The sequence below is a fragment of the Actinomadura sp. NPDC000929 genome (assembly GCF_040492065.1).
Taxonomy (GTDB): Bacteria; Actinomycetota; Actinomycetes; order Streptosporangiales; family Streptosporangiaceae; genus Spirillospora; species Spirillospora verrucosospora.
In genome coordinates this window covers 1-57,123 of the sequence record NZ_JBEUPA010000029.1, presented here as the reverse complement: position 1 = coordinate 57,123, position 57,123 = coordinate 1, and the positions used below count along the sequence as shown (strand labels likewise).

The 57,123-nt window shown below is 73.6% G+C and carries 49 protein-coding genes (1 of these 49 only partly in view); 16 read left to right on the top strand and 33 right to left on the bottom strand.

Features of this window, described 5'->3' with window-relative positions; genetic code table 11:
* The 6 genes from ABWI04_RS13830 to ABWI04_RS13805 all read right to left on the bottom strand — a co-directional run.
* Positions 1–1,437: the 5' portion of an ABC transporter ATP-binding protein gene (locus tag ABWI04_RS13830; RefSeq protein ID WP_353832632.1), read on the bottom strand. The gene continues 273 nt to the left of window position 1, outside the view; 1,437 of the gene's 1,710 nt are visible here — the first part of the coding sequence; its start codon is at positions 1,435–1,437; its stop codon lies beyond the left edge, outside the window.
* The gene (locus ABWI04_RS13825) at positions 1,434–3,170 is read right to left on the bottom strand and encodes an ABC transporter ATP-binding protein (protein ID WP_353832631.1); all 1,737 of its coding nucleotides are present in this window, start codon (positions 3,168–3,170) and stop codon (positions 1,434–1,436) included. The genes ABWI04_RS13830 and ABWI04_RS13825 overlap by 4 nt, the downstream gene beginning before the upstream one ends.
* Before the next feature lie 148 nt (positions 3,171–3,318).
* Complete coding sequence (locus ABWI04_RS13820; protein WP_345177492.1) at positions 3,319–3,474, bottom strand: VenA family class IV lanthipeptide; 156 nt, start codon at positions 3,472–3,474, stop codon at positions 3,319–3,321.
* A 6-nt stretch (positions 3,475–3,480) separates the two neighbouring features.
* Positions 3,481–5,361 carry an alpha/beta hydrolase family protein gene (locus ABWI04_RS13815; RefSeq protein ID WP_353832630.1) on the bottom strand — a complete coding sequence of 627 codons (1,881 nt, stop codon included), beginning with the start codon at positions 5,359–5,361 and terminating at the stop codon, positions 3,481–3,483.
* Positions 5,358–8,219, bottom strand: a complete 2,862-nt coding sequence (gene lanL / locus ABWI04_RS13810; protein ID WP_353832629.1) for a class IV lanthionine synthetase LanL — start codon at positions 8,217–8,219, stop codon at positions 5,358–5,360. The genes ABWI04_RS13815 and lanL overlap by 4 nt, the downstream gene beginning before the upstream one ends.
* A 487-nt stretch (positions 8,220–8,706) precedes the next feature.
* Positions 8,707–9,837: an ROK family transcriptional regulator gene (locus ABWI04_RS13805; protein ID WP_345177483.1), complete on the bottom strand. Its 1,131-nt coding sequence runs from the start codon at positions 9,835–9,837 to the stop codon at positions 8,707–8,709.
* Between the two features lie 150 nt (positions 9,838–9,987).
* On the opposite strand from ABWI04_RS13805, the gene edd reads away from it, so the two are divergent.
* From edd to ABWI04_RS13785, 4 genes are all read left to right on the top strand, one after another.
* Positions 9,988–11,802 carry a phosphogluconate dehydratase gene (edd, locus tag ABWI04_RS13800; protein WP_345177481.1) on the top strand — a complete coding sequence of 605 codons (1,815 nt, stop codon included), beginning with the start codon at positions 9,988–9,990 and terminating at the stop codon, positions 11,800–11,802.
* Between the two features lie 128 nt (positions 11,803–11,930).
* Positions 11,931–12,869 (top strand): glucokinase, encoded by a 939-nt coding sequence (glk, locus tag ABWI04_RS13795; protein WP_345177478.1) that lies wholly within the window; start codon positions 11,931–11,933, stop codon positions 12,867–12,869.
* Positions 12,866–13,492, top strand: coding sequence for a bifunctional 4-hydroxy-2-oxoglutarate aldolase/2-dehydro-3-deoxy-phosphogluconate aldolase (gene eda / locus ABWI04_RS13790; protein ID WP_353832628.1), 627 nt, complete (start codon positions 12,866–12,868; stop codon positions 13,490–13,492). Before glk ends, eda begins: the two co-directional genes overlap by 4 nt.
* 52 nt (positions 13,493–13,544) lie before the next feature.
* Positions 13,545–13,934, top strand: coding sequence for a PPOX class F420-dependent oxidoreductase (locus tag ABWI04_RS13785; RefSeq protein WP_345177475.1), 390 nt, complete (start codon positions 13,545–13,547; stop codon positions 13,932–13,934).
* Here the strand turns inward: ABWI04_RS13785 and ABWI04_RS13780 are convergent.
* Entirely contained in the window at positions 13,907–14,083 is a 177-nt protein-coding gene (locus tag ABWI04_RS13780) for a hypothetical protein (RefSeq protein WP_345177473.1), read from the bottom strand. The genes ABWI04_RS13785 and ABWI04_RS13780 overlap by 28 nt on opposite strands.
* 73 nt (positions 14,084–14,156) lie before the next feature.
* On the opposite strand from ABWI04_RS13780, the gene ABWI04_RS13775 reads away from it, so the two are divergent.
* Positions 14,157–15,077, top strand: a complete 921-nt coding sequence (locus tag ABWI04_RS13775; protein ID WP_353832627.1) for a LysR family transcriptional regulator — start codon at positions 14,157–14,159, stop codon at positions 15,075–15,077.
* Between the two features lie 12 nt (positions 15,078–15,089).
* On the opposite strand, the gene ABWI04_RS13770 is transcribed toward ABWI04_RS13775, so the two are convergent.
* Both ABWI04_RS13770 and ABWI04_RS13765 read right to left on the bottom strand, forming a co-directional pair.
* Positions 15,090–15,596, bottom strand: coding sequence for a DUF1707 SHOCT-like domain-containing protein (locus ABWI04_RS13770; RefSeq protein WP_353832626.1), 507 nt, complete (start codon positions 15,594–15,596; stop codon positions 15,090–15,092).
* Between the two features lie 2 nt (positions 15,597–15,598).
* Entirely contained in the window at positions 15,599–16,252 is a 654-nt protein-coding gene (locus ABWI04_RS13765; protein WP_345177468.1) for a PadR family transcriptional regulator, read from the bottom strand.
* 205 nt (positions 16,253–16,457) lie between these two features.
* On the opposite strand from ABWI04_RS13765, the gene ABWI04_RS13760 reads away from it, so the two are divergent.
* Positions 16,458–18,443: a bifunctional phosphatase PAP2/O-acyltransferase family protein gene (locus tag ABWI04_RS13760; protein ID WP_353832625.1), complete on the top strand. Its 1,986-nt coding sequence runs from the start codon at positions 16,458–16,460 to the stop codon at positions 18,441–18,443.
* A 15-nt stretch (positions 18,444–18,458) separates the two neighbouring features.
* Here ABWI04_RS13760 and hpnH read toward each other — a convergent pair whose 3' ends face one another.
* The 6 genes from hpnH to hpnC are packed head-to-tail and all read right to left on the bottom strand — an operon-like array spanning position 18,459 to position 25,543.
* Positions 18,459–19,463 (bottom strand): adenosyl-hopene transferase HpnH, encoded by a 1,005-nt coding sequence (gene hpnH / locus ABWI04_RS13755; protein WP_353832624.1) that lies wholly within the window; start codon positions 19,461–19,463, stop codon positions 18,459–18,461.
* Positions 19,464–21,428: a squalene--hopene cyclase gene (shc, locus tag ABWI04_RS13750; RefSeq protein WP_353832623.1), complete on the bottom strand. Its 1,965-nt coding sequence runs from the start codon at positions 21,426–21,428 to the stop codon at positions 19,464–19,466. It lies immediately after the preceding gene.
* Complete coding sequence (locus tag ABWI04_RS13745) at positions 21,428–22,453, bottom strand: polyprenyl synthetase family protein (protein ID WP_353832622.1); 1,026 nt, start codon at positions 22,451–22,453, stop codon at positions 21,428–21,430. Before ABWI04_RS13745 ends, shc begins: the two co-directional genes overlap by 1 nt.
* Positions 22,450–23,769 carry a hydroxysqualene dehydroxylase HpnE gene (hpnE, locus tag ABWI04_RS13740; RefSeq protein WP_345177454.1) on the bottom strand — a complete coding sequence of 440 codons (1,320 nt, stop codon included), beginning with the start codon at positions 23,767–23,769 and terminating at the stop codon, positions 22,450–22,452. The genes ABWI04_RS13745 and hpnE overlap by 4 nt, the downstream gene beginning before the upstream one ends.
* Complete coding sequence (locus ABWI04_RS13735; RefSeq protein ID WP_353832621.1) at positions 23,766–24,683, bottom strand: phytoene/squalene synthase family protein; 918 nt, start codon at positions 24,681–24,683, stop codon at positions 23,766–23,768. Before ABWI04_RS13735 ends, hpnE begins: the two co-directional genes overlap by 4 nt.
* A complete protein-coding gene (gene hpnC, locus ABWI04_RS13730) occupies positions 24,680–25,543 on the bottom strand; it encodes a squalene synthase HpnC (RefSeq protein WP_345177449.1) in 864 nt (287 codons plus the stop codon). Before hpnC ends, ABWI04_RS13735 begins: the two co-directional genes overlap by 4 nt.
* 133 nt (positions 25,544–25,676) lie before the next feature.
* Here hpnC and ABWI04_RS13725 point away from each other — a divergent pair, with 133 nt between their 5' ends.
* The 3 genes from ABWI04_RS13725 to ABWI04_RS13715 all read left to right on the top strand — a co-directional run bounded on the left by ABWI04_RS13725 (position 25,677) and on the right by ABWI04_RS13715 (position 31,567).
* Positions 25,677–26,660, top strand: coding sequence for a DUF2804 domain-containing protein (locus ABWI04_RS13725; RefSeq protein WP_353832620.1), 984 nt, complete (start codon positions 25,677–25,679; stop codon positions 26,658–26,660).
* A 163-nt stretch (positions 26,661–26,823) separates the two neighbouring features.
* Positions 26,824–28,392 carry a carboxylesterase/lipase family protein gene (locus ABWI04_RS13720; RefSeq protein ID WP_353832619.1) on the top strand — a complete coding sequence of 523 codons (1,569 nt, stop codon included), beginning with the start codon at positions 26,824–26,826 and terminating at the stop codon, positions 28,390–28,392.
* A 409-nt stretch (positions 28,393–28,801) separates the two neighbouring features.
* On the top strand, positions 28,802–31,567 hold the full coding sequence (locus tag ABWI04_RS13715; RefSeq protein ID WP_353832618.1) for an aconitate hydratase: 2,766 nt from the start codon (positions 28,802–28,804) through the stop codon (positions 31,565–31,567).
* Between the two features lie 53 nt (positions 31,568–31,620).
* On the opposite strand, the gene ABWI04_RS13710 is transcribed toward ABWI04_RS13715, so the two are convergent.
* Positions 31,621–32,340 (bottom strand): SDR family oxidoreductase, encoded by a 720-nt coding sequence (locus ABWI04_RS13710; protein ID WP_353832617.1) that lies wholly within the window; start codon positions 32,338–32,340, stop codon positions 31,621–31,623.
* 96 nt (positions 32,341–32,436) lie between these two features.
* Between ABWI04_RS13710 and ABWI04_RS13705 the strand changes: the two genes are divergently transcribed.
* From ABWI04_RS13705 to mug, 4 genes are all read left to right on the top strand, one after another.
* Positions 32,437–33,045 (top strand): TetR/AcrR family transcriptional regulator, encoded by a 609-nt coding sequence (locus ABWI04_RS13705; RefSeq protein WP_353832616.1) that lies wholly within the window; start codon positions 32,437–32,439, stop codon positions 33,043–33,045.
* Between the two features lie 41 nt (positions 33,046–33,086).
* Positions 33,087–34,016: an aldo/keto reductase gene (locus ABWI04_RS13700; RefSeq protein ID WP_353832615.1), complete on the top strand. Its 930-nt coding sequence runs from the start codon at positions 33,087–33,089 to the stop codon at positions 34,014–34,016.
* Between the two features lie 90 nt (positions 34,017–34,106).
* Positions 34,107–34,826 (top strand): sulfite exporter TauE/SafE family protein, encoded by a 720-nt coding sequence (locus ABWI04_RS13695; RefSeq protein ID WP_353832614.1) that lies wholly within the window; start codon positions 34,107–34,109, stop codon positions 34,824–34,826.
* A complete protein-coding gene (gene mug, locus ABWI04_RS13690) occupies positions 34,826–35,389 on the top strand; it encodes a G/U mismatch-specific DNA glycosylase (RefSeq protein WP_345177432.1) in 564 nt (187 codons plus the stop codon). The genes ABWI04_RS13695 and mug overlap by 1 nt, the downstream gene beginning before the upstream one ends.
* A gap of 15 nt (positions 35,390–35,404) precedes the next feature.
* On the opposite strand, the gene ABWI04_RS13685 is transcribed toward mug, so the two are convergent.
* From ABWI04_RS13685 to idi, 5 genes are all read right to left on the bottom strand, one after another.
* Positions 35,405–35,782 (bottom strand): ASCH domain-containing protein, encoded by a 378-nt coding sequence (locus ABWI04_RS13685; protein WP_353832613.1) that lies wholly within the window; start codon positions 35,780–35,782, stop codon positions 35,405–35,407.
* Between the two features lie 293 nt (positions 35,783–36,075).
* Positions 36,076–36,981 (bottom strand): carbohydrate ABC transporter permease, encoded by a 906-nt coding sequence (locus tag ABWI04_RS13680; protein WP_353832612.1) that lies wholly within the window; start codon positions 36,979–36,981, stop codon positions 36,076–36,078.
* A complete protein-coding gene (locus ABWI04_RS13675) occupies positions 36,978–37,886 on the bottom strand; it encodes a carbohydrate ABC transporter permease (protein WP_345177427.1) in 909 nt (302 codons plus the stop codon). Before ABWI04_RS13675 ends, ABWI04_RS13680 begins: the two co-directional genes overlap by 4 nt.
* Positions 37,883–39,187 carry an ABC transporter substrate-binding protein gene (locus ABWI04_RS13670; protein ID WP_353832611.1) on the bottom strand — a complete coding sequence of 435 codons (1,305 nt, stop codon included), beginning with the start codon at positions 39,185–39,187 and terminating at the stop codon, positions 37,883–37,885. The genes ABWI04_RS13675 and ABWI04_RS13670 overlap by 4 nt, the downstream gene beginning before the upstream one ends.
* 153 nt (positions 39,188–39,340) lie before the next feature.
* Entirely contained in the window at positions 39,341–39,919 is a 579-nt protein-coding gene (gene idi, locus ABWI04_RS13665) for an isopentenyl-diphosphate Delta-isomerase (RefSeq protein ID WP_345177421.1), read from the bottom strand.
* Positions 39,920–40,069: 150 nt separating this feature from the next.
* On the opposite strand from idi, the gene dxs reads away from it, so the two are divergent.
* Positions 40,070–41,992, top strand: coding sequence for a 1-deoxy-D-xylulose-5-phosphate synthase (dxs, locus tag ABWI04_RS13660; RefSeq protein WP_345177418.1), 1,923 nt, complete (start codon positions 40,070–40,072; stop codon positions 41,990–41,992).
* Here dxs and ABWI04_RS13655 read toward each other — a convergent pair.
* The 5 genes from ABWI04_RS13655 to ABWI04_RS13635 all read right to left on the bottom strand — a co-directional run bounded on the left by ABWI04_RS13655 (position 41,989) and on the right by ABWI04_RS13635 (position 48,792).
* Complete coding sequence (locus ABWI04_RS13655) at positions 41,989–42,354, bottom strand: hypothetical protein (RefSeq protein WP_345177417.1); 366 nt, start codon at positions 42,352–42,354, stop codon at positions 41,989–41,991. The genes dxs and ABWI04_RS13655 overlap by 4 nt on opposite strands.
* 64 nt (positions 42,355–42,418) lie before the next feature.
* Positions 42,419–43,768 (bottom strand): FAD-dependent oxidoreductase, encoded by a 1,350-nt coding sequence (locus ABWI04_RS13650; RefSeq protein ID WP_353832610.1) that lies wholly within the window; start codon positions 43,766–43,768, stop codon positions 42,419–42,421.
* A 64-nt stretch (positions 43,769–43,832) separates the two neighbouring features.
* Positions 43,833–45,320, bottom strand: a complete 1,488-nt coding sequence (locus tag ABWI04_RS13645) for an amino acid permease (protein WP_353832609.1) — start codon at positions 45,318–45,320, stop codon at positions 43,833–43,835.
* A gap of 191 nt (positions 45,321–45,511) precedes the next feature.
* On the bottom strand, positions 45,512–47,593 hold the full coding sequence (locus ABWI04_RS13640; RefSeq protein ID WP_353832608.1) for a 3-hydroxyacyl-CoA dehydrogenase NAD-binding domain-containing protein: 2,082 nt from the start codon (positions 47,591–47,593) through the stop codon (positions 45,512–45,514).
* Positions 47,590–48,792, bottom strand: a complete 1,203-nt coding sequence (locus ABWI04_RS13635) for a thiolase family protein (RefSeq protein WP_353832607.1) — start codon at positions 48,790–48,792, stop codon at positions 47,590–47,592. The genes ABWI04_RS13640 and ABWI04_RS13635 overlap by 4 nt, the downstream gene beginning before the upstream one ends.
* A gap of 233 nt (positions 48,793–49,025) precedes the next feature.
* Between ABWI04_RS13635 and ABWI04_RS13630 the strand changes: the two genes are divergently transcribed.
* The gene (locus ABWI04_RS13630) at positions 49,026–50,792 is read left to right on the top strand and encodes an AMP-binding protein (protein ID WP_353832606.1); all 1,767 of its coding nucleotides are present in this window, start codon (positions 49,026–49,028) and stop codon (positions 50,790–50,792) included.
* Between the two features lie 160 nt (positions 50,793–50,952).
* Here the strand turns inward: ABWI04_RS13630 and ABWI04_RS13625 are convergent, their stop codons facing one another.
* Genes ABWI04_RS13625 through ABWI04_RS13615 form a run of 3 tightly spaced genes read right to left on the bottom strand, consistent with a single transcriptional unit; the run spans position 50,953 to position 53,438 of the window.
* Positions 50,953–52,128, bottom strand: a complete 1,176-nt coding sequence (locus tag ABWI04_RS13625; RefSeq protein WP_345177406.1) for a sensor histidine kinase — start codon at positions 52,126–52,128, stop codon at positions 50,953–50,955.
* Positions 52,125–52,787, bottom strand: a complete 663-nt coding sequence (locus ABWI04_RS13620) for a response regulator transcription factor (RefSeq protein WP_185025848.1) — start codon at positions 52,785–52,787, stop codon at positions 52,125–52,127. The genes ABWI04_RS13625 and ABWI04_RS13620 overlap by 4 nt, the downstream gene beginning before the upstream one ends.
* Positions 52,788–52,835: 48 nt before the next feature.
* Positions 52,836–53,438 (bottom strand): TMEM175 family protein, encoded by a 603-nt coding sequence (locus ABWI04_RS13615; protein ID WP_353832605.1) that lies wholly within the window; start codon positions 53,436–53,438, stop codon positions 52,836–52,838.
* 153 nt (positions 53,439–53,591) lie between these two features.
* On the opposite strand from ABWI04_RS13615, the gene ABWI04_RS13610 reads away from it, so the two are divergent.
* The gene (locus tag ABWI04_RS13610; RefSeq protein ID WP_353832604.1) at positions 53,592–54,266 is read left to right on the top strand and encodes an HAD family hydrolase; all 675 of its coding nucleotides are present in this window, start codon (positions 53,592–53,594) and stop codon (positions 54,264–54,266) included.
* A 44-nt stretch (positions 54,267–54,310) separates the two neighbouring features.
* Here the strand turns inward: ABWI04_RS13610 and ABWI04_RS13605 are convergent, their stop codons facing one another.
* The 4 genes from ABWI04_RS13605 to ABWI04_RS13590 form a co-directional block, all read right to left on the bottom strand.
* Positions 54,311–55,231 carry a cyclase family protein gene (locus ABWI04_RS13605; RefSeq protein ID WP_353832603.1) on the bottom strand — a complete coding sequence of 307 codons (921 nt, stop codon included), beginning with the start codon at positions 55,229–55,231 and terminating at the stop codon, positions 54,311–54,313.
* Positions 55,228–56,157 (bottom strand): ornithine cyclodeaminase family protein, encoded by a 930-nt coding sequence (locus ABWI04_RS13600; protein WP_353832602.1) that lies wholly within the window; start codon positions 56,155–56,157, stop codon positions 55,228–55,230. Before ABWI04_RS13600 ends, ABWI04_RS13605 begins: the two co-directional genes overlap by 4 nt.
* Complete coding sequence (locus ABWI04_RS13595; protein ID WP_353832601.1) at positions 56,154–56,582, bottom strand: aconitase X swivel domain-containing protein; 429 nt, start codon at positions 56,580–56,582, stop codon at positions 56,154–56,156. Before ABWI04_RS13595 ends, ABWI04_RS13600 begins: the two co-directional genes overlap by 4 nt.
* Positions 56,579–57,123: aconitase X (locus ABWI04_RS13590; protein ID WP_353832600.1), on the bottom strand; the 545-nt coding region annotated here is incomplete at its 5' end. The genes ABWI04_RS13595 and ABWI04_RS13590, both read right to left, overlap by 4 nt.

Below are 57,123 nucleotides of genomic sequence, written 5' to 3'. Positions count from 1 at the left end.
GAGCTGGCGTTCGCCCTGGGAGAGGTCACCGCCGCCGGGCGGGATGTCGGTCTCGTAGCCGCCCAGGCGTTCGACGAGGTCCGGGAGCCCGACGGCGGCCGCGGCCTCGTCCAGGTCGCGGGTGCCGGCCTCCGGGTTCAGGTAGGTCAGGTTGTCGCGGAGGCTGCCCGCGAAGACGTAGCTCTCCTGCGGGATCAGCGTGATCGAGGAGCGCAGGTCCGCCGGGTCCAGGTGGGGGAGGGGGACCTTGCCCAGGGTGATCTTGCCCTTCTGGGGTTCCAGGAGGCCGGTGAGCAGGTTCGCGAGGGTGGACTTGCCGGTGCCGCTGGGGCCGACGACGGCCAGGTGCGTGCCCTCGGGGAGGTGGAGCGAGAGGTCCTCGATGACGGGGGCGGCGTGCGGGGAGTAGGCGAAGGTGACGTGGTCGGCCTCGATGCCGGACGACTCGGCCGTCGCCGTGCCGGGCGGCGGGGCCTCGGGGACGGCGCAGACCTCGGCGAGGCGGCCCAGGACCACGGCGAGGCTGAGCAGGAGGGTGCCGCCCGCGTCGACCAGGACGGTGATGCCCGGCTGGAGTCCGGTCACCAGGTAGCCCGCGCCGCCCGCGATCTGCCCGGCGGTGAGCCCGTGGTGGGCGGTGAGGTAAGGCGACAGCACGAGCAGGGCGAGCAGGGGAAGGTGCACCCCCAGGGCCAGGACGGGGAGGCGGACCCAGCGGGTGCGGGCGTAGGCGCGCAGGGCCTCCGCCTGCCTGTCCACGACCTCGCCCACCGCGGCGGCGGCGCGGTCCTCGGCGCCGCAGGCGGCGACGTCGCGGACGCCGTGCACGACGGTGGCGGCGGCCTCCCCGATGCGCTCGGCCTGGCGGATGACCGCTCGGTAGCGGCGGATCTGCAAGCCCACGAACGCCGCGTACACCCCCAGGGCGAGCGCCACCGACAGGCAGATGACGAGGGCCAGGAGGGGCGACAGCAGCGCCAGGCCCACGAGGGCGGCGGCGCCGGCGGAGACCAGCTGGCGGACGTTGCGCAGCGCGGTCCCCACCAGGGCCCGGACGGCCTCGGCCTGCTCGGTGACCTGGGAGACGCCCGCGCCGGCCGCGTCAGGGGTCCGGTCGGCCATCCGGCGGAGGGCCGCCGCGACGACCTCGGTGACCAGGGAATCGCGCAGCGGTTCGACGGTCGCGGCCAGCCATGGGTAGACCCGCCCGGTCGCGACCGCGCCGACGGCGTACAGGGCGGCGAGGACGGCGAGCCAGCCGAGGCCCGTCAGGGTGCGGCCCGCGAGGAACCCGTGGTCGACGGCGCGGGCCAGGAGCAGGCCGGACGCGAACATCGGCAGGGACTCCACGGCCGACCAGGCGGAGAGGCGGCGCATCGCGGGCCACTGGCCGCGCAGGTGGCGGTGCAGCAGGCGCGCGGCCGGCGGCGCCGTCATGAGGCCGCCCGGGTGGAGAACACGGCGCGGTAGGCCGGGTCCGCCCACAGGTCCGCGTGGGGGGCGAGCGCCCGTACGCGCCCGGCGTCCAGCCAGGCGACGAGGTCGGCGCGGGCGGCCGTGGCCGGGCGCCGCGCCACCACCAGGCTGGTCCGTCCGGCCAGGATCTGCCGGAGGGCCTGGGTCACCTTCAGCTCCGTGGCGGTGTCGAGGCTGCTGGTGGCGTCGTCGAGGAGGACGATCCGGGCGTCGGCGAGCGCGGCGCGGGCCAGGCCGAGCCGCTGCAGCTCGCCGCCGGACAGCGGGGCGCGGTCGAGCGGGGTGTCGTAGCCGTCCGGCAGGGCCCGGATGAAGGCGTCGGCGACGGCGTCGCGGGCGGCGCGGTGCACCTCGGCGCGCGTCGCGGCGGGGCGGGCGTAGGCGATCGTCTCGCGGACGGTCGCGCCGAGCAGCGCGGGGCGTTCGAAGGCGTAGGCGACGGCGCGGCGCAGCTCCGCGAGCGGGACCTCGGTGACGGGGACGCCGTCGAGTTCGACGACCCCCTCGTCGGGGTCGAGGAGCCGCCCGACGGTCGACATCAGCACGCTCTTGCCCGTGCCGGACGTGCCGACGACCGCGACGGTCGTCCCGGGCGGCACGTCGAGGTCGAGCCCGTCGAGGACGGCGCGGCCACCGAGCCGGACGGTGACGCCGCGCAGCCGCAGCTCGCCGGGCCCGTCCGGCAGCCGCGACGGCCGCGCGGGGGGCCGTACCGCCGGGACGGCCGTGAGGATCTCGCCGATCCGCCCGGCGCCGACCTGGCAGTTGAGGAGCGCGACGACGGTGTCGAACACCGACGCCGACGCGGCGGCCATGGCGGCGTAGGACAGCGCGCCCACGAGCTGGCCGGTGGTGATCTCGCCGGCGGCCAGGCGGACGCCCGCGACGCCGACGACCAGGACCTGGGTGAGGGGGGCCAGCAGCGCGAGCCGCCGGCTGACCCTGCCCTGCACGGCCCAGGTCTCCCGGCCCGCCCGGCCGAGGCCGGGAAGCGGCGCGAGGATGCGGCGCACCTCGGCGGCGGCGGTCCCGCTCGCCCGGATCGTCCGGATGCCCTGCCGGGCGTCGAGCAGCCGCGTCGCGATCGCCGCCTGGCACGCCTGGTAGCGGGCGAACGGATCGGTGGCCCGGACGACGAACACGCGCAGCGCGACCAGCAGCGGCGGCATCCCGGCCGCGAACGCGGCGGCGAGCCACCAGTCGATCAGCGCCAGGCCGGCCAGCGCGCCCACGGTGGTGGCCAGCGTGGCGGCGGCCGACAGCAGCAGGACGGGGAACGCCGCCGGGCCCGACGCGGACTCGGTGAGCCGCGACAGCACGTCCCCCGCGGGGAAGCGCCGCCGCCCCTCCGGGCCGAGGGCCAGCACGTGCCCGAGGAGCCGGTGCCGGAGCCAGGCGGTGATGTCGCTGCCGCAGTAGGAGCCGAGGACGTCCTCGCCCGTGGTGGCGACGGCCGCCGCGGCCAGGACGAGCGCGAGCCACGCGGCGGCGGCGCCGGCGTCCTGCTGGGCGCGGGCCGCGTCGACCGCGCGGGCCAGCATGACCGGCGTCGCCAGCGTCGCGGCGACGCGGACGATCGTGAGCAGGACGAGCACGCCCATGGCCGGCCGGAAGCGGGCCATGGCGCCGCGCAGCAGCCGCCGGCCGCCGGCGCGCAGCGCCGCGGAGTCGCCCGGGGTGCCGGTGAGGGCCACGCGCCACGACTCCGTTCACGGTCGGGGGAAGTCTTCTACACTCGCGAGTGGGTCCGGTCACGGACCGGCTCGTGGCCGGTCCGTGACCGGGGTTCTGCGGGCCGGGGTTCTTCTCAGGGGTCCCGGGTACCGCATGGGATGCGCGGCATCAGGCGCAGGAGATGCCGATGCACACGGTGTTCAGCAGCGTGAGCAGACCGACGCAGGCGCAGGTACCGCCGAGCTGGATGCCGTCGATCTCCACGGGGTCGGTCTCGGGCAGCTCCTGCAGAGCGGCCACGAGGTCACCGTCGAACGTGTTCATTGCGTTTCACCTCCTTTCGTTGTCGAGGGCCAAGGTCCGCCCCGCCGTGAGGCAGAAGCGGACCACCGCTTGGCGGAGGACCGGGGACCATGCCTGGACGACCCCGTTGTGGTCGTCGGCGGTCTCCAGGTAGTCGAAGTCGACTCCTTCGGTCCTGCCGAGTTCGAGGAGGCGCCGGCGCAGCGCCCTGGACTGCTCGACCGGGACGGCCTCGTCCCGGACGCCGTGCGCCACCATCAGCGGCGCCGTCAACGTCTCGCACGCCCGCAGGACGTCGCGCCGGGCGTCCTCGTCGTCGCCGGCAGCGGCGAGGCCGAGCCGCGACACGCGGTCTCTGACCATCCCGGTGGTGGTGCGGTGGAGGCCGGAGGCCGAGGTGAACGGCGCGAGCGCGACGCACCCGGTCCACAGGTCCGGGGCGCGGCAGGCCGCGAGCAGCGCGAGGAACCCGCCGTAGCTGGCGCCGAGCACGACGGGGCGCGGCAGCGCGGTGCCGCGGCCGTGCGCGATCGCGTGCCCGAGGTGGACGACGTCGTCCAGGTCGGGGCCGCCCCAGTCGCCGATGACGGGACGCAGGTGGTCGTCGCCGTATCCGGTGCTGCCCCGGTAGTTGGGGGCCACGACGGAGGCGCCCGCGGCGGCCAGGTACTGGAAGAGCGGCTCGAACTCGTACCGCCACGCTGACAGCGGCCCGCCGTGCAGGGCCAGCACGAGCCGGGGCCGGTCGCGCCAGCCGGGGCCGCCGTAGACGATCGCCTCGACGGGCCCCGCCGGGCCGGACAGCTCGACGAGCTCGGCGTGCCGCCAGGCCGCCGCGCTGTCGGAGGGGTGCGCGGCCATGTCCCAGCCGGAGCGCGCGGGACTCCGCACCGTCGCGAGGGTCGGCGGCTGGTGCGGGGCCGAGAAGCGGACGTGGATCCGGCCGTCGCCGGCCCAGTGGGCGGGCGGCCAGAGCATGCCGGGCGGGCCGGGGACCGGGGTGATCCGGTCGCTGCCGGTGGCGTACACGGCCAGGCGGGCGGTCGCGCCGGCGATCTCCCGGACGAGCAGCCGCTCGCCGGAGGCGTCGAAGGCCAGGGGCGTCCGGTGGGCGGCCGACCGGTTGAGGGCCTCGGGGAAGCGGACGGGCCCGCCGCCGGGCAGCCGCAGCCCGATCTGTGGCGCGCCCCGCTGCTGCGCGCCCGGCAGAGTGGTGGTCACCGCGAGGACGCCCGAGCGCGGGCTGTAGGCCGCGATCCGGTCGGCGGTGGTGTCGGAGACCGACCAGAAGGGCCGCCAGCCGCGTTCGCGCAGGTCGACCAGGATGCCCTCGGTGCGTTGGCCGGCGCCGTCGCGGTCGAGGGCGAGGACGCGGCCCTCGTCGGCCCAGACGCCTCCCGACAGCACGCCGGGGATCCGCAGCACCGGCTCCAGGACGGGGGACGCGGGCGAGACCCGCCAGATCCGCGAGTGCCGCTCGTTCTCGACGACCACGAGCACCGCGACCTGCGCCTGCCCCGGGGCTGCCAGCAGGAACCCGGCGAGCATCTGCGGCACCGGCCACGACCGGGTGATCCGGAGCCCGGCGGGGGTCGGCTCGGCGGCGGCGAGGGTTCCGTGGCCCGCGGGCTCCCCGTGCTCGCCGACCGCGGGCCGCACGACCAGGACGCGGCCGTCGTTCAGCGGCAGCGCCCCGGTGCCGCGATCGATGATCCGTTCGTCGGTCCGGCCCGGGAGGGCGGCGTCGTCGAGCGTCCGCAGGGACGGCCGCGGCCAGGTCAGGTCCCAGCGCTCCAGGACGACGCTGTCCTGCGCGGACCGCAGGCAGGTGGCCCAGCGGCCGTCGGCGGAGAAGGCGAAGCCGAAGCGGCTCGGCACGGGCGGAAGATCCGGAAGGGTCTCGGTCATGACACCCGCCCCGCGATCGACGGTTCGGCGCCATCGGCGGGGTGCGCGGCGGCGTCGTCGGCCGTCCACAGCCGTGACGTCCCGTGCTGGAGGCGCACCAGGAAGCCGAGGATGCCGCCCAGGCCGTCTCCCCAGGAGGTCGAGACGCCGCCCTGCTCGTCGGGGAACACCACCCGTCCGCCGCGGTGCGCCCGGTTGGCCAGGATGACCTGGGCCAGCCGCCACGCGTCGTCCCGGTACCGCTCGGCGCCGGTGAGCGCGGCCATGTCGAGCAGGAAGTCGCCGTTGCCGGCCAGGCCGTGGCACTGCCCGAGGATCGCGCGCCAGCGGTTGTCCATGACCGCGCGGGCGGACATCTCGGCGGCCCGCAGGAAGCGCCCGTCGCCGGTCGCCCGGCCGAGGCGGCCGAGGAAGCCGCCGATGCCGGCCGAGCCGTGGCACCAGTACGGCGCGGTGGCGATGTCGCCGGAGCTGGCCGCCCACATCGCCGACCGCCCAGTGTCGATCATGGTGTCGAGCAGCGTCTCCCCGACCCGGGAGGCGAGCGCCCGGTGGGCGTCGCCGCCGACCGACCCGGCGCAGGCGAGCAGGAAGGATCCGACGCCCGAGACGCCGTGCGCGAACCCGTAGTAGCGCCGGCCGGCGAGCTTGGACTCGATCTCGGCGGGCGTGCTCCAGTCGAGCCCGCCCTCCCGCTCCTGGACGGTCTCGGCGAGGGCGTCGGCGGCGGCGCGGGCGCGCTCGGCGAACCGCGCCCGCCCGGTGCGGGACCACAGGTGCAGGGCCGTGAACCCGAGGCCCGCCGTCCCGTGCGTCACGTCCGGGCTGGGGACCGCCTCCGGAAGCCGGTCGGCGACGGCGAGAGCGCCCTCGACGAGGTCGGCGTCGGCCAGGGCGAGGCCGGCGTCCAGCACCGCCCACGTGGCGCCCGCCGTGCCGAAGTACAGCCCGGGGGGACGGCCGCCGTCCTCGTCCAGCCGCCGCAGGATCCAGTGGCCGGCGCCGGCGATGGCCTCGGCCAGGCGCGGTTCGGCCTCGACCTCGTAGCACCGGGTCAGGGCGCCCAGGGTTCCCGCGGCCCCGTGCTGGAGGCAGCACGGGTCGGGCGCGCCGTGGACGCACGAGGCGGGCCAGAGCGTCTCGGCCGACTCCGGGTCCATGGTGGTGATCAGCTGGTCGACGATCCCGGCGACGGACAGCCGGCACTGCTGCCGCAGCGACGGGGGGCGGGCGGCCCGCGATGCGCCGCCGTCCGGCTCCACCGGGCCGCGCTGCGTCCCGGGGCTCCCCGCCGCGTGATCCGGGCGCATCCGGGCCAGGGCCTCCCGTGCCCGGTGCGGGGTCCAGCGACGGCCGGGCTCGTCGGCCATCAGGCCGAGCAGGAGCGGGGCCAGCGAGCCGGGCAGGTCGAGGTCCAGGGTGCGGGCGGCCAGCCATTCCGCCAGGCGCTCGCTCAGCGGCCTGGCCGCGGGGCTCTCGTCCAGGAAGTAGGGCGGCCCGCCGGTGAGGACGTGGCAGAGCGTCGCGCCGAGGGCGAAGTAGTCCGCCGCCGGGTCCGGTGCGGCGCCGGACATCTGCTCCGGCGCGCTGTAGCCGGGGGTGCCCACCCGCATCCCCTCCCGCTCGCCGTCGTCGGCGGTGAGGGCCAGCTCCAGGTCGATCATCACCGGGGCGCCGTCCGGGCGCACCATGATGTTGCTCGGGTTGAAGTCGCGCACGATGAGCCCGGCCTCGTGCGCCTTCGCCATCAGATCGGCCAGGCGCCCGCACATCTCCAGGACGGGGGGCACGTGCGGGCCCCACCCGGCGTCGCCGATCACGTCGGCGATCCACTGCCGCAGGGAGGTGCCCGGGATCATCTCCTCCGCCAGGAAGAGGTGGCCCGCCTGGGCGAAGAGCGCCACCGGGCGCGGGGCGATGCCCAGGGCGTCGACCGCCTCCAGCACGCGGGCCTCCGTCCGCAGCCGGTCGCGGGTGTCGCGCCCCTTGGCGTCGACGTCCACGTGCGGGCGGCCCTCCTTGATGACGATCGCCTCGCCGGTCTCGGTGTCCGTCGCCCGGTACACGCCGCCCTTGTTGGTGTGGCGGATCGCCTCGTGGACGGTGAACCGCGACCCGATCCGAACGCCTTTTCCGTTTCGGACGGCGCCATTCTCAGTGGTGCTCTTCCGGGTGCTTTCGGTGCTATCGCCCGCGTCTGTGTCGTTCTGCTTTTCCGTCGGCGGGACGTCCTGGGGGAATGGGCAGGCGGCCCAGGGCGGCGGCGTGTACGTCGCACCGCGGCGGTCTTCCACGGGATTGCCGTCCGGGTCGAGAATCATCCACGCGTAGAATCCGTCGTTGGTGATGCGGCGCACCTCGACGAACGCTCCATAGCGGTAATGCACGAGGCTGCCCGGCCCGTAGGGGCGGTCGGACAGAATGCGCGGCCCGGGCAGGCCCGCGGTCGCCACGTGCAGTTCCGCCGCGAGGCGGACGGCCTCGTCGTCGTCGACCGGGTAGACGGTGATGAACTTCCCGGAATGGCCGCGCGAGGTGTTGCGCGCGTTCATGGCCGCGACATGGTCGCGGGTGGCGGCGAACTTGAACATGGAACGGCCCGCCAGCAGCACGGGCAGCGAGCGGGCCAGCACGTCCTGGGCCGAAGCCGGCGTCGCGGAGACGTGCAGCTTCCAGCCCTGCTGGGGACACTCGCCGTTCTCGGGGCGGACGTGGGCCCACATCCCGCTGCGCAGCGACTTCCAGCGGAGCGGGCCGGCCGCCGCGCCGAGCGCCCGGTCGAGGACGTCGAGCAGGCGGGTGTCGTCGCTCTCCGCGGCGGCCGCCCCGGACAGGACACTGAAATGGAAGTCCGCCATCCCCGCTCGCACTCTCCCTTTTCCGCCCCGGACCGCCTGGACCGCCCGGGCGGAGTTATTGATCGTTTTTGTCTTTTGGGGTCAAAAGTCAAGAACGATCGGATGTTGCTTTCATTGAGCAAGGACACGGTAACCACGAATCCCCCGGAAACGCCAGTCAATCTCTTTAGTCGGACCTATTCGCGGCCGGTAGAAAAGTCTTACCTGGCGGGGGATGTACGCGTCGTCCCTGTGCGGAGAGTGACAATGATCGCCGCTCGTCATTCCACAATCTGGGGAAATGTCGAGTTTGTCGTCACTAGAAAACATGATCGCTTTGCCCATTGGGTCAAGGGCGCGGTTTAGCGTGTCATGTCCGATGGCTGCCACGTCGCCCGGTGGCGACCCGTCGCCCGGGTGTGCTAACGCCGCGTCGCGCACGAAAGCGCGGGCGCCCTTCCCGCACGGCCCGCGCTTCTCAGGCCCGTGCTTACAGGCCTGGTGCTTCTCAGGCGCCGGCGGCGGCCGCGTCGACGGCGTCGGGGGACAGGATGCGATCCAGGACCATGGCGGCGCAGCCGGTCAGGCCCGCGCTCTCGCCCAGGCGGCTCGGTTCGATGCGCAGGTCCCGGGTCGCCAGCGCCGTGGCGCGCTGGTAGACGATCTCGCGCACGCCCGCGATCAGGGGCTCGTCCGCGCCCGCGAGGTCGCCGCCCAGGACGACGACCGCGGGGTTGAGGAGGTTCACGGCGGTGGCGACGACCTCGCCGATGCGGCGGCCGGCGTCGCGGAGCAGGGCGACGGTCGCCGGGTCGCCGGAGCGGGCCAGCGCCGCCAGGGCGGGCAGGTCCTCGGCGGGGGAGCGGGCCAGCAGGGCGGTGCCGCCGGCGACGGCCTCGACGCAGTTCACGTTGCCGCAGCGGCAGGGGGCCTCGCCGGGGACGGGCACGGGGATGTGGCCGATCTCCCCGGCCGCGCCGAGGGCGCCGCGCTGGATGCGGCCGCCCGCGATGATGCCCGCGCCGATCCCGGTCGAGACCTTCACGAACAGGAGGTCGCCGACGCCGGGGTGGGCCTGGTGCTCGCCAAGGGCGGCGGCGTTGACCTCGTTGTCGAGGTAGGCGGGGACGCCGAAGCGCTCGGAGATGGGGGCGCCGATCTCCATCGCGTCCCAGCTCCCGGCCACGTGCTCGACGGCGTCGGGGACGCCGAGCCCGACCCCGCGGATGCTCGACGCGTCGGCGCCGGACTCGGCGAGGAGGGCCTCCCACTGCTCGAACAGGCGCGGGAGCGTCCTGCCCGGACTCACCTCCGCCGGGGGCCCGTCGGCGCGGGCGAGGGTCGTGCCGGCGAGGTCGCAGACGGCGAGCTGGCCCCGGGACTGGCCGAGGTTGGCGAGCAGGACGGAGCCTCCCGCCGCGTTGAACTCCAGCCGGGCCGGGGGGCGCCCGCCCGTGGAGGGCCCGTCGGCGCGCTCGACCACCAGGCCGCGCCGGATCAGGGCCGCGACGCGGGACGCCACGGCGGGCCGGGAGAGCCCGGTGATGCGGCCGAGCTCGGCGCGGGTGGCCACGCCGTCCTCGCGGATCAGGCGCAGCATGTCGCCGCCGGTGGCCGGGCGGGTGACGGGGCGGGGCATCCGGCCAGTCAAGCACCCGGGGCTTTCGTGCGTCCAGTTCGACGAACATCCGAACTTTTGTCATCTGAAGTTCATAAGTACGGTTGAACAGGTGACCGATGTCTCGCTAGTTTGGTGATCGAGCGATCCCCCCTGGTCTTGGAGCATCTGATGGCTGTGCATCCCGTGCTGGCGGCAGTGACCCGGCGCGTCGTCGAGCGGAGCGCCGGACCCCGCGGCGCGTACCTGAAGCGGATCGGCGAGGCCCGTTCCCAGGGCCCGGTGCGCAGCGGAATGGGGTGCGCGAACCTCGCGCACGGCTTCGCCGCCTGCGGCGTCCAGGACAAGCTGTGGCTGCGCGGCGACGCCACGCCGAACATCGCGATCGTGTCGGCGTACAACGACATGCTGTCCGCGCACCAGCCGCTCCAGGACTACCCCGACATCCTGAAGTCCGCGATCCGCGCGGGGGGCGGCACGGCCCAGTTCGCCGGGGGCGTCCCCGCCATGTGCGACGGCATCACCCAGGGCCGGGCCGGCATGGAGCTGTCGCTGTTCAGCCGGGACGTGGTGGCGATGGCGACGGCCGTGGCGCTGTCGCACGACATGTTCGACGGCGCGCTGCTGCTCGGCGTGTGCGACAAGATCGTGCCGGGGCTGGTGATCGGGGCCCTGTCGTTCGGGCACCTGCCGGCGATCCTGGTGCCCGCCGGTCCGATGGCCTCGGGGCTGCCGAACGCCGAGAAGGCCAAGGTCCGCAAGCGGTACGCGGCGGGGGAGATCGGGCGCGAGCAGCTGCTCGCCGCCGAGGCCGCGTCCTACCACTCGCCCGGCACCTGCACCTTCTACGGGACGGCCAACTCCAACCAGCTGCTCATGGAGGTCATGGGCCTGCACCTGCCGGGCGCCAGCTTCGTCCCGCCGGGCACGAAGCTGCGCGACGGCCTCACCGAGGCGGCGGGCCGGCGCATCCTCAAGATCACGGACCTGGGCGAGGGCTACACCCCGATCGGGGAGATGCTCGACGAGCGCGCGTTCGTCAACGGCGTCGTCGCGCTGCTCGCGACGGGCGGCTCGACCAACCACACGCTGCACCTGGTGGCCATGGCCGCCGCGGCGGGCATCGAGCTGACATGGGACGACTTCGACGAGCTGTCCAAGGTCACGCCGCTGCTCACCCGCCTGTACCCGAACGGCACCGCCGACGTGAACCACTTCCACGCGGCGGGCGGCACCGCGTTCCTCATCGGCGAGCTGATCGACGCCGGGCTCCTGCACGAGGACGCGCGCACGGTCGGCGGCGACACCCTCGCGGCCTACCGGAACGTCCCCGAGCTCGCCGGCGGCAAGGTCGAGTGGCGGGAGGCGCCCGGGGTTTCCGGCGACACCGAGGTCCTGCGCCCGGCCGCCGAGCCGTTCGACACGCACGGCGGCCTGCACACCGTGCGCGGCAACCTCGGGCGGGCGGTCGTCAAGGTGTCGGCGGTCAGGCCCGAGCACCGGACCATCGAGGCCCCCGCGCGGGTGTTCGACTCGCAGGAGGCGCTGCAGGAGGCGTTCGCCGCCGGGGAGCTGGACCGCGACGTCGTGGCGGTCGTCCGCAACCAGGGGCCGCGCGCGAACGGCATGCCGGAGCTGCACCGGCTCACCCCGCCGCTGTCGGTGCTCCAGGACCGGGGGCACCGCGTCGCGCTGGTGACCGACGGCCGCATGTCGGGCGCGTCCGGCGCGGTGCCCGCCGCGATCCACGTGTCGCCGGAGGCCGCGGCCGGAGGTCCGCTCGCCCGCGTCCGCGACGGAGACGTCGTCCGGCTCGACGCGGACGCCGGGGTGCTGAAGGTGCTCGTCCCGGACGAGGAGCTCGCCGCCCGCGCGCCCGCTGAGGGGCCGCCCGACCAGACCTACGGCACGGGGCGGGAGCTGTTCCAGTCGTTCCGCGCCGCCGTGGGCCCGGCCGAACGCGGGGCGGGGGTCTTCTCCTCATGAGCGAAGCGACCCGGGGGGAGTGGGGGGTCGCCCCCCCACAGGAAACACTGAGCGGAGCGGACCGGGGGGACTGGGGGATCGCACCCCCACAGGAAACACTGAGCGGAGCCGAGTGGCTGGTCGCGGACGTGGGCGGCACCAATGCCCGGTTCGCTCTGATCGACGGCCCGGACGGCGCCCTGTCGGAGGTCCGGGCGCTGCCGACCCGCGACTATCCGGGCCTCGCGGAGGCCGCGGCCGCCTACCTCGACGCGGTCGGCGCGCGCCCGGTGGCGGCGTGCCTGGCCGTGGCGGGCCCCGTCGTGAATGGCACGTTCCATCTGACCAACGCGGGCTGGCCCAAGGGCGACCCGGAGGCGGTGCGGGCCCATCTCGGCCTGGCGCATCTCGACGTCATCAACGACTTCGAGGCGCTCGCCCTGGCCCTGCCGCACCTCGGTGGCGACGACCTCGTTCCCATCGGGCGGGGCGACGCGGACCCCGGCGCGCCCCTCGCGGTGGTCGGGCCCGGCACGGGCCTCGGCGTCGCCGGGCTCGTCCGGACGCCGTCGGGCCCCGTGCCCCTGCCCGGCGAGGGCGGCCACGTCGACGTCCCGGCCGCGACCGACCGCGAGCTCCTGGTGGCGCGGCTGCTGCGCGCCGAGAAGGGCGCGGCCTCCGCCGAGTACCTGCTGTCGGGGGCGGGGCTGGCCCGCATCCGCCGGTACCTCGCCGCGATCGACGGCCGGCCCGCGCTGGACCTGACTCCGCGGCAGATCAGCGAGGACCGCGACGACCCCCTGAGCCGCGAGGCCGTGGAGATGTTCTGCGCGCTGCTCGGGTCGCACGCGGGCAACGTCGCCCTCACGCTCGGCGCGCGGGGCGGCGTCTATCTCGGCGGCGGGATCCTGCCGCGGATCGTGGACGTGCTGCGGGGCAGCGCGTTCCGGGCCCGTTTCGAGGGGAAGCCCCCCGTCGAGGACTACCTGCGCGCCATCCCGACCGCTCTCATCGTCCATCCCGGCCCGGCCCTCGTCGGCGCCGCCGCCCGGCTCGCGCAGAGCCTGCCCGACCTGGAGCCCGCATGATCGCCGAAGACCTGTTCGACCTCGCGCCCGTCATCCCCGTCGTGGTGCTGGACGACGCCGACGCCGCCGTCCCGCTGGCCCGCGCCCTGGTGGAGGGCGGTCTCCCCGTGATCGAGGTGACGCTGCGCACGCCGTCCGCGCTGGCGGCGATCACGAGGATCGCCGCCGAGGTCCCGGACGCCGTGGTGGGCGCGGGGACCGTCGTGCGCCCCGAGGACGCCGAGCGCTCGGCGGCCGCCGGGGCGAGGTTCCTCGTCAGCCCCGGCTGCACGTCCCGCCTCCAGGCGGCGATGGTCGCGACGGGCCTGCCGTTCCTGCCGGGCGTCGCCACCGCCTCCGAGGCGATCGCCCTGCTGGAGGGCGGGATCACGGCGATGAAGTTCTTCCCGGCCGAGGCGGCGGGCGGCGCCGCCTACCTGAAGGCGCTCGGCGGGCCGCTTCCGCAGATCCGGTTCTGCCCCACGGGCGGGATCGGCCTGCGCAACGCCGCCGAGTACCTCGCGCTCGGCAACGTCGGCTGCGTCGGCGGCTCCTGGCTCACCCCCGCGGACGCCGTCCGCGAGGGCGACTGGGACCGCGTCCGCAAGCTCGCCTCCGAGGCGGCGGCGCTCCGCACGGGATGACCTCGGTGCGCGGTGATGTCACATCCCGGGACGGCGCTCCCGTCTCCCGGGTATGGACACCACATCGACGCTTGAGAAGCTGAAGAAGCAGCGCACGGTCCTGCTGACCAGCTACCGCAAGGACGGGACGCCGGTCGGGACGCCCGTGAACGTCGTCGTCCGCGGCGACCGCGCCTACTTCCGCACCTACGACAAGGCGTTCAAGGCCAGGCGGCTGGCGCGCAATCCGGAGGTGGAGCTCGCGCCGAGCACCTTCCGGGGCAGGGTCACCGGCCCGGAGGCGCGCGGCCGCGTCCGCCTGCTCAGCGAGCAGGAGGCGCGGCCGATCCGCCGGCTGCTCGCCCGCAAGCACCCGCTCCTGCAGGGGGTGGCGGTGCCGCTGGCCCACAAGCTGAAGGGCTATCGGACGCTGCACTACGAGCTCACGCTCGACGGGTCCTGACCGCGGTGCGGGCACGGGCCCGCGGCCAGGCCCCGCCCGCCGCCCGCGGGGACGAGGTCCATCCGCAGCCGCCCGCAGGCGCAGCGCGTCCAGGTGACGACGCCGTCGCTGGTGAGGTGCCGGGAAACGAGAGTGGTCGGTTCGCTCATGGCAGCAGTCTGCGGCGGGGCGAACGTTTCCGTCCATTTCAGATTTCCGCAGGGAATCGTGCAAGATGCTTGCATGATCGACCTGCGCCGGCTGCACATGCTGAGGCTCGTCCACCAGTACGGGACCGTCACGTCCGCGGCGGAGGCGATGCACCTGACGCCCTCGGCGGTCTCCCACCACCTGCGCGAGCTGGCGCGGGAGCTGAAGGTGCCGCTGCTGGAGCCGCAGGGCCGCCGGGTGCGGCTGACCCCGGCCGCGCACCTGCTGATCGGGCACGCCGACGGCCTCCTCGCCCGGTGGGAGGAGGCCCTGGCCGACCTGGAGTCGCACCGCGCCGGGGCGGCGGGGCCGCTGCGCATGTGCGGGTTCACCACGGCCGTCTCGGGGCTCGTCGCCCCCGCCGCCGGCGCCCTGCTGCGAGATGACCCGGACCTCGTGGTCGAGGTCCGCGAGTGCGACACCGACGAGGCCGTCGGGCTGCTCGCGGCGGGGGAGACCGACATCGCGGTGATCGAGCCGACCCCCGGCGCGCCGCCGGCGGGCGATCCGCGCTTCGACCGCGAGCCGCTGCTGGAGGAGGCGCTCGACCTCATCGTCCCGGCGGGGCATCCGCTGGCGCTGCGCGACCGCGTCCGGCTGGAGGACGCCGCGGGCGAGCCGTGGATCAGCGTCCACGGCTGCGCCCACCACCAGCAGGTCATGGCCTACTGCGCCGCCGCCGGGTTCACGCCGCGGATCGCGCACAACGTCACGACCTGGTCGGTGATCTGGGCCCTGGTCGCCAACGGCCTCGGGGTGTCCCTCGTGCCGCGGCTGGCCGGCGGGCAGGCCGGCCAGCCGGTCGTGCGGGTGCCGCTCCTCGGGGACGGCGTCCCGAAGCGGCGCGTGCTGACCTGCGTGCGGCGCGGCGGCCGAGGCCACCCGCTGGTCGCGCGCGGCCTGCGGGCCCTCCGCGACGCCGTCCCCGACCGCTGCGTCCCGGCTGCCGCCTGAACCGCCCCCGCGTCAGGAGCCGGGGACGTGGCGGCGGGCCCGGCGGACGCCGAACGCCAGCAGGACCGCGCGCACGACCCAGACGGCCAGCGCGATCTGCAGGACGACCAGGAACCCCGTGCCGGGCCCGGTCGTGAAGGCGAGCACCATGAACGCCGCGAACAGGAGCGGGAACGCCGGGAAGAGAGGCCCGGGCCGGCGGCGGTGGGCCATGTGGCGCCGGCGGTGCCAGGCGGGGTGCCCCGGGCCGCCGAACCCGACCGCCGTGCCCGGCCCCCACGCGTGCCCGAGCGGGGACCCCCACGGGGCCTCCTTCGCGGGTTCGGGCAGCCCGGTCGGGGACGGCAGGTCCCGGACGAGGGCGCGCAGGTCGCCGCGCGTCTTGGCGGCCAGCACGGACTCCAGCCGCTCGTCGAGCTCGGGCCGGTCGAGCCTGCCCTCGGCGAAGTGGTCGTGCAGGGCGACCATGACGGCGTCGCGCTCGGCGTCGCCGACGCGGATCTCGTCGTGCCGGACCATGATCACTCCTCGGTGTCGTCGGCCGTCGGCCCGGGGCCGTCCAGGTCGTCGGCCAGGATGCGGTACAGGCTGCGGCGGGTCTCCGACAGGACGTCGCGCGCCTGCGCGACCTGCTCGGGCGAGCCGGAGTGGACGATCTGCATCACCGCGGCCCCGGTCTGCGCGGCCTGCTTGAACAGCTCCGGGACGCCCTCGCCGAACTCGGGCGTCATCTCCGCCCACGGCTCGGCCAGCCGCTCGGCGTTCTCCTCCGTGTAGGCGCGGCCCTCGTCGGTGAGACGGAAGGTGCGGCGGCCGCCGGACTCGTCGCCCGCGATCAGCCCCTCGTCCGCGAGCTGCTGCAGCGCCGGGTAGACCGCGCCGGGGCTCGGCTTCCAGGCCCCGTCGCTGCGCTCGTTGATCTCCTGGATGATCTGGTAGCCGTTGCGCGGCTCCTCGGCCAGCAGGACGAGGATCGCCGCCCGGACGTTGCCCTTGCGGGCCTTGGCGCTCCGGCCCCACGGGCCGCCGCGCCCCCGCGCCCACGGCGGGCGCGGACCGGGCCCGTGGCCGAATCCGCCGGGCGGGCCCCAGGGGCCCGGCCCGCCGCCGAACAGGGCGCCGAAGTTCGGGAAGTCGCCGCGGCCCCAGGGCCCGCGGCCGTGCATGTGCCCCATGTTCTGCACCACCTTCTGAGAGCTCTCTATGACCTCTCGCGATACGACAACGATATATCGAAGACGTACGGATCTGCCAGATGGTTCCCCGGATCCGGATCGATGCGCGACCGCGGTCGCGGGACAAACCGGCCAAAGCCTCCGAATGCGGCCAAGGCCGTCTGATCGCGCGCGTCCGTGGGTACCACCGTGAGCGAGGGGGACGATGGGCACACAGGAAGCGGTCGCCGCGCAGGACGCGGTCTTCACCCCGGGCGCCACGGGCGTCAGGAGGCTCCGCGCCAGGAACGAGCTCGCGCTCGGCCTGGCGGTTTTCGCGCTCTACTCGGTGGTGACGATGCTGCCCGAGCAGGCGAGGAAGGCGGCGGCCCGCGAGCACGGGGAGTCGCTGTACGCGCTGGAACGGGCCCTGCACATCGACGTGGAGCCCGCCCTCAACGGCTGGCTTTCCGGCCAGCCCGTCCTGCGGGTCCTCGCCAACTACGAGTACGCCGTCACCTACGTCGCCAGCGCGCTCGCCCTGCTGGTCTGGCTGTTCCTGCGCCACCCCGAGCGCTACCGCACGGCCCGCAACGCCTTCGTCATGCTCAACCTCGCCGGCCTCACGTGCTTCGCGCTGTACCCCGTCATGCCGCCCAGGCTCATGCCCGCCGGCCTCGGCTTCGTCGACACCGTCACCAACGGCCGCACCTGGGGGTCGTGGGGGTCCCCGCTGGTGAAGCACGCCGACGAGTTCGCCGCCGTCCCGTCCCTGCACATGGCCTGGACACTGTGGGTCGGCGTCGAGCTCGCGCGGGTGAAGGCCAGGCGCTGGGTGCAGGGACTGAACACCGTGCACATCCTGGTCACCCTCTACGTCATCCTGGCGACCGCGAACCACTACCTGCTCGACGCCCTGGCCGCCGTGCCGTTCGTCGTCGTGCCGGTGTACCTGGCCGAGCGCTTCGCGCGGCCGAAGGCGTCGCGCGTCCAGGGGCCGGACGCGTTCTTCCTCGCGGTGGAGACGCCCGAGGCCCCGCAGCATCCCGGCGGCGTCATCATGCTCGACACCTCGCGGGAGGACGTCGGCCGCGCCGACCTCGTCCGGGTGATCGAGGAGCGCCTCGACGGGCTGCCCCGCTTCCGGCAGCGGCTCGTCCACCGGGGCCGCTGGCGCCGCCCCGTCTGGCGCGACCTCGACCGGATCGACTGGGAGTGGCACGTCGTCGAGAAGCGGGTCGACGGGATGGCCGGGCTGCGCGCCGAGGTGGCCGGGCTCCAGTCCGAGGCCCTGCCGCTGGACCGGCCGCCCTGGCGGATGGTCGTGCTGAAGGGCGCCGAGCCGGGCCGTACGGCGGTCGTCTACATGATGCACCACGTGGTCGCCGACGGTGTCGGCATCGTGGCGCAGGCCGTGTACCTGATGGAGCCGCCGCCCGAGCCGGTCGCCGCGCCTCCCCGGGCGCCGCTGCGCAAGGCGCTGGCCACCGTGGTCGGCCTCGGCCAGCTCGCCACCGCCGTCGGCAGGCCGGAGCCGCTGCCCGCCGCCGGGACGAGCGAGCGCCGGTTCGGCACCATGGTCCTCCCGCTCGGCACGGTGCGCGACGTCGCCCGCCGCCACGGCGCCCGCGTCACCGACGTCGTGCTGTGCGCGGTCGCGGGCGCCCTGAACCGGAGCGTCAGCGAGGAGGACGGCCGGCCCGGCACGTGCCGCGTCGCGGTCCCGCTGATGATGCGGCCGCCGGGCAGCGCGATGGTGGGCAACCACACCACCGCGGTGATGGTGGACCTGCCGATCGGGAAGATGGCCGAGGTCGACCGGCTCGCCCTGATCGCCCGGCGCAGCCGGGTGCTGCGGTCCGGGACGCGGGCGCAGGCGGCGTGGTTCGTCATGTGGCAGGCCGGGCGGCTGATGCCGCCCCCGCTGCACGCCCGCTTCGCGCGCATGTCCTACAGCGGCCGGTTCCTGCAGGGCACCGTGTCGAGCCTTCCGGGGCCCGACCGGCTTCTGCGCCTGTGCGGCGCCCCGCTCACCGCCGTCTACCCGATCGTCCCGCTCGCCCCCGGCACGCCCCTGGCGATCGCCGGGCTCGGCGTCCACCGCGACCTGTGCTTCGGCCTCTCCGCCGACCCCGGTCTGACGGACGACGCCGACGCGCTGATGGACGCCGTCCGCGACGTCTTCGAGGAACTGCGCAAAGGGCCGGAGTGATCGGACGCCGCGGGCTCAGATGCTCCGCATGGCGCGCAGCGACTCCTTGAGCGAGCCCATGGTCGCGAACACGGCGGTGGGCTCGTAGCCGCAGTGCGCCATGCAGTTCGCGCACCGCTCGTCGCGTCCCCGCCCGTAGGCGTCCCAGTCGGTGGTGTCGAGGAGCTCCTGGTAGGTCGCGGTGTAGCCGTCGTCCATCAGGTAGCAGGGCCGCTGCCAGCCCTTCAGCGAGTACGACGGGATGGCCCACGCCGTGCACGGGAAGTCGACCTTCCCCTCCAGGAAGTCCAGGAACAGTGGCGAGTGGTTGAACCGCCACCGCTCGCGGCGCCCGTCGGCGAACGTCTTGCGGAACAGGGCGCGGGTCTCCTGCACGCCGAGGAAGTGGTCCTGGTCGGGCGCCTTCTCGTAGGCGTACGCGGGCGAGATCATCATCTGGTCGACGCGGAGCTCGTCGTTGAGGTAGTCGAGCACCTCGATGACGGTCTGCGGGGTGTCGGTGTTGAACACGGTCGTGTTCGTCGTGACCCGGAACCCCCGCTCCCGGCACATCCGGATCGCGTCCACCGCCTGGTCGAACACGCCCTCCTTGCAGACGGACGCGTCGTGCCGCTCGCGCAGCCCGTCGACGTGCACCGCCCACGCGAAGTAGCGGGACGGCCGGAACAGATCGATCTTCTTCGGGATCAGCGCGGCGTTCGTGCACAGGAACACGTACCGCTTCATCCGCACCAGCTCGGCGACCAGCTCGCCGATCCGCGGATGCATCAGCGGCTCGCCGCCCGCGATCGACACCATCGGCGCGCCGCACTCGCGGACCGCCGCGACCGCCTGCTCGACCGGCATCCGCTGCTTGAGCACGTCCGCCGGATGCTGGATCTTCCCGCAGCCCGCGCACGCCAGGTTGCACGCGAACAGCGGCTCCAGCTCCATGATCAGGGGGTACCTTTTCCGCCCCGCCAGCTTGTTGCGCAGGACGTACCCGCCGACGCGCAGGCTCTGGCGCAGTGGCATCGCCATTTAGGAGATCTCCTTCAGGTACCGGCCGAGCGCCGACAGCGGGAACACGAGCCGGTACAGGTGGTAGTTGATGTAGAAGTCGCCCGGGAAGCCGGTGCCGGTGAAGTGGTCCTCGTCCCACGTGCCGTCCGGCCGCTGGTGCTCGACGAGCCAGCGGACCCCGCGCTCGACGGCCGGTCCGTGCTCGCCGGCGGCCAGCAGGGCGAGCAGCGCCCACGCGGTCTGCGAGGGCGTGGAGGCGCCGTGCCCGATCCACGTCCGGTCCCGGTAGGAGCGCAGGTCCTCGCCCCACCCGCCGTCGTCGCGCTGGTGGCGCTCGAGCCAGGCGACCGCGTCGCGGATCGCCGGCTTGCCCGGCCGCACGCCCGCCGCGATGAGGGCGGGCACGACGCTGCCGGTCCCGTACACGTGGTTGGCGCCCCAGCGGCCGAACCAGGACCCGTCCGGCTCCTGCGCCTTCAGCAGCCACACGACGGCCCGCTTGACCACCTGCGAGTCGGCCATGCCGCGGTGGGACATCGCCTCCACCACGTGCGCGGTGACGTCGGCGGACGGCGGGTCGATCACCTCGCCGAAGTCGCAGAACGGCAGCCTGCGGCACAGGGCGCGGGTGTTGTCGGCGTCGAACGCGCCGAACCCGCCGTCCCGGGAGGCCATCCCCGCCATCCAGCGCACGCCCCGCTCGATCGCCGGCTCGGCCATCGGATGGCCGGCGCGGCCGAGCGCGAGGACGACCTCGGCGGTGTCGTCGGTGTCGGGGTAGCAGTCGTTGTCGAACTCGAACGCCCAGCCGCCCGGGGGGAGGTCGGGGCGCCGCACCGACCAGTCGCCGGGGCCCCTCACCTCCTCGCCGATCAGCCATTCGGCGGCCCGGTCCAGGGCGGGGTGCCGGGCGGGCAGGCCCGCGTCGGCCAGGGCGTTCATCGCGAGCGCCGTGTCCCAGACGGGGGACTGGCACGCCTCCAGGCGCCGCCCCCGGTCGTCGCGGATCGTGAACCGCTCCAGCCCGTCCAGGCCCCGCCGGACGATCGGGTGGTCGAGGCCGTAGCCGAGCAGGTGCAGCGCGAGCAGCGAGTACACCCAGGGCGGCTGGATCCCGCCCCAGGATCCGTCGCGCTCCTGCCGCGCGATGATCCAGTCGGCGGCGCGGCGCAGCGCGGCCCTGCGCACCCCCTTCGCCGGGCGCCGCTCGTACGCGTGCAGGGCCAGGTCGAGCGCCCCGAACGCCGCGTCCCACCCCGACAGGCCCCGGCGGCGCGCCGGGGGGACGTCGTAGCCGGGATACAGCTCGTCGAGCGAGAACGGCAGCGGCCGGACGGGGCGCAGCGCGGCCACCACCGTCAGCGGGACGATCGTCTGCCGCGCCCAGCACGCCCAGTCGTAGACGTTCAGCGGGAACCAGCGCGGCAGGAACATCATCTCCGGCGGCAGCACCGGCAGCCTCTCCCACGGCCAGCGGCCGAACATCGCCAGCCAGAACCGCGTGAAGACGCGGGTCGCGGGGATGCCGCCGCCGCCGCGGACGAAGGCGGCGGCGCGGACCATGTGGCCCGCGTCGGGCGGGTCGCCCGCGAGCCGCAGCGCGACGTACGCCTCGACGGTCGTGGACAGGTCCGGCGGGCCGTCGTGGAAGTTCGCCCAGGTGCCGTCCGCGGCCTGCTGGGACCTGATCCAGCGCGCTGTCTCGCGGGTGTCCGCCTCGTCGCGGATGCCGAGGAACTCGCGCAGCAGGAGGTCCTCGGCGTCCATCGTCACGTTGGTCTGCAGCTCGCCCTTCCACCAGCCCTCCGGCGACTGGAGCATGAGCAGGTGGTCGCGGGCGGCCTCCAGCGCCTCGGCGGCCGACCTGGTCCGGGCCGCCCCGCCGGCGGCCGGCGGCTCCGCGGTGACGGGCGCTCCCGCGGCGGGCGCCGTCCCGGGGGCCGGCTCTGTGGTGGGCTCTGTGGTGGGCTCTGTCGTCGTCATCAGTGGTCCCGGCAGGTGACGAAGTCGGCGATGTGCAGGAACTCGGCGCGGACGGCGTCCGGCAGCCGCGCGTTGAGCAGGTGCTCGGCGGCGCGCTGGATGCGGCTCTCCGCCTCCATCTCGGCCCAGGCGCGCCCGCCCGCCGCGTCCACCAGCCCGGCGACCTCGGCCAGGTCCTCCGCGGCCGCCTCCTCCTCGGCGGGTAGGGGCCGCGCGTACAGCTCGGCCAGCCGCGCGGCCTCCGGCGACCCGGAGTTCAGCGCGGCGACGACCGGCAGCGACATCTTGCGGGACCGCAGGTCCGACAGCGCGGGCTTGCCGGTGGACTCCGGGTCGCCCCAGATGCCGAGCAGGTCGTCCACCAGCTGGAAGGCGATGCCGAGGTCCTCGCCGAACGCCTCCAGCGCGGCGCACAGCCGGTCCGGTGCGCCGTCCAGGACGGCCCCGATCGCGCACGAGCACGCGAGCAGCGCGGCGGTCTTGCCGGACGCCATCGTGAGGCACTCGTCCACGCCGATCTGCCTGCGCGTCTCGAAGTCCATGTCGAGGGACTGCCCGGCGACGAGGCGGCGGACGGCGGCCGCCAGCGCGCGGGCCGCCCTCGCCGAGCCCTGGCCGGGCGCCTCCAGCAGGACCTCGCCGGCGAGGGCCAGCAGCGCGTCGCCCGCCAGGATCGCGGACGCGTCGCCGAACACGGTCCACGCCGCCGGGCGGTGCCTGCGCGTCCGGTCGCGGTCCATGATGTCGTCGTGCAGGAGGGAGAACGCGTGGGCCAGCTCGACGGCGACGGCGCCCGGCAGCCCGCTCTCCGGGGGAGCCAGCGCGGCCCGCGCGGACAGCAGCGCCAGGGCCGGGCGCAGCGCCTTGCCCGCCGGCGCCCTGCGCGGGTGGCCCTCCTCGTCGGTCCAGCCGAGATGGTAGGCCGCGACCCGGTAGGTGCGCGGATCGAGCCGCCCGACCGCGGCGCGCAGCGCCCCGTCGACCAGCTCACGGACATCGGTCAGCGAAACGGGCACGGCCGTCATCGGTCCTTCACCTTCTCCAGGTGGCGGCGGACCAGGCGGGCGGCGGTGAGACCACTGCGCACTGCTCCCTCCATGGTGTCGGGCCAGCCCGTGTCGGTCCACGCGCCGGCCAGGTACAGGCCCGGCGCGCGCGTCGCCGCGCCGGGGCGGGCGGCCGCGCTGCCGGGGCGCTGCCGGAACGTCGCGCGCCGCTCCCGCGTCACGAACACCTCCCGGACCTGCGCGCCCCACGCGGCGGGCAGCAGCCGCCGCAGCTCGGGCACGAACCGCGAGCGCAGCTCGGCGGTCGGCATGTCGATCCACGGGTCGGCGGCCGACAGCGACACCGCGAGGTACTGGCCGCGGCGCAGCCCGCTGACCGCCGTCCGGTCGAAGACCCACTGGACGGGCGAGCCGACCGCGGCGGCGAACGGCGCGTCCATGACCCTGCGGTCGTAGACGACGTGCACGTTCACGATCGGGCTGGCGTCCAGCTCGGGCCAGCGCAGCGGGTCTGGCAGCGCCTCGGCGGGCAGCAGCCGCGCCGCCGCCTCGTGCGGCACCGCGATGACCACCGCGTCGGCGGCGATCGGCGTCCCGTCCACGACCACCTTCGGGTCGGCGGTGACGGACTCCACCCGGGCCTTCAGCCGGACGGTCCCGCCCATCTCCGCGATGCGCCGCAGCGCCGGGCCGCCGTGCAGCTCCTCCAGCGGGACGAGCGGCACCCCGATGTCGGCCGCGTCGGGGCGTCCGAACAGGGCCCGCCGGCACACCATCGCCGACAGGCCGAGCGCCGCGTCGTCCACCTCGGCGTTCAGCGCGGACGTGAGGAACAGGCCCCACAGGGCCTCCCGCGCCCACGGCCGCTGCCCGCGCTGCGCCAGCCACGCCCCGGCGGAGACCTGGTCGAGGACGGGGTCGGCGGGGTCCAGGCGCGCCAGCCCCAGCGCGGCGCGCACGGCCCTCAGCCGGTCGGCGGCCGACAGCGGCGCGTACCGGGCCAGCGAGGGCAGCAGGTGCAGCGGGCTCGGCAGGCCCGAGCGGCGCAGCCGCGCCGGCGGCGTGCCCGCCCGCAGGACGGGCACGTCGAACCGGTCCTGCACCTCGACGAGGTGGTCGGCGCGCAGCCGGTGCAGCAGCCCCTGGTACGCCGTGCAGCACCGCAGGAAGACGTGCTGGCCGTTGTCGACGCTCAGCTCGCCCCGCCCGAACGAGTGGGTGGCGCCGCCGAGCCACGGCCGGGACTCCAGCAGCGTGACCGCGACGCCCGCCTCTTGCAGCGCGATCGCCGCGCTGATGCCCGCGAGGCCCCCGCCCACGATGACGACGCTCACCGCTCCACCCCCGACAGCGCGCGCGCCGCCACCACAGCCTTCTGCCAGGTCGGCAGCGACATCCGCGCGTCCAGCGCGATCTGCGGGCGCGCGGCGATGTTCTCCAGCAGCCGCCGGTAGATCCCGGCCATCGCCGCCGTGCACGCCGCGCTGCGCCGGTCCAGCAGCGGCAGCAGCCGCAGCCCCTCGGCGTACCAGGCCCGCGCCCGCTCCGCCTGGAAGCCGATCAGCTCGTTCAGCCGCCACGGCGGGTCGATGAACGCGCCCGACTCGTCCAGCTTCAGCGTGCAGCCGAACCGCGCGAGGTCCTCGGCCGGGATGTAGGTCCGCCCCGCCAGCCGGTCCTCGCGCAGGTCGCGCAAGATGTTGGTGAGCTGGAGCGCGACGCCGAGCGAGTCGGCGAGGCCCTCGGCGCGCTGCCGGCCGTCGGACCCGAACACCCCGAGCGACAGCCGCCCGACCGAGCCCGCGACCCGCTGGCAGTAGCGCAGCAGGTCGTCGAAGGTCTCGTAGTCGGCGCCGCGCACGTCGTCCTCGCAGCCGTCGATGAGCTCCTCGAACGCCTCCAGGGGGATCGGGAACCGGCCCGCCGCGTCCGCCAGCGCGGTCAGCACCGGATGCCCCTCCAGCGCCCGGACGTCCACCCGCCGCCGCAGCACCTCCTGCACGGTCGTCAGCCGCTGCCGCGTCCGGTCCAGCAGGTCGAGCCGGACGCACGCCGGCTCCGGGCCGTCGCCGATGTCGTCGATGCCGCGCGCGAACGCGTACACCGCGCTCATCGCCCGGCGCTTCGGGGCCGGCATCAGCCGGATCCCGTAGGAGAAGTTGCGGGCCTCCTCGCGCACCACCCGCTCGCAGTGCCGGTACGCCCCGACCACCCGCTCGGAACCCTCGCACGTCTCCGAAACCGTCATCGCCCCCTCCTTCCAAGGGCGCGCGCCCACCCGGCCGGCAGTGCGGCCCGCCGTGGACGCAGCGCATGAGCGAGCACGTCGTACCGCCCGCGCTCCAGAGCCGACAGCGCGGCGCGCCCGCCGGCCACGTAGCCCGCCACGGCGATGCGCGCCCATCCCGTCAGGTCCGCCAGCAGCGGCGCGGCGCCCCCGTCCAGCAGCTCGCGGGCGCGGCCGGCCTGCAGCGCCAGGACACCGCGCAGCCGGGTCGGCGTCACCGGCCGCGCGAGGTCCTCCTCGGCGCAGCCGAACCGGCGCAGGTCCTCGCCGGGCAGGTAGATCCGGCCGGCCCGGTAGTCCTGCCCGGCGTCCTGGCAGTGCTCGACGATCTGCAGCGCCGTGCAGACGTCGTCGGACGCGGCCGCGAGGCGCGGGGTGTGCGCGCGGAACAGATGCAGGACGATCCGTCCCACCGGCGCGGCGGACAGCGCGCAGTACCCCTTCAGGTCGGCGAACGTCTCGTACCGGTGGACGGTCTGGTCCTGCCGGTTCGCCTGCACGAGGTCGCGGAACGGCTCCTCGGGGATCCGGTGCGCGTGCACCGTCTCCGCCAGCCTCCGCAGCTGCGGCAGGGCGGGCGTCCGCCCGGCGAACACGCGGTCCAGGTCGTCGTCCACGAGTCCGAGCAGTTTGGGCCGCTGCTCCGGCGGGGCCTCGTCGCCGATGTCGTCGACGAGCCGCGCGAAGCCGTAGACGGCCCGCAGGGCGGCGCGGTGCCGGGCGGGCAGGACCCGCGCGGCCACCGGGAAGTTCTCCCGGGCGGCGAGCCGGTCCAGCGCGCGATCGTGCTCCTCGGCGCTCCAGGGCGGTTCAATGATCACCTAGAGGAGATCGACCGGTCCGGCACGAGAGAAACTCTGGCCCAGGTATGGACTTATTTAAACGGGCCCGTGTCCGAGGCTGAACCGTTCCAGGGACCACGGCGTCGCGCGGGCCGCTCGGTAGCCTCGGAACATGCCGACCCATGAGCGCGAGATCACCGAGCCCGTCGACCTGTGCACGCCGGACGGGCGGCTCGATCCGCGGGCGGTCGGCTGGACGCGGCGCCCGCTGCACCGCGCGAACCTGCGCGGGTGGGGGCGGGCCAAGCGCTGGGAGTACTGGGGCCTCGTCACGCCCCGGCACATCGTCGGGCTGGTCGCCTCGTCGCTCGACTACGCCGCGGTCCACGGCGTGTACGTGCTGGACCGCGGGACGGGCGAGGAGATCTCCCGGGACGGGGTGGTCCCCCTCGCGCGCGGCGCGGTGTTCCCCGACCGCAGCGGCTCCGGGGAGGCGTCGGTGCGCGGGGCGGGCTTCGCGGTCGGCGTCCGGCAGGACCCGTCCGGCTCGCGGCTGCGGGCGCTGGTCCCCGGGGTGGTGGACCTGGACGTCCGGGTCCCGCTGCCGGACGGCCACGAGTCGCTCGGCGTGGTGGTCCCCTGGAGCGACCGGCGCTTCCAGTACACGGTCAAGGACGTCGGGCGCCCCGTGCACGGGCGGCTGCGGCTCCCGTCCGGCGACCACGAGATCGGGGACGGCGCGTTCGCCGTCCTCGACCACGGGCGCGGCAAGTGGCCGTACCGCATGACGTGGAACTGGGCGGCGGCGAGCGGCCCCGGCCTGGCCCTGCAGCTCGGCGGCACATGGACCGACGGCACCGGCATGACCGAGAACGCGCTGTTCATCGGCGGCCGGCTGCACAAGATCGGCGACGAGCTCGACTGGTCCTACGACCGCGGCGACCGGCTGCGCCCCTGGACGATCCGCGGGCCCCGCGTCGAGGCCGAGTTCCGGCCCTTCCACGAGAAGGTCGCGCGGACGGAGCTCGGCGTCGTCGGCAGCGAGACCCACCAGTGCTTCGGCCACTTCAGCGGCCGCGCCCAGGCCGACGACGGCACCTGGCTCGACTTCGACGGCCTCACCGGCTGGGCGGAGGAGGCCCGCCAGCGGTGGTGAGCCGCGCCGCGTCCCCCGCCGCGACCATGTCCGGAATTTGCGGATCGTGTCGTAGACGAACACGTTGGCCACTCGCGTCCTTTTCGAGATCAAGCACTGATGTGATGCGAAGAGATCGGCCGTTCGGGGGGTGTCAGAAAGAGTCACGCTGAAAGGGGACCCTGTGAGACTCACCGCCATCGCGCTGCTCGCATCCGCTCTCGTCTTAGGAGGGACGGCTCCGGCCGCGGCCCAGCACCGGGCACCGGACTCGTCCGCCGTCGTCCGCACCGACCTGGGGTTGGTGCGAGGCCAGGTGCGGCAGGACCACCGCCTGTTCCAGGGCATCCCGTTCGCCGCGCCGCCGACGGGGGACCGGCGCTTCAGGCCGCCGCAGCCGGCGCGGCCGTGGCAGGGCGTGCGCGACGCCACCTCCCCGCGCGGCCAGTGCGCGCAGCTTCCCGCGCCTTACGGGGGTGAGACGAGCTACGAGGAAGACTGCCTCTATCTGAACGTCACCACGCCGGACCGTGCGCAACGCAAGCACGGACTGCCCGTCATGGTGTGGGTGCACGGCGGCGGCAACACGACCGGTACCGCGAGCATCTACAACGCCGCCAAACTGGCCGTGGAAGGCGGCGTCGTGGTCGTCACGATCAACTACCGCCTCGGCGCGTTCGGCTGGCTCGCGCACCCCGGCCTGGAGTCCGGCGCCGACCGGCGCTACCAGACGGGCAACTACGGCCTGCTCGACCAGCAGGCGGCCCTGCGCTGGGTCCAGCGCAACGCCGAGGCCTTCGGCGGGAACCCCGGAAACGTCACGCTGTTCGGCGAGTCCGCGGGTTCGTGGAACGCCTGCGCCAACCTCGCCTCTCCCGCCGCCGCGGGCCTGTTCCACAAGGTCATCGCGCAGAGCTACTCCTGTACCGCGCCCGCCCGTACGGAGTCCTCGGCCGAGGCCGAAGGGGTGACGATCGCCAAGGCCATGGGATGCGGCAAGGGCTCGGACGCGGCCGACGCCGCGTGCCTGCGCGCGACGCCCGTCAAGACGGTGCTGGAGACCTTCGAGGCCAAGGCCACGGACGCGGGTCCTGTGGCGGGCGGCGACCGCGTCCTTCCCCTGCAGCCTGAGCAGGCGATCGAACGGGGCCGCTTCAACCGGGTCCCCGTGATGCACGGCAACACGCTGGACGAGATGCGCCTGTTCGTCTCCCTCTCCTACCCGGACCCCATCACCGCCGCTCAATACGAGGACATCGTCCGCTCCGTCTACGGCGCCGACGCCGGCAAGGTACTGGCCCGCTACCCGGCGGGGGCCTACCCGGAGCCCAGGATCGCGCTGGCGACGCTCCAGACGGACTCCAACGAAGTGCTCTCGGCGTGCGTGCACCAGAACGCGTTCCGCCTGCTCGACCGCGCGGGCGTCCCGGTGTACGCGTACCAGTTCGCCGACCGGGGCGCTCCGCCGCTGCTCGACGTCCCCGGCTTCGAGGAGGGCGCCGAGCACGCCAGCGAGCTGACGTTCCTGTTCCCGGGGCTGATCGGCACGCTGACCCCGGCGCAGCAGCGGCTCTCCACCGCCATGGTGGGCTACTGGACGTCCTTCGCCCGCGACGGCAGGCCGCAGGCCCGTCAGGCGCCGCACTGGCCGCGCTTCCGCTCCTCGGGCGACGTCCTGTCCCTGGCGCCTGACGCCGTTCACCGCACCGACACCGCCACGACCGCGAACTGCTCTTTCTGGAACTCTCTCTGACCCGGCGCGCGGCCGCCCTCGGCCGTCCGGGCACGAACGACCTCGGCCCCCCGCCGTGGATCTTCTGGCTCAGGTAGAGCCCGCACCCCCTGAGGACGGGTGCGGCCGGTGGAACCCCGCCGGCCGCACCCGTCCTGCTTGTCGTGCCTGGGGCCGCCCCGCCGGGGACAAGTAGCTTGATGTCGAGATAAAATGAAGATAGCTTGACGTCGAGAGAAAACCGGCGGAAGTTAGGCGGCCCTGATTCCCGGTCAGGAGTCCGACTAAGGCAGGATCAAGGGAGACGAAGCTCCCGTCCCGCCGCGCGCCGTCCCGCGTCGGCCTCGGGGACGGGCCTTACTGAAGATCAACCCAGCGCCGCGCGCTCATGTCCCGGACCGGACGCGCGGTGGCGACGGAGGAGGAGTCCGTGTCCGCGAACAGCTTCGGCAGTCTCGACAAGCTGCAGGTCGGCGACAGGTCGTACGACATCTACCGGCTGGACGCCGTCGAGGGCTCGGCCCGTCTCCCGTACAGCCTCAAGGTGCTGCTGGAGAACCTGCTGCGCACCGAGGACGGCGCCAACGTCACCGCCGACCACATCCGCGCGCTCGCCCAGTGGGACGCGAAGGCCAAGCCGAGCAAGGAGATCCAGTTCACCCCCGCCCGGGTGATCATGCAGGACTTCACCGGCGTGCCGTGCGTGGTCGACCTGGCCACGATGCGCGAGGCGGTGCGCGACCTCGGCGGCGACCCGACCAGGATCAACCCGCTGGCGCCGGCCGAGATGGTGATCGACCACTCGGTGATCGTCGACTACTTCGGCTCGCCGGACGCCTTCGAGCGCAACGTGCAGCGCGAGTACGAGCGCAACAAGGAGCGCTACCAGTTCCTGCGCTGGGGGCAGACGGCGTTCGACGAGTTCAAGGTCGTCCCGCCCGGCACCGGCATCGTCCACCAGGTGAACATCGAGCACCTGGCCCGCGTGGTGTTCGACCGGGGCGGGGTCGCCTACCCCGACACCTGCGTCGGCACCGACTCGCACACGACGATGGAGAACGGCATCGGCGTGCTCGGCTGGGGCGTCGGCGGCATCGAGGCGGAGGCCGCGATGCTCGGCCAGCCGATCTCCATGCTCATCCCGCGCGTCGTCGGCTTCAAGCTGACCGGCGAGATGCCCGCCGGGACGACCGCCACCGACCTGGTGCTCACCATCACCGAGATGCTGCGCGAGCACGGCGTCGTCGGCAAGTTCGTCGAGTTCTACGGCGAGGGCGTGCAGGCGCTGCCGCTGGCGAACCGCGCCACGATCGGCAACATGAGCCCCGAGTTCGGCTCCACCTGCGCGATCTTCCCGATCGACGACGAGACGCTGAAGTACCTGCGCCTCACCGGCCGCGACGAGGAGCAGATCGCGCTCGTCGAGGCCTACGCCAAGGCGCAGGGCCTGTGGCTCGACCCGTCGGTGGAGCCGGAGTTCTCCGAGTACATGGAGCTGGACCTCGCGACGGTCGTCCCGTCGCTGGCCGGCCCGAAGCGCCCGCAGGACCGCATCTCGCTGGCCGAGGCCAAGCAGACCTGGCGGCGGGACGTGCTGAACTACGCCGAGAGCATCCAGGGCCCGGCCGACGAGGCCTCCAGCGAGTCGTTCCCGGCCTCGGACTCCCCGGCGATCAGCGGCGACACCGACGGCGACAAGCCGCGGCAGCACGGCTCCAACGGGTCCGAGCGCCCGCACAACCCCGTCCCGGTCACCCTGGACGACGGGACGTCCTTCGAGCTCGACCACGGGCACGTCGCCGTCGCGGCCATCACCTCCTGCACCAACACCTCCAACCCGTACGTGATGATCGGCGCGGCGCTGCTGGCGAAGAACGCGGTGGACAAGGGCCTGACCCGCAAGCCGTGGGTGAAGACCTCCCTCGCGCCCGGATCCCAGGTCGTCACCGACTACCTGGAGCGCGCCGGCCTCACCCCGTACCTCGACAAGATCGGCTTCAACCTGGTCGGGTACGGCTGCACCACCTGCATCGGCAACACCGGCCCGCTGCAGCCGGAGATCTCCAAGGCGGTCAACGACAACGACCTCGCGGTCACCGCGGTCCTGTCGGGCAACCGCAACTTCGAGGGCCGCATCAGCCCCGACGTGAAGATGAACTACCTGGCCTCGCCGCCGCTGGTCATCGCCTACGCGCTCGCCGGGACGATGGACATCGACATCCTGAACGACCCGATCGCCGAGGGCGACGACGGCCCGGTCCGCCTGGCCGACATCTGGCCCGCGCCGGAGGAGGTCGCCGCGATCGTCGAGTCGTCCATCGGGCAGGAGATGTTCACCGAGAGCTACGCCGACGTCTTCAAGGGCGACGACCGCTGGCGGAACCTCGACATCCCGACCGGCGACCTGTTCGAGTGGGACGCCGCGTCGACCTACGTCCGCAAGGCGCCGTACTTCGACGGCATGGGCGCCGAGCCGGAGCCGGTCGCCGACATCCACGGCGCCCGCGTCCTGGCCAAGCTCGGCGACTCGGTCACCACCGACCACATCTCCCCGGCCGGGTCCATCAAGGCCGGCACGCCCGCCGCGCGGTACCTGGAGGACAACGGCGTCGCGGTCAAGGACTTCAACTCCTACGGCTCGCGCCGCGGCAACCACGAGGTCATGATCCGCGGGACGTTCGCCAACATCCGGCTGCGCAACCAGCTCCTGGACGGCGTCGAGGGCGGTTACACCCGCGACTTCACCCAGGAGGACGCGCCGCAGGCGTTCATCTACGACGCCGCGCAGAACTACGCGGCGCAGGGCACCCCGCTCGTGGTCGTCGCGGGCAAGGAGTACGGCTCCGGCTCGTCGCGCGACTGGGCGGCCAAGGGCACCGCGCTGCTCGGCGTCCGCGCCGTCATCGCCCAGTCCTACGAGCGCATCCACCGCTCGAACCTGATCGGCCTCGGCGTCCTGCCGCTGCAGTTCAGGGACGGGGAGTCGGCCGAGTCCCTCGGCCTCACCGGCACCGAGACGTTCGACATCACCGGCGTCACCGCGCTCAACGAGGGCGGGATCCCGGAGGAGGTCACCGTCAGGGCCGACGGCAAGGAGTTCGCCGCGGTCGTCCGCATCGACACCCCCGGCGAGGCCGACTACTACCGCAACGGCGGCATTCTCCAGTACGTCCTGCGGAACCTGCTCCGCAAGTAGTCCGCACCCCGAAACGGGCCGCCTCCCCACCGGGGGCGGCCCGTTCCGTACGTTCAGCGGCCGGTTGGCAGGGTCAGGCCGCCGTTGCACTCGACGACGCTGCCGGTGACGAACCCGTTCGTCGCGGTCAGCAGGATCGCCTGCGCCACGTCCTCGGGACGCCCGACGCGCCCGGTCGGCAGGGCGGCGGCGTGCTCGGCGAACATGGCGGCGCGCTGCTCGGCGGGCACGCCGTCCCACCACGGGGTGTCGATGACGCCCGGGGAGACGGCGTTGACGCGCAGCGGCGCCAGTTCGGCGGCGAGGGGCCGCACCATCGCCTCCAGCGCGCCGTTGATCGCCGCGAGGCCGGCCGTGCCGGGCAGCGCGGCCCGCGCCGACGACGCGGTGACGAACGTGACCGAGCCGCCCGCCGCCATTCGGGGGAGCGCGGCTTGGACGAGCCGCAGGTGCGGCCAGAACTTGGCCTCGAAGCCGGCGCGCAGATCGGCCGGGTCGAGGGCGGCGATCGGGCCCGCGCCCGCTCCGCCGCTCAGCGCGAGGACGAGATGGTCGTAGACCGCGTCCTCGGCGAAGAACGCGGCGACCTCCTCGTCCGAGGCCGCGTCCAGCCGGCGCGCGGCGAGGCCGTCCGCCGCCGCCTTGGCGAGGCGCCCGGCGTCGCGTCCGGTGACGACGGCGTCGGCGCCCTGGCCGGCGAAGAGCCGGGCGGTGGCCGCGCCGATCCCGGAGGTGCCGCCGCAGACGAGAACCCGCTGCCCGTCGAGCGTCATGAGCGTCATGATGCGTGGCCTTTCGTTGTCGAGACTAGTGGTCTTGGCAATTGTTTGCCGAGACATGCGGTCTCGTCAAACGGATAAGCTCTGCCCATGACCGGTGAGACCCGCCGGCCCCACACGGGCCGGCGACGCAACGAGGCCGCCCGCCGGGCGATCCTGGACGTCGCCGTCGAGCTGCTCGGGGGCACCGGCGACACCCCCGTGACGATCGACACGATCGCGGCGGCGGCCGGCGTCGGGAAGCAGACGATCTACCGCTGGTGGCCGTCCAAGGGCGCCGTGCTGCTGGAGGCGGTGGCCGAGCGCGCCGGCGAGGACATCCCCGTCCCGGACACCGGCTCGCTGCACGGCGACCTCGGGGCGTTCCTCCGCGCGACGTTCCGGGCCGTGGGGCACGAGCGCACGGTGTCGGTGCTGCGGCACGCGATGGCCGAGGCGCAGCGGGACCCGCACGCCCGCGAGCACATGCGCGCCTTCATCGCCGGACGGCGCGCGGTACTGCACGGGCTGCTGGATCGGGCGCGCGACCGCGGCGAGGTCTCCGCGGCGACCGACCTCGGCCTCGTCGTCGACCAGGCCTACGGGGTGCTCTGGTACCGCATCCTCGTCGGGCACGCCCCGCTCTCGGAGACCGAGGCCGACGCGCTCGCCCGCGCGCTCGCCGCCCAGGTCGCGGCTAGCGCGGCCGGCACGGGGTAGTGGTCCCTGGAACCCCTTCCGCGATCGACGACAAGGAAGCCATGCACAAGATCGGTGAACTGGACGTCTTCCCGCTCTGCCTGGGCGGCAACGTCTTCGGCTGGACGGCGGACCGGGAGCGCTCGTTCGAGATTCTGGACGCCTACGCGGCGGCCGGCGGCGACTTCCTCGACACCGCCGACTCCTACTCGGCGTGGGTGGAGGGCAACCGGGGCGGCGAGTCCGAATCGATCATCGGGGAGTGGGCCGAGTCGCGGGGCAACCGCGACGACCTCGTGATCGCGACCAAGGGGGGCAGGCACCCCGAGCACCAGGGCCTGTCCGCGGCGACGATGAGGGCGGCCGTGGACGACTCGCTGCGGCGGCTGCGCACCGACCGCATCGACCTGTACTTCACCCACTTCGACGACCCGTCGGTGCCCGTCGAGGAGATCATGACGACGCTGGACGGCCTGGTCGCCGCCGGCAAGATCCGGCAGATCGGGGTGTCGAACATCGAGCTGGACCGGCTCCAGGCCTCCCTGGAGTTCGCCGAACGCGAGGGGACGGCCCGCTACGTCGCCATCCAGCCCGAGTACAACCTCGTCTCCCGCGGCTCCTACGAGGGACCGCGCCGCGACCTGGCCGAGAAGTACGGGCTCGCCGCCGTCCCGTACTACGGGCTCGCGTCCGGCTTCCTCACCGGGAAGTACCGCCCCGGGTCCACGGTGGACAGCGCGCGCGCCGGAGGCGCGGCGCGGCACCTGGAGACCGAGCGCGGGCGCGCCGTCCTGGCGGCGCTGGACATCGTCGCCGAGGAGCAGGGCGTCCCGGTCGCGACGGTCGCCCTCGCCTGGCTCGCCGCCCAGCCGACCGTCGCCGCGCCCATCGCGAGCGCCCGCACCCTGGAGCAGCTCCCGCCGCTCGTGGAGGCCGCCCGCACGACGCTCACCGCCGACCAGCTCGACCGCCTGACCGCCGCGTCCGCCTGACCGCGGTGTCCGCCTGACCGCCGCGTCCGCCTGACCGCGGTGTCCGGCTGACCGCGGTGTCCGGCTGACCGGGCGGTAGGCTCACTCGGCGTGCCACCTGTCGATTTCGTCCTGATCGGCGGCCTTGCCGCGCTGGCCGGCGCTATCGTGCAGGGCAGCGTCGGCCTCGGCGTCGGGCTGGTCGCGACGCCGATCGTGACGATGCTGTACCCGTCCCTGATGCCTGGCGCGATCCTCGTCATCGCGCTCGTGCTGCCGTTCGCGACGCTCGCCCAGGAACTGCGGCACGCGGACCTGCGCGGGCTCGGCTGGGCGTTCGCCGGCCGCCTCGCCGGCACGCCGGCCGGCGTGTGGCTGGTGACGGCCGCCCCGGACCGCGTCCTCGGCGTCGTGATCGGCGTGGTCGTCCTCGCCGCGCTCGCCCTGACCGCCTGGACCGCGGACCTGCCGCGCAACCGCCGCACGCTCGCCACCGCCGGCGTCATCTCCGGGACGACCGGCACCGCCTCCGGCATCGGCGGCCCGCCGATCGCGCTGCTCTACCAGCGCGAGAGCGGCCCCCGCGTCCGCGCGACCCTGGCGGTCTTCTTCATCGTCGGCGCCCTGCTGTCGCTCCTCACCCTCGCCGCCGCCGGCCGCCTCCCGGCCCGGCAGGTCGTCGCGGGCGCGGAGCTGGTCCCGTTCGTGTTCGCCGGGTTCCTCGCCGCCGGCCCGCTGCGCCGCTACCTGGACGCCGGGCGCCTGCGCGTCGCGCTCCTCGCCGTCGTCGGGACGTCCGCGGTGGCGCTCATCGTCCGTAACCTGATCTGATGCGCCCCACCAAGGCCGACCTGGAGGCCGCCCGCGACCGCGTCATCCCCGACGTCCTGCCCGAGGCCCCCGGGACGCTCCGTGTCCTGTTCTGCGGCATCAACCCGGGCCTGTACTCGGGGGCGACCGGCCGCCACTTCGCCCGTCCCGGCAACCGCTTCTGGCCAGCGCTGCACCTGTCCGGCTTCACCGACCGGCGGCTGCACCCGTCCGAGCAGGACCTCCTGCCCGGCTACGGCCTCGGCATCACCAACCTGGCGCCGCGCACCACCGCCCGCGCCGACGAGCTGACCGAGGCGGAGCTCCGCGAGGGCGGGCGCCGCCTGGCCGCCCTCGTCGAACGCCACCGCCCGGCCTACCTGGCCGTCGCGGGCGTCACCGCCTACCGCACCGCCTTCGCCCGCCCCCGGACGCGGATCGGCCCGCAGGACGAGGACTTCGGCCCCGCGCGCCTGTGGGTCCTGCCCAACCCGAGCGGCCTCAACGCGAGCTGGCCCCTCGACCGCATCGCCGCCGAGTTCGCCCGCCTCCGCGAAGCCGCCGAAGCCCTCAGAGCCTCCTGAGGATCCTTCTTCCGCTCAGGTGGCGTTGTGCAGGGCGGCGCTCGCGAACATCGTCTCGACCTCTTTGAGGAGGCTGGGGGTGGGCTGCCACAGGTCCGTGCGGCCCAGGGCGACGATGGGGCGGGGGAGGGCCCGGATGCCGGACAGGAGCCAGTGGTGGGAGGCCGAGTCGGCCCAGGGGCCGCAGTCGCAGGAGGCGCCGCGGACGGCGGCGGAGCAGACGTCGTCGAGTTCGGCGACCGCGATGACGGCGCCGATCGTGGCGAGCGGGTCGCGCGGGTCCCAGCCGGCCGCCTGGACCAGCGGGGAGTCGCACGCCTTCAGGTCGACGCGCATCGAGGCGTGGATGAGGAGCGGACCGCGGTAGGCGGTCGGGAAGCTCTGGTTCGCCACGCTTTTGCCACCACGCGCGATCGCGAACGCCCAGGGCTGCTGAACACTCATCGCCTGCACGCGGTCACCTCCGTTGTCCGCCCGGTCCGTTCGCCCCCGGGATCGCCGGGACGCCCGGCGACGGACGCCGGGTGTCGTACGACGATGCCCGAGAGGCTAGGCGCATCCCGCAGGAATTGCCAACGCACAAGGCGAAAGGGTCCTTGTCCGTCATGGGCCTTTCAACCCATGAGGTGGTTGATCACCCATGTGACGCTTGAGGTCGATATGCGGTTGACGCGCCGGTGGAATTCTCAGCCCTTCAACGCGCCCGCCATGAGGCCGCGCATGAAGAACCGTCCGAGGAGCAGGTAGACCAGGAGGGTCGGCAGGGACGCGAGGAGCGCCTCGGCCATCTGCTGGTTGTACTGGACGGCCACGGCCCCCGAGCCGGCCGTGTTGTTCAGCATCACCGTGACCGGCCAGCTGTCGGGGGCGCCGAGGAACACCGCGAACAGGAAGTCGTTCCACATCGAGGTGAACTGCCAGATCAGCGTCACCGCGAACGCCGGCGCCGACACGGGCAGGACGACCGACCAGTAGGTGCGGAGCATCCCGGCGCCGTCGACGCGGGCCGCCTCCACCAGCTCGTCCGGGATCGTCACGTAGTAGTTCCGGAAGATCAGCGTGCAGATCGGGATGCCGTACACGACGTGCGCGAGGACGAGGCCGCGGATCGTGCCCACCAGTTCCATGTCGGTGAGCAGGCCCGCCAGCGGGATCATCACCGCCTGGTACGGGATGAACATGCCGAACAGGAACAGCGTGAAGACGACGTCCGCGCCGGGGAACCGCCATTTGGACAGCACGTAGCCGTTCAGCGAGCCGAGCACCGCCGAGATCAGCGACCCCGAGACGGCGATCTTGACGCTGTTCGCCAGGCCGGGCTTCAGCGCCTCCCACGCCGAGCTCCAGCCGGACGTGCTCCACTGGCCCGGCAGGTTCCACGCACTGCTCGGGTCCGCCTCGTCCAGCGGCTTGAAGCTCGTGACCACCAGCACGTACACGGGGATCAGGAAGAGCAGGACGAACGCCAGCAGGACGGCCAGCTTGACGGCCCGCCAGGCGCCAGACGACCTCCCCGGCTCCGCCGCCGCGCCGCGCCGCCCGCCCGCCGCCCGGCGCCGCGCCGGCGCCGGGGACGCCTCCACGCCCGTCATCGCGTCCGCTCCGTCCGCACCGACCAGACCAGATAGGGGATCACCAGCACGGCCACCGCGAGCAGCAGGTAGGTGGCGATCGTGGCGCCGTTCGCCGGGTCGTGCCGGTCGAAGATCTCGACATAGGCGGCCACGGCCGGCACATAGGTGATGATCTGCTTGCCCGCGATCGCCATGATCAGGTCGAACACCTTCAGCGAGATGTGCCCGAGGATGATCAGTGCGGACAGCGTCACCGGACGGAGCTGCGGGAACACCACGTACCGGTACACCTTCCACTCGGACGCGCCGTCCACCCGCGCCGCCTCCCGCAGCTCGCCGGGGACGCCGCGGAAGCCGGCGAGGTACAGCGCCATGACGTACCCGGACATCTGCCAGATCGCGGGCAGTGCCATGGCCGCCATGCCCCAGTCCGGGTCCTGCCACCAGCTGTTCGCCAGCGCGCCGAGGTGCAGCTTGCCGAACAGCTGGTTCAGGCCGACCGCGCGCTCCGGCGGCGCCGGGTTCATCAGCCAGCGCCACACGACGCCGCTGGCGATGAACGACACCGCCATGGGGAACAGGTAGACGACGCGGAAGGACGCCTCGCCCCTGATGCCCTTGTCCATCAGGAACGCCAGGAACGCGCCGAGCACCAGGGCGCCGACGACGAAGACCGCCGTGAACAGCAGCGCGTGCTTCACCGCGCCGGGCCAGCTGGGCTGGTCCCACAGGTCGACGAAGTTCCTTCCCTTGTCGAACCCGTACTCGGTGACCTCGTCGTGCTTGCCGCTCACCGCGACCCGCGTGTTCCAGAAGATGAGCCCGTAGACGAACAGGCCGATCGCGACGATGGACGGCGAGACCAGCAGCAGCCCGGGCAGCCACCTGCGGCTACGGGCCCACCTGGAGCCGGAGGGCCTCACTGGCCGCTGTTCTTGGCCGCGCTCACCAGCCCCTGCTGCAGCTTGGCGACGTCCTTGTTCTGCAGGAAGAGGCCCACCGCCGTGTCGATGTCGGTGTGCTGCTTCTTACTGGCGTTGACGCCGTGCCAGAACGAGCCCGCCAGCTTGATGCCGGGCTTGTTCCACTGCTCGAACGCGTACTGGAGGTAGCCCTTGTAGAGGCTCTTGTCGGCGTCCTTGCGGGCGGGGACGGATCCCTTCTTCGGGTTGAACAGGTCCTGCCCCTCCTTGCTGGACACCTCCTTCAGCCACGCGAGGGCCCCGCCGCGGTGAGGCGCGTTCTTGGGCAGGGTGAAGCTGTCCGACAGCCACAGGTAGGTGCCGTCGGTGCCGGGGGAGGGCGCGTACTTGAAGTCGGTGTCGAGCTTCTTGCCGAGCCCGTTGGGGGCGCTCCCGGTGAAGTACCCGTACGCCCAGTCGCCCATGATGTTGAACGCGGCCTTGCCGTCGACGACGGCCTTCGCGGCGCCCTGCCAGTCCGTGGACGCGGCCTCCAGCGTCGTGTACTTCATGATCTCGGCGTAGTCGGTGAGCGCCTTGGTGACGGCCGGGCTGCCCCAGTCGGCGCCCGGCTTCCACAGCGCGTTGTAGGCGTCGGTGCCGAGGTCGCCCAGCAGGACGTTCTCCAGCAGGTGGTCGGCCGTCCACTGCGCGCCGAGCGACAGCGGGACCTTCTTGGTCTTGTCCTTGACGGCCTTCAGCGCGGTGATGAAGTCGGCGATCGTCGCGGGCGGCCCCGAGATCCCGGCGTCCTTGAGGATGCCCGGGTTGTACCAGAGCATGTTCGACCGGTGGATGTTCACCGGCACCGAGTAGATCTTCCCCTGGTAGCTGATCTGGTCGAGGAGCTGCTGCGGGTAGACCGACTTCAGGTTGTTCTCGTCGTAGAAGGAGTCGAGCGGCTCGATCTGCCCGGCCTTGATGTAGTCGAGCAGCTCGGCGCCCGCGTGGCCCTGGAAGGAGTCCGGCGGCTTGCGGTTCTGCAGCCGGCTCGCCAGCACGGCCTGGGCCTGGGTGCCGGATCCGCCGGCGATGGCCGCGTTGACGAACTTGGTTCCGGCGTTCTTCTTCTCGAAGTCGGCCTGCATCGCGGCGAGCCCGTCCGCCTCGCCCGGACCGGTCCACCAGGAGAAGACCTCGACCTGGGATGTGTCGTTGGAGCCCTTGTCGTCGCTGCCGCCGCAGGCCGACACGGCGACGGCGGCCGTCATGGTCAACGCCGCGACCGCCGTCCAGCGGCGCCGGGGAGCACGTACTCGCATCGTCCGTCCCTTCGGTTGCACCGAGAAACAAGCGTCTGCTTGGACGGACGGACGGTCAACACCGGACGCCGAATAGTGATCTTTCGGTGATGCGCGCCACACCGGCCCGGCCCGCGCCCCGGCGGGCGCGGCCGGGGGCGCGGCCGCCCGCGGCTACCAGCCGAGGGCGGGCGGCAGGCCGGCGCGGCCCGCGTCCGGCCAGTCGAGCGGCGTGCCGAGCGGCGCCAGTTCGGCCAGCTGGAGCCGGTACCAGGGAGAGGACTCGGGCTTTCCGGTCAGCTCCAGGCACTGCTCCCACGTCCACCACTCGGCCCGCTCCACCTCCTCGGGATTCGGGTGGACGGCCTCGCCCGCGGGGACGACGGCGCGCACGACCGGGCAGCGCTCGTGCTCGACCGTCCCGTCGTCGGCCACGGCCCGGTACTGGAACCGCGGCAGGACCGGGGTCAGTGTCGCGTCCTGGATGTCCAGCTCGTCCTGCAATCGCCGGAGCACGGCGTCGCGCAGCTTCTCGCCGGGGCCCGGATGGCCGCAGCAACTGCCCGTCCAGACGCCGGGGAAGGTGCGCTTCCCGAGGGCGCGCTGAGTGATCAGCACACGACCCTCCGTGTCCGTGACATAGCAGGAGAAGGCCAGGTGGTACGGCGTGTCTCTATGGTGGCTGGCGCTCTTGGGCGCGGTTCCGACGGCCTCGTCGTCCGCGTTGAGCAGCACAATCTCTTCGACGCCCATGCTCTTTTCCTACCTCATCCCTCGCACCGGGGTCAGTCTTTTCACACCCCCCGGGCGGGTGGTCTGCGGCGCGTCGCGGGCGAACCGGGATTAAACTCGGAACGGCCCGAGCCAGGGGAGACCGAATCCCCGACGGAGGAGTTGAAACGAGTGAGCTTGCTGGAGTCGATCACGGGTCCCGACGACCTCAAGCGACTGGACGCCGCTCAGCTGTCTCGGCTCGCGGAGGAGATCCGCGAGTTCCTCGTCCAGGCGGTCTCCAAGACCGGGGGGCACCTGGGGCCCAACCTGGGCGCGGTCGAGCTGACGATCGCGCTGCACCGCGTCTTCGACTCGCCGCACGACAAGATTCTCTTCGACACGGGCCACCAGGCCTACGTGCACAAGATTCTCACCGGCCGGCACGACTTCGAGCTGCTGCGCCAGCGCGGCGGCCTGTCGGGCTACCCGAGCCGCGCCGAGTCCGAGCACGACATCATCGAGAACTCGCACGCCTCGACGGCCCTGTCCTACGCCGACGGGTTCGCCAAGGCGTTCCAGCTGCGCGGCGAGGACGACCGCGCCGTCGTCGCGGTCGTCGGTGACGGCGCGCTGACCGGCGGCATGTGCTGGGAGGCGCTGAACAACATCGCCGCCGGCGTCGACCGCCCCGTCATCGTCGTCGTCAACGACAACGGCCGCTCCTACTCGCCGACCATCGGCGGCCTCGCCTCGCACCTGGCCGACCTGCGCGTCACCCAGGGCTACGAGAACGCGCTCGACCTGATCAAGAAGACGGTGCCGCGGGCGCCCGTGGTCGGCAACGTCGCCTACGAGGCGCTGCACGGCATCAAGAAGGGCCTCAAGGACGTCCTCCAGCCGCAGGCCATGTTCGAGGACCTCGGCATGAAGTACGTCGGCCCGATCGACGGCCACGACGAGGACGCCGTCGAGCGGGCGCTGCGCCGCGCCCGCGGGTTCGGCCGCCCGGTGATCGTGCACTGCATCACCACCAAGGGCCGCGGCTACGCCCCCGCCGAGAACGACACCGAGGACTGCATGCACGGCGGCGGCGCGTTCGACCCCGCCACCGGCAAGTTCGTCACCGGCAAGGGCGGCCCCGACTGGACGAAGGTCTTCGGCGAGGAGATGGTGGCGATCGGGCGCGAGCGCCGCGACGTCGTCGGCATCACCGCCGCGATGCTCTACCCGGTCGGGCTCGCGCCGTTCGCCGAGGCCTTCCCCGACCGCATCTTCGACGTGGGCATCGCCGAGCAGCACGCGGTCACCTCCGCCACCGGCCTCGCGATGGGCGGGCTGCACCCGGTCGTGGCGCTGTACGCCACGTTCCTCAACCGCGCCTTCGACCAGGTCCTGATGGACGCGGCGCTGCACCGCCAGCCCGTCACCTTCGCCCTGGACCGCTCCGGCGTGACCGGCAGCGACGGCGCCAGCCACAACGGCATGTGGGACCTGTCGATCCTGCAGCTCGTCCCGGGCCTGCGCATCGCCGTCCCGCGCGACGGCGCCCGGCTCCGCGAGCTGCTGCGCGAGTGCGTGGCGGTCTCCGACGGCCCGACCGCGATCCGCTACCCCAAGGGCCCGGCCGCCGCCGACGTCGAGGCGGTCGGCAAGGCCGGCGGCATGGACGTGCTGGCCCGCCACGACGGCTCCAACGGCGCCCGCGTCCTCATGGTCGCGGCCGGTTCGATGGCGACACCGGCGGTCGAGGCGGCGGAGCTGATCGCCGCGCAGGGCATCGGCGTCACCGTCGTCGACCCCCGGTGGGTCAAGCCGCTCGACCCGGCGCTGCTCGACCTCGCCCGCGAGCACACGCTCGTCGCCGTCGCCGAGGACAACGGCCGCACCGGCGCCGTCGGCGACGCGGTGGCCCGGCTGCTGCGCGACGCCGGCGTCGACGCGCCCCTGCGCACCTTCGGCATCCCGCAGGAGTTCCTCGACCACGCGTCCCGGGGCCAGATCCTCGCCGACATCGGCCTCACGCCGCAGGCGCTGGCGCGCGACGTGACCGAGTCGGTGGCCCGCCTCACCGCCGAGGCCGACGAGCCCGCCACCTCCGACGAGCGCTCCTAGCCGCCCTCGGCGGACAGCAGCCGCCACGCGTGGGTGATGGACGCGCCGGACGTGCCGAGGTCGCGTCCGAAGTACGTCCATCGCCCGCGCAGGCACCAGGGGCGCCCCGCGCCGTCCTGGACGTAGACCTGGAGCGGGAAGCACGCGTCGTGCGCGCGGATGACCCCCGCCGGGTCGACCGAGGGTGCCAGCCGGGGCATGCCCTCGCAGCGCACGCCCATGACGGACGTGCGCGGATCCTGGCGCAGGAGACCTCGCGTCAGGTCGTACACGAGTACGGAGACGTAGTCGGGTCCTAGCCACCTGAGGTCGGGGACCGTCTCGGGTGGGGGGAACCCGTGCAGTTCAGGACCGCCGGTCACACGCGCACCGTAGCGTCCGGGTCACCTTTGCGTCACTAGTTTCCCGGCGGGGACTTCGGAAGGATCACGCGGAACCCCGGCAGGCGGACCGCATCGCCTCCCAGCGGGCGAGCTTGACGCGCTCCCCGCGGTCGAGGCTGCGGGCGAGGGCGACCTCGGCGGCGTCCAGGTTGAGCCAGTCGTCGTAGGTGACGACGGGCAGCCCGCGCGACTCCAGCAGCTCCTCGATGGTGCGCTCGGGCGCCGTCCCGGCGTCCGCGAGGTCCTCCAGCAGGTTGCGGACGGTCTCGGCGGCGTCGGACTTGTTGGTCCCGACGACGCCGGACGGCCCGCGCTTGATCCAGCCGGCGACGTACTCGCGGGGCACGAAGGCGCCGTCCGGGCCGACGATGCGGCCGCCCTCGTTCGGGACGACGAAGGAGCGCTCGTCGAACGGGACGCCCTCCAGCGGGACGCTCTGGTAGCCGACGGAGCGCAGCACCATGCCGACCGGAAGCGTCTCGAACTCGCCGGTGCCGGTGACGCGGCCCGACTCGTCCAGCCGGGTCTTCTCCAGCTTGAGGCCCTCGACGCGGTCGGTGCCGAGGATCTCGACGGGGGCGCGCCAGAACCGCACGTCGATGTGGCGGGCGCGGCCGGGGGCGGGCTCGTCCGTCCAGGCGCTCAGCGCCTTGATGTTGCCGCGGACGTGCCGGTCGCTCTCGGCCAGTTCCGCGCTCGCCGGGTCGAGCTCCATGTCCCGCGGGCTGACGTGGATGCTCGCGTTGGGCAGCTCGCCCAGCTCGCGAGCCTCCTTCGTGGTGAACTTCGCCTGCGCCGGCCCGCGCCGCCCGATCATGTGGACGCGCCGGACCCGGCTGCGCGACAGCGCCTCGATCACCTGCTCGGGGACGTCGGTGGCGCGCAGTTCGGCGGCCGTCTTGGCCAGGATCCGCACGACGTCCACGGCGACGTTCCCGACCCCGACCACCGCGACCTCCTCGACCGACAGGTCGAACGCGTGGTCGGCGGCGTCGGGGTGCCCGCAGTACCAGTTGACGAAGTCGGTGGCGGCGATGCTGCCGGGCAGGTCCTCGCCGGGGATCCGCATGTGCCGGTCGACCATCGCGCCGGTGGAGTAGACGACGGCGTCGTAGCATCCGAGCAGGTCGTCGCGGGTGACGTCGCGGCCCAGCTCGACGCACCCGAAGAACCGGACGGCCGGGTTCTCCAGCACCCGCTGCAGGTACCGGGCGATCGACTTGATCGAGGTGTGGTCGGGCGCGACGCCGTAGCGCACCAGCCCGTACGGCGTCGGGAGCCGGTCGAAGACGTCCACCCGCACGTCGTCGCCGGCCTGCTTCACCAGGGCCTCGGCGGCGTAGATCCCCGCCGGCCCCGACCCGATCACCGCGACGCGCGCTGGAGGTGCCATGCGCGCCATTGTGCACACCCGTCGGTCGAAAGGACACCGTGACTCCCGTCACGGCGGGGCGGTGTCAGGACTTGGAGGGAATCTGCTCCGCCCGACGGCCCACCCTGCTGTTGCGGTACCCGTAGGCGGCGTAGACGACACCGCCCACGACCATCCAGGCGAGGAACCGCAGCCAGGTCTCCACCGGCAGGTTGATCATCACGAACAGGCAGGCCAGCACCGACAGGATCGGGATCACCGGCACCCAGGGCGTGCGGAACGCGCGGGGCAGGTCGGGGCGGGTGCGGCGCAGGATCATCACGGCGATCGAGACGACGAGGAACGCGAACAGCGTGCCGATGTTGACCAGTTCGGCCAGCTCGGCGAGCGGGATGAACCCGGCGAGCACCGCGACGATCACGCCCATGATGATGGTCGCGCGGTAGGGGGTGCCGAAGCGCGGGTGGACGGCCGAGAGCCAGGGCGGCAGCAGGCCGTCGCGGCCCATCGCGAAGAAGATGCGGCTCTGCCCGAGGAGCAGGATGAGAACGACGGTGGTGAGCCCGACGACCGCGCCGATGCTGATGATCGTGGCGAAGACGGGATGGCCGACGGCCTTGAACGCGTCCGCGAGCGGCGCGGCGACGCTCAGCTCCGTGTACTTCTGCATGCCGACGACGACGCTCGCCACGGCCGCGTACAGGACGGCGGTGATGATGAGGGAGCCGATGAGCCCGATCGGCAGGTCCCGCTGCGGGCGCCGCGCCTCCTCGGCCGCGGTCGCGACGATGTCGAAGCCGATGTAGGCGAAGAACACGATGGCGACGGCCGAGAAGATGCCGAGCCAGCCGTAGCTGACCGGCGCGTGGCCGGTCATGACCTGGATCAGCGGCGCCTTGAGGCCCTCCACGCTCGGCGTCGGCTTGGACGGCGGGATGAAGGGGTGGTAGTTGGCGCCCTTGACGAAGAACAGCCCGGCGAAGATCACCAGGAGCACGATGGCCACCTTGACCGAGACGACCACCGCGTTCACCCGCGAGGAGATCTTGACGCCGAGGACGAGCAGCGCGGTCACCACCAGCACGAGGCAGATGGCCGGGATGTTCACCGTCCCGCCCTCGCCCGGCGGGGCCGCGAGCGCCGTCGGGATCGTGACCCCCGCGTCGTCCAGCAGCGAGGCGAAGTATCCCGACCAGCCGACCGACACCACGGCCGCGCCGAGGGCCATCTCCAGGATGAGGTCCCAGCCGATGATCCAGGCGGGGAACTCGCCGATCGTGGCGTAGGAGAACGTGTAGGCCGAGCCGGCGACCGGGACGGTGGAGGCGAACTCGGCGTAGCAGAGCGCCGCGAGGCCGCACACGACGGCCGCGAGGATGAACGACAGCGCGACCGCCGGACCGGCCTTGTCCTTGGCGACCTCGCCGGTGAGCACGAAGATGCCGGTTCCGATGATCACGCCGATCCCGAAGACCGTCAGGTCGAACGCCGACAGGTCACGGCGGAGCCGGTGCTCGGGCTCCTCGGTGTCCCTGATCGACTGCTCGACCGACTTCGTGCGCAGCACGTTCAATTTCGGCGCCCCCCTCGTGTCCGGTGCACGGCATACGACCGTCAGCCGTATGCCCATTTGTGCGCGGGTTATGATCCGCCGAAACACGCGCATGTCCGTGACAAGGGGAAACGCCGGAAAAGAGGCGTTCCAAAGGCGGTTCGGAACGCCCCTTCTTCCGGGATGGGGCCCGTGGTCGAGGAGGGCCGGGGTCAGGAGGGCAGGGAGGCGACCCCCGGCTCCAGGAAGCGGCCGCCCGCGGCGCGCTCGGCGACGCCGGACCTGTCCAGGTACGGGGTGATGCCGCCGAGATGGAACGGCCAGCCGGCGCCGAGGATCATGCACAGGTCGATGTCCTGCGGCGCCGCGACGACGCCCTCGTCCAGCATGATCCGGATCTCGTCGGCGAGGGCCGCGAGCGCCCGGTCGAGGACCTGCTCCTCGGTGGAGGGGCTCGACCCGCCGGAGAAGATCTCCACGACCTCGGGGTCGAGGGTGAGGTCGGGCAGGTACACGCCGCTCTTGCCCGCCGCGACCATCGCCGCCAGGTTGTCCGACAGCGGGAACCGGTCCGGGAACGCCGCGTGCAGCGTCTCGTTGACGTGCAGCGCGATCGCCGGGCCGACCAGGCCCATCAGCACGAACGGCGGCATCGGCAGGCCGAGCGGGGCGGCGGCGCGCTCGGCGACCTCGATCGGCGTGCCCTCGTCCACCGTCCTGACGATCTCGGCGAGCAGCCGCAGCAGGACGCGGTTGACGACGAAGGCCGGGGCGTCCTTGACCAGGACGCAGGACTTCTTCAGCGCCTTGCCCGCGGCGAACGCGGTGGCGAGGGCCGCGTCGTCGGTCCGCTCGCCCCGGACGATCTCCAGCAGCGGCAGCACCGCGACCGGGTTGAAGAAGTGGAACCCGACCACCCGCTCGGGGTGGGCGAGCCCGGAGGCCATCTCGGTGACCGACAGCGAGGAGGTGTTGGTCGCGAGAACGCACTCGGCGGAGACGTACTCCTCGACCTCGGCGAACACCTTCTGCTTGACCGACATCTCCTCGAAGACGGCCTCGATGACGAAGTCGGCGTCGGCGAACGCGTCCTTGGTGAGCGAGCCGGTGATGAGCCCCTTGAGGCGGTTGGCCTTGTCGGGGGACAGCCGCCCCTTGCCGAGCAGCTTGTCGATCTCGCCGTGCGCGTAGCCGACGCCCTTGTCCAGGCGCTCCTGGTCGAGGTCGGTCAGCACGACCGGCACCTCCAGGCGCCGCGCGAACAGCAGGGCGAGCTGCGAGGCCATCAGCCCGGCGCCGACGACGCCGACCTTGGTGACCTTGCGGGCGAGCTCCCTGTCCGGCGCCCCGGCGGGCCGCTTCGCGCGCTTCTGGGTGAGGTCGAACGCGTAGAGCCCGGCGCGCAGCTCGTCGCTCATGATGAGGTCGGCCAGGGCCTCGTCCTCGGCGGCGAAGCCCTCGTCGCGGGTGCGGTCCTTGGCCGCGGCGACCAGGTCCAGCGCCCGGGTGAAGGACGGCGCCGCGCCGTGGAGCCTGCCCTCCACGTTCCAGCGGGCCATGGCGACGGCGTCGTCCCACGCCTTGCCCTTGTCGACCTCCGGGCGGCCCACGGTGATCTCGCCCTTGAGCACCCGGGCCGTCCAGGCGAGGGACTCCTCCAGGAAGTCGGCCGAGTCGAAGATCGCGTCGGCGATGCCGAGCTCGTGGGCCTGCGCGCCCTTGAGCATCCGGTTCTGGGCCAGGGGGTTGTCGATGACGACCTTGAGCGCCTTCTCGGCGCCGATCAGGTTCGGCAGCAGGTAGGTGCCGCCCCAGCCGGGGACGAGGCCGAGGAACGCCTCGGGCAGCGCGAACGCCGGGACGCCGCGCGAGATCGTCCGGTAGGTGCAGTGCAGGCCGATCTCGACTCCGCCGCCCATCGCCGCGCCGTTGTAGTAGGCGAAGGACGGGACGCCCAGCTCGCCGAGGCGGCGGAACACGTCGTGCCCGAGCCTGCCGATGGCGGCGGCGTCCTCGCGCCGCCGGATCATCGGGACGCCCTTGAGGTCGGCGCCCACCGCGAAGACGAACGGCTTGCCGATGACGCCGACGGCCGCGATGTCGTCGCGCCCGGCGACCTCGTCCAGCGCGGCGTTCAGCTCGGCGAGGCCGCCGGGGCCGAACGTGTTGGGCTTGGTGTGGTCGAAGCCGTTGTCGAGCGTGATCAGCGCGAGCGTGCCCGCGCCGTAGGGCAGCGTCACGTCGCGTACGCGCGCGTGCGTGACGACCTCGTCCTTGAAGATGTCGGGGTTCACTTGGCGCCCTCCCAGTTCGCGTTCTCCCAGAGGACGGTTCCGCCCATGCCCATGCCGACGCACATCGTGGTCAGCCCGAACCGGACGTCCGTGCGCTCCTCGAAAAGACGGGACAGCTGGTTCATCAGCCGCACGCCGGACGAGGCGAGGGGGTGGCCGAGGGCGATCGCGCCGCCCCACGGGTTCACCCGCGCGTCGTCGTCGGCGATCTTGAAGTGCTCCAGGAACGCGAGCACCTGCACGGCGAAGGCCTCGTTGATCTCGATGAGGCCGATGTCGTCCATGGTCAGCGCGTTGCGGGCGAGGAGCTTCTCGGTCGCGGGGACCGGCCCGACGCCCATCACCTCCGGCTCGACGCCCGCGAAGGCGAAGTCGACGAGCCGCATCCGCGGCGCGAGGCCGAGCTCGCGCGCGACGTCCTCGGCCGCGAGCAGGCAGGCGGTGGCGCCGTCGTTGAGGCCGGCGGCGTTGCCCGCCGTGACGTTGCCGTGCACGCGGAACGGCGTCTTCAGCGCGGCCAGGCTCTCCATCGTCGTGCCGGGCCGCGGCGGCTCGTCCTCGGTGGCCAGGCCCCAGCCCAGCTCGGCGGAGCGGACCGCGGTCGGCACCAGGTCGGGCTGGATCCTCCCGGCCGCGTAGGCCTCGGCGACCTTCCGCTGGCTGCGCACGGCGTAGGCGTCGGCGCGCTCCTTGGTGATGCCGGGGAACCGGTCGTGCAGGTTCTCCGCGGTCGACCCCATGACCAGGGCGGACGGGTCGACCAGCTTGTCGGCGAGGAACCGCGGGTTCGGGTCGACGCCCTCGCCCATCGGGTGCCGGCCCATGTGCTCGACGCCGCCCGCGATGGCGACGTCGTAGGAGCCGAACGCGATCCCGGCGCCGGTGGTGGTCACGGCGGTCATGGCCCCCGCGCACATCCGGTCGACGGCGAAGCCGGGGACGCTCTTCGGCAGCCCGGCCAGCACGGCGGCGGACCGCCCGATGGTCAGGCCCTGGTCCCCGGTCTGGGTGGTGGCGGCGACGGCGACCTCGTCCACCCGCTCGGGCGGGAGGGACGGGTTGCGGCGCATCAGCTCGCGGATCGCGCGGACGACCATGTCGTCGGCGCGGGTCTGCGCGTAGAGGCCCTTGGGGCCGGCCTTGCCGAACGGCGTGCGGACGCCGTCGACGAACACGACGTCGCGTGCGGTGCGAGGCACGGGTCGTCCTCCCTGCGATGGACTCGGGTGAAGGTGTCGAGCCTCGCGCCGCCCCTGCCGGCGGCACGAGGACCCGCGTCAGCGATGCTACTTGCTGGTAACCCTTAATGCTACTCGTCAGTAACCACTGACGCGCCGCTCAGCGCGCTGATGCCCCGGGTCGGGGTTCTCATGCCCTTGTCCGGCTCATGACTGATGGGTAACGTGACCGGAAATCACCGGAGGAGGGCACGGTGACCCACGCGAGGCCCGCTTACCGGCCGGGGATGCGCCGGCGGCTCGGGCACATCCGCGACCTCGCCGCCCTCCTGCTCGGCACCGGCCTGCTGTTCTCCGGCGGCCCCCGTGGGACGGTCCGCCAGTTCGGCACGCTGCGGCGCTGGGGCACGACGCTCGCCGGGCTGGTCGCCTCCGCCGCCGCCCGCTCCCCGTCCCGCGCCGCCCTGATCGACGACGAGGGCGAGCTGACGTTCGCCGAACTGGACGAGCTCGCCGCCCGCCTCGCCGCGGGCCTGCCGCTGAACGGCCCCCGCCCGCGCGTCGGCGTCCTGTGCCGCAACCACCGCGGCATGGCCCTGACCCTCGTCGCCTGCTCCCGGCGCGGCGCGGAGGTCGTGCTGCTCAACACCGGTTTCGGAACCGGCCAGATCCGCGCCGTGCTCGGCGAGCTGCGCCCCACCCTGCTCGTCGCGGACGCCGAGTTCGCGCCGCTGCTGGCGAACGTCCCGATCGCCCTGCGCCGGAAGGTGGTGTGGGCCGACCGGCGGCCGCCCGCCGCCGCCCCGCTGTCGGCCCCCGTCCCCGCCGCGACGCTGCCGCGGCCCCGCCCCGCCCCGGACGCCGTGCCCGCCGACCCCGGGCCGAGCATCGAGGAGATCATCCGGTCGGCCCCGGCGACCGCCGCCGGGCCGCCGCAGATCCAGAGCCGGACGATCATGCTGAGCTCGGGCACCACCGGCCGCCCGAAGGGAGCCCGCCGCCCGCCCCGGCCCGGCCTGTGGCCGCTGGCCTCGATGACGTCCCGGATCCCGCTGCGCGCCCGGCAGACCATGATCATCGAAGCGCCGCTGTTCCACACCTGGGGCTACGCCGCGCTGCAGATGGCCTGGGCGCTGCGGGCGCCGGTCGTCCTGCACCGCCGGTTCGACCCCGAGCGGACGCTGCGGGCCGTCGCCTCCCACCGGGACGCCGCCCTGTTCGCCGTCCCGGTCATGCTGCAGCGGATCCTCGAACTGGCCCCCGAGGTCCGCGAGCGGTACGACACGTCCTCGCTGCGGATCGCGGCGCTGAGCGGCGCCGCGCTGCCCGGCGACCTCGCGACCCGGTTCATGGACGCGTTCGGCGACCGGCTCTACAACGTCTACGGCTCCACCGAGGCGTCCTGGGTGTCCATCGCCACCCCGCGCGACCTGCGGCTCGACCCGCGCACCGCCGGCCGCCCGCCGCGCAACACCGCCCTGGCGATCCTCGACGAGCAGGGCCGCCGCCTCGGCCGCTCCACCCGCGGGCAGATCTTCGCCGCGAACGAGCTGCTGTTCGAGGGCTACACCGGCGGCGAGCCGATGGAGGTCCGCGACGGCATGCTCGCCACCGGCGACCTCGGCCACGTCGACCACCGCGGGCTGCTGTTCGTGGACGGCCGCAACGACGGCATGGTCGTGTCCGGGGGCGAGAACATCGTCCCCGGCGACGTGGAGGACGCCCTGATGCGGATGCCGGAGATCCGCGAGGTCGCGGTCACCGGCGTGCCCGACCCCGAGTGGGGGCAGCGCCTCGCCGCGTACGTCGTCCTGCGGCCCGGCGCCCGCCTCGACGCCGACGCCGTCCGCGCCTACGTGCACGCCCAGGTCGCCCGCTACGCGGTTCCCCGCGACGTGTACTTCATCCCCGAGCTGCCCCGCAACGCGACCGGCAAGGTGGTGCACCGCTGGCTCACCGCCCGCCCCGGCGGGTCCGAGCCCGAGGGCCGCGTCCTGTGGCCGCAGCCGCCGCTGTGTTGATCTAGCCCCGGCCCACGTCGCTCGCCTTGCGGCTCGCTCCGTGACCGGGCCTGGGCGAACGCGGCATCGCTTCGCGATCTGCCCGGTTCCGCTCGCCTGCGGCTTCGCTCCACCGGCCAGGTCACGCGTTCGCGCGTGGCCTGGCCGATTCGAGCAGGGCCTAGGCGGCGGGCTCGGCGGCCACCGGCAGCCGGACCGTGATCGACAGGCCGCCGTCCGGCCGCGGGACGGTGTCGATCGAGCCGCCGTGCGCCGTGACCACCGCCCGCACGATCGACAGCCCGAGTCCCGCGCCGTCCCGGGACCCCGTCCGGTCCGCGCGCAGCCGCCGGAACGGCTCGAAGATCGTCGCGACCTCGTAGGACGGGACGGGCCGCCCGGTGTTGACCACCCGCAGGAACGCCTCGCCGTCCCGGACGCCCGTGCGCACCCAGACCCGCCCGTCCCGCACGTTGTACTTCACGGCGTTCTCCACCAGGTTCACGGCGCACCGCTCCAGCAGCACCGGGTCGCCGGCCACCGCCGCCGGGCCGAGCCGGGCCTCGACGTCCACGCCCGCCTCCTCCGCCCGGCCGTCGAGCTGGTCGAGGGCGCTGCGCACCACGTCCGGCAGCGGCGTGCCGACCCGCGCGTCCGGCTCCCGCTCGGACTTCGCCAGCAGCAGCAGTCCCTCGATGAGCCGCTCGTGGCGCGCGGTGTTGCCGAGCAGGACGTCCGCGAGCGCCCTCGTCTCCGGCGGGCTCCGCCGGCTCGCCAGCGCGACCTCCAGCACCGTCCGGTTGATGGTCAGCGGTGTGCGCAGCTCGTGCGAGGCGTTCGCGACGAACCGGCGCTGGGCGTCGAACGCGCGGTTCAGCCGGTCCAGCATCCGGTCGAAGGTGTCGGCCAGGTCCTTGATCTCGTCCTGCGGGCCGTCCAGCGCGATCCGCTCGTGCAGGTTGCTCTCCGACAGCCGCCGCGCCGTCGCGGTCACCGTGTGCAGCGGCCGCAGCATCCGCCCCGCCACCACGTACCCGATCACCACGCCCAGGACGCCCAGCACCAGCATCGTCACCAGGGAGCTCTGCAGGAGCTGCGCCAGGACCTCGTGCTTCTGCCGCGCCAGCTCCCGGTCGGCGTCGGCCTTCAACTTCACCAGCTGGGTGACGTCCCCGTTGACGGCCAGCGCCCGCAGCCGGGTGACGGTCGTCGCGTCCACGTTCTGGCGCGAGGTGAACCGGGCGTCCATCGTCCGGACGGTGAGCAGGTACGTCACCGCGACCAGCGCCGCCGACGTGACGAGGAACAGCGACCCGTACACCAGCGTGAGCCGCGTCCTGACGCTCAGCCTCTTCACCGCGCCTCCAGCCGGTACCCGGACCCCGTCACCGTCTCGATCACCGGCGGCTGCCCGAGCTTGCGCCGCAGCGTGGCCATCGTGACCCGGACGATGTTGCTGAACGGGTCGATGTTCTCGTCCCACGCCCGCTCCAGCAGCCGCTCGGCGCTCACCACGCCGCCCTCCGCCCGCAGCAGCTCCTCCAGCACGGCGAACTCCTTGTTGGTGAGCCGCAGCTCCCGCCCGTCCCGCGCCGCCCTGCGCCGGTGCGGATCGAGCCGGATGCCCCGCCCCTCCAGGACGGGCGGCACCGGCGGCCCCGACCTGCGCGCCAGCGCCCGCACCCGCGCCACCAGCTCGCCGAACACGAACGGCTTGGGCAGGTAGTCGTCGGCGCCGAGCGTCAGCCCGTCCACCCGGTCGTCGACGTCCCCGGACGCGGTCAGCATCAGGATCCGGGTGGGACTCCGCCGCCCCACCAGCTCCCGGCACACGTCGTCCCCGTGGACGGTCGGCAGATCCCGGTCGAGGACGACCACGTCGTACTCGTTGTAGGAGGCGCGCTCCAGCGCGTCGTCGCCGTCGTACACCACGTCCACGGCCATCGCCTCGTCCCGCAGGCCCTCGGCGATCGTGTCCGCGAGCACCCGCTCGTCCTCGACGATCAGTACACGCATGCCGCCGAGCATGACGCGAGGAGGGTTAAACCCCGATAAGGGCGGCGGTCACAGGCCGGCGTGGCTCCAGATCCTGCTCACCGGCTTCGAGAGGAAGAGCAGCAGCAGGGCGAAGTACGAGACGCCGGGGAGCACCGCGACCACGGCGAGGCTCAGTCCGAGCAGCACCACGGCCGACAGGGCGCCGCGGACCGACTCGATCCCGGCCGGATCCGTCTTCGACGCGACGTCCGGGTCCCGGTAGGAGAGCACGGCCAGCGCGGCCTGGCAGGCGGTCGCGACGAGGACGTTCCCGATGTAGAGCATCACGGTGAAGCGGTCGTCCCCCGGATAGGAGGCGACCATCTCCGTGGGGAACGGCAGGACCACGATGGCGAACAGCCATCCCGTGTTCAGCGCCATCAAGCCGCGCGTGTAGCCGCCGATGTGCTCGAACACCCGGTGGTGCACGAACCACAACCGGGTGATCACCACGAAGCTGAGCGCGAACGCCCAGATCTGCGGGAGGTGCCCGGTGACGACCTCCACCGACCGCCGGTGCGCGTGGACCGCCTCCGGCACCACCTCGACCAGCGGCAGCACAAGGAGCGTCACGGCGATCGCGACGACCGCATCAGTGAACAGGACCAGCCGATCAGGATCCCGAGACACCGCCCGTCCCACACCCGGGTCCCTACCCGCGCCGCCGCGTCTTGACCTTGTACCGCCCCAGCTCAGCCGACCGGCAGGACGAGCTTGCCGCGCGCGCGACCGCCCTCCCCGCCCCGGTGCGCCTCCGCGCCCTCGCCGAGCTAGCCTCAGACCATGATCGAGGCCGTGCTGTGGGACGTCGATGACACGATCTTCGATTTCACCGGCTCGGAACGGACCGGACTGCTGCGCCACTTCGAGGCGGAGGGCCTCCCCTCCGACGAGGCCGCCCTGGAGCGCTGGCACCGGATCGCCGAGGCCGCACTTCTGCGCCTCACAGCGGGCCGGCTGACGTACGAGGAGTACCGCCGCGTCAGAGTCCGCACGTTCGTCGACCGTCCGCTGAGCGACATCGAAGCGGACGCCTGGCACGAGCGATACGAGGCGCTGTTCGCAGCGGCATGGTCGGCGTTCCCCGACGCGGCATCGGCGCTGGCCGCGCTTCCTTACCGCCAAGGAATCCTGTCCAACTCCAGCACCGTCCATCAGGAGCGCCGGCTGACGGCCCTGGGCCTCCGCCACCACTTCGAAGTGCTCCTCTGCTCTGACCGGCTCGGCTGCGAGAAACCCGACCCCAGGGCCTTCCAGGCCGCGTGCGCCGCCCTGAAGTTGCCGCCCGCTCGCGTCGCCTACGTCGGCGACAAGCTGGACGTGGACGCCGAAGGCGCGCGCAACGCGGGCCTCCACGCCATCTGGCTCGACCGGGCGGAAACGGCGACCCCGACTCCGGCCGGGATACATCGGATCTCGACCTTGACCGAGGTCTCCACGCTCTTGGCAGCCTGCTGAGCCCCGGGCCCGGGTGGCCGGACACGGCGCGATGCCGCCGGCGCTTACTTCAGCGCGAGCGGGTTCACGGGCGAGCCGACGGCGCCGGTGACCTTCAGCGGCGGTGCGGCGAAGAAGAACTCGTGCACGCCGTCGCCCGCGCAGTCCTCCGCGAGGGCCTCCAGGTCGAAGATCTCCCCGAGCGGGAGCCCGACGTCGCGAAGCAGCACGCAGTGCACGGGGCTGGTGACGGCGGGGTCCTCTCCGGGCGCCACCTCGATGCCCCAGTTGTCCATGCCCAGCGCCGCGAGGTCGTGGTCGCGGATCCACCGCACGCAGTCGAGGCCGAGCCCGGGTTCGGTGCTCATCCACCCGGCGGCGTCCCGCTCGACCGCGAACTTCCTCCACCACCCGGTCCGGACCAGCAGGACGTCACCCGCGCGGATCTCGGTGCCCTGCCGTTCCGCGACGGCGTCGAGCGTCTCCGGGCCGATCACGTGGCCGCCCTCCAGCCAGTCGACACCGGCGTGCCGGGCGACGTCGAGCAGGACGCCCCGCCCGGCGATCCCGCCGCCGAGGGCGTCGATCGAGCACCGCGCCGCGCCGTGCGGGCCGACCTCGTCCTCACCGAACCCGTTGTAGAGCCGACCGTCGTACCAGACGTGCGCGAACGCGTCCCACTGCGTCCCGGCCTGCAGCGGCATGACGACGTAGTCGTCCGACCACTTCGCGCCGCCGGGGTAGTCCTGACCCGCTCCGGTCTCGGTCATCATGTGCAGCGGGTTGGTACGGCCGGGGAACGCCTGCGGGCCGTCGGCTCCGAGCGGGATCCCGAGGTCGAACACCGCGCCCTTGCGCACGAGCCGCGCCGCCTCCACGATCTCCCGCGACGTGATGAGGTTGGTGGTGCCGCGCTCGTCGCCGGCGCCCCAGCGGCCCCAGTTGCTGACCTCGGCGCCGATCCGGCGGAAGTCCTCGGAGGTCATCGCGGCGCCCGCTCGCGCTCGTGCAGCGCGACCGCCACGACCAGGTCCTCCCAGGCCATGCCGACGCTCTTGAAGACCCTCGGTCTCGCGTCGTCCATGAGGGCCTCCCCGCGGACGAGGTCGGCCAGTTCGATCAGGCCGGTCTCCTCGATCGCCCCGTGGCCGAGCGCCTGGACCACGTCGCCGGCCTCGGTCGTCGCGACCGTCCGCGACTCGACCACGACGTGTGCGCCCGCCATGACGTCGTCGCCCAGCTCGCGGGCCTCGGGGTGGTGGGAGCCGACGGCGACGACCACGGTCCGCGGGGCCAGCAGCTCCGCCTCGAACAGCGGTTCGCGGGCGCTGGTGCAGCAGAGCACGACGTCGGCCCCGCGCACGTCGCGGGCCGAGCCCGCGCGGGCGCGCAGGCCCTCGTCGGCGCAGCGGCGGACGAGCCGCTCGGTCCTTTCGGGATCACGTCCGGCGATGACCACGTCGCTCAGCCCGTGCAGCGCGTGGAACGTCTCGATGTGGGCGAGCGCCTGCGGCCCGCTGCCGAACACCACGGCCGTGCGGATCGGCCGGGCCGCCATGTGCCGCGCGGCGAGGGCGGACACGGCCGGGGTCCGCAGGAGGGTGAGCTCCCCGCCGTCCAGCGTGGCCACCAGCCGCAGCGTCCGGGCGTCCATCAGCAGGTACAGCCCGGAGATGGTCGGGAGCCCCTGGGCCGGGTTGCCCGGTGCCAGGCCGAGCACCTTGACGCCGACGTGGCCGCTGACCTCCGACGGCATCAGCAGCAGTTCGCCGTGGCTCGTCGGCCGGGAGACGCGTCCCTGCTCGTCCGCGGGCCGGAGGCCGCCGAGCAGCGCCCGCTCCAGCGCGTCGACCAGGTGCCGCGCGTCGGCGAGCCGCCGCATCCGCTCGGGGCCGATCCCATCGATGCTCATCGCCGTCCCGCCTCCTCGATCCGTACCTCGGCGCTCTCGTCCGTCGCCGCCACCGTCACCGTGCCCGTGCGCGGGAGCGCGTCGAAGTCGCCGGCGGACAGCACGACGACGGGCATCTCGATCGCGTAGAGCTCGCGGGCCACGATCGCCGCGAGCGCCACGATCGCGTCCGGGCGGCGGAGCAGGACGGCCGCCGGGGCGGCACCGCGCCTGATCTGCTCGGCGAGCACCGTGGAGCTCGAACTCGACCCGCGGCTCGCGGCGAAGGCCAGCACGCGGCCGGCGGCGCGCGCCCCGCGCTGCGGATGGTGGACGTCGGTGATCTCGCCGGTCGCCACGTCGCTGCCGCCCCAGAACGACAGCGGCTCGTCCAACAGCAGCAGGGGAGCGGTCGCCCGCCCCGGGCTGAGCGGTGTCCCGATCACGACGCCTCCCAGAGCGCGGGGTCGCGCACCACGCGGCCCGCGCGGGCGGACAGCACGCACTCGGCGAGCGAGGCGAAGACCACGTCGATGCCGAGATTGGTCGGCGCGTACCACGCCCACTTCGCGGAGTTCGTCATCACCACGCGCGCCGACGCCCGCAGGACCGGGGCGATGTAGGTGCAGGTGTCGACCAGGATCCGTGCTCCGGCGCGGCGGCAGACCGCCGCGTCGCCGGTGCGTTCGGCCTCGGCGAGGACGGCCCGGCTCGTCGAGATCCAGAACTCGACGCCCGCGTCGAACGGCGGCCCGCCGGACAGCAGCGCGGCGAGCGCGCGGAACTCGGCCGCCGAGAAGTGCGGGGTGCCGACGCTGATCGCGTCGAGCCGCCCGTCCGGCGCCGTGGTGAGCTCGTCGCGCGCCGTGCGCAGGTCCGCCGCGGTCACCTCGAAGCGCCGCTCGGCGGCGCGGCCGCGGAAGGCGGTCGCGGCGTCGGGCGCCTCCGGCGTCAGGCCGACCGCGTGGAACAGGGCCACGCCCCCGG

Excerpts from the sequence above, each read along its gene's own strand:
- ABWI04_RS13700 (WP_353832615.1), top strand. The coding sequence starts at position 33,087 with ATGCACAAGATCGGTGAACTGGACGTCTTCCCGCTCTGCCTGGGCGGC.
- ABWI04_RS13725 (WP_353832620.1), top strand. The coding sequence starts at position 25,677 with ATGCCGACCCATGAGCGCGAGATCACCGAGCCCGTCGACCTGTGCACG.
- ABWI04_RS13710 (WP_353832617.1), bottom strand. The coding sequence starts at position 32,340 with ATGACGCTCGACGGGCAGCGGGTTCTCGTCTGCGGCGGCACCTCCGGG.
- ABWI04_RS13770 (WP_353832626.1), bottom strand. The coding sequence starts at position 15,596 with ATGGTCCGGCACGACGAGATCCGCGTCGGCGACGCCGAGCGCGACGCC.
- ABWI04_RS13670 (WP_353832611.1), bottom strand. The coding sequence starts at position 39,187 with ATGCGAGTACGTGCTCCCCGGCGCCGCTGGACGGCGGTCGCGGCGTTG.
- ABWI04_RS13760 (WP_353832625.1), top strand. The coding sequence starts at position 16,458 with ATGGGCACACAGGAAGCGGTCGCCGCGCAGGACGCGGTCTTCACCCCG.
- mug (WP_345177432.1), top strand. The coding sequence starts at position 34,826 with ATGCGCCCCACCAAGGCCGACCTGGAGGCCGCCCGCGACCGCGTCATC.
- hpnH (WP_353832624.1), bottom strand. The coding sequence starts at position 19,463 with ATGGCGATGCCACTGCGCCAGAGCCTGCGCGTCGGCGGGTACGTCCTG.
- ABWI04_RS13610 (WP_353832604.1), top strand. The coding sequence starts at position 53,592 with ATGATCGAGGCCGTGCTGTGGGACGTCGATGACACGATCTTCGATTTC.
- ABWI04_RS13745 (WP_353832622.1), bottom strand. The coding sequence starts at position 22,453 with ATGACGGCCGTGCCCGTTTCGCTGACCGATGTCCGTGAGCTGGTCGAC.
- shc (WP_353832623.1), bottom strand. The coding sequence starts at position 21,428 with ATGACGACGACAGAGCCCACCACAGAGCCCACCACAGAGCCGGCCCCC.
- idi (WP_345177421.1), bottom strand. The coding sequence starts at position 39,919 with ATGGGCGTCGAAGAGATTGTGCTGCTCAACGCGGACGACGAGGCCGTC.
- ABWI04_RS13780 (WP_345177473.1), bottom strand. The coding sequence starts at position 14,083 with ATGAGCGAACCGACCACTCTCGTTTCCCGGCACCTCACCAGCGACGGC.
- eda (WP_353832628.1), top strand. The coding sequence starts at position 12,866 with ATGATCGCCGAAGACCTGTTCGACCTCGCGCCCGTCATCCCCGTCGTG.
- ABWI04_RS13680 (WP_353832612.1), bottom strand. The coding sequence starts at position 36,981 with ATGACGGGCGTGGAGGCGTCCCCGGCGCCGGCGCGGCGCCGGGCGGCG.
- ABWI04_RS13775 (WP_353832627.1), top strand. The coding sequence starts at position 14,157 with ATGATCGACCTGCGCCGGCTGCACATGCTGAGGCTCGTCCACCAGTAC.
- ABWI04_RS13785 (WP_345177475.1), top strand. The coding sequence starts at position 13,545 with ATGGACACCACATCGACGCTTGAGAAGCTGAAGAAGCAGCGCACGGTC.
- lanL (WP_353832629.1), bottom strand. The coding sequence starts at position 8,219 with ATGGCGGACTTCCATTTCAGTGTCCTGTCCGGGGCGGCCGCCGCGGAG.
- ABWI04_RS13705 (WP_353832616.1), top strand. The coding sequence starts at position 32,437 with ATGACCGGTGAGACCCGCCGGCCCCACACGGGCCGGCGACGCAACGAG.
- ABWI04_RS13620 (WP_185025848.1), bottom strand. The coding sequence starts at position 52,787 with ATGCGTGTACTGATCGTCGAGGACGAGCGGGTGCTCGCGGACACGATC.
- ABWI04_RS13735 (WP_353832621.1), bottom strand. The coding sequence starts at position 24,683 with ATGACGGTTTCGGAGACGTGCGAGGGTTCCGAGCGGGTGGTCGGGGCG.
- ABWI04_RS13765 (WP_345177468.1), bottom strand. The coding sequence starts at position 16,252 with ATGGGGCACATGCACGGCCGCGGGCCCTGGGGCCGCGGCGACTTCCCG.
- ABWI04_RS13805 (WP_345177483.1), bottom strand. The coding sequence starts at position 9,837 with ATGCCCCGCCCCGTCACCCGCCCGGCCACCGGCGGCGACATGCTGCGC.
- ABWI04_RS13600 (WP_353832602.1), bottom strand. The coding sequence starts at position 56,157 with ATGAGCATCGATGGGATCGGCCCCGAGCGGATGCGGCGGCTCGCCGAC.
- ABWI04_RS13815 (WP_353832630.1), bottom strand. The coding sequence starts at position 5,361 with ATGACCGAGACCCTTCCGGATCTTCCGCCCGTGCCGAGCCGCTTCGGC.
- edd (WP_345177481.1), top strand. The coding sequence starts at position 9,988 with ATGGCTGTGCATCCCGTGCTGGCGGCAGTGACCCGGCGCGTCGTCGAG.
- ABWI04_RS13820 (WP_345177492.1), bottom strand. The coding sequence starts at position 3,474 with ATGAACACGTTCGACGGTGACCTCGTGGCCGCTCTGCAGGAGCTGCCC.
- ABWI04_RS13650 (WP_353832610.1), bottom strand. The coding sequence starts at position 43,768 with ATGGCACCTCCAGCGCGCGTCGCGGTGATCGGGTCGGGGCCGGCGGGG.
- ABWI04_RS13605 (WP_353832603.1), bottom strand. The coding sequence starts at position 55,231 with ATGACCTCCGAGGACTTCCGCCGGATCGGCGCCGAGGTCAGCAACTGG.